Consider the following 44,617-nt stretch of genomic DNA (forward strand, 5'->3'; position numbering starts at 1 on the left):
TTCGGGCAGCTCTTTCTGGTGCGGCGCCTCGCATTGTTCGGTCATGGTCTTTGCCTCGACCCCGCAGGGGTACCAGCGCAACGATTTCATGGCGCGCGGTGTCACGACGGCGAGCTTCTCCTGCCATCAGGGCGTGTGCCGCATGAATGATACGATGCAGGCCTCGGGCCAGGGGGCAGGGCAGGCGGTACCCGCAGCCCCGGCGCCTGCAACACCTCCGGCTGCGTCGCAGCAGGGCGGCACGGTGATGGCATCGGTCGGCGGTCAGGCGCTCGGAGCGATCCCGACCTTCAACGCGCCTTCGCAGGCGGCACAGACGGCCTCTTTGGCAAGTCATTGCAGCAAGGTCAGCCTGCTGACCAATTCGAATGGCGGTTATATGACCGTGTCGACGATGACGGACCCTGACCTCGCGCTGGGCGAGCAGTTCTGCATCGCGCGCTCCTATGCGATGAATTCGGGCGAAGCCATCGTGGCGACCCTGACGAATGTGACTTCGGCGCAGGTCGACAGCCAGTGCGATTCCTTTGCCCCGGCGATCCAGCCTTTCCTGGCGCGACTGGACTCTGACAACAGTCAGGCCGTCATGGCAGATGTGCAAAAGTTCGTGCTGCAATCCAACATGTCGATTGATCAGCTGGCCAACACGGCGGCCGTCTGCATGTTCTCGGGCTATCGCCGAGACAAGCTGGATATCGCGATGGGATCGGCGCTGATCATGGTCGCCATCGGCAAACGCCCCTACGCCGAGCTGATCGGCCACCACATGTCGCAGGGGTTCGGTGCAGCCAAATCCGTTCCTGCGGCGCAGGATTGGTACGGCGTTGCTGTCACGGCCCTGGAAAATGGCGCCGAAGCGGTCTTCTCGCCCGGCCAACCGGAGCGCGCTGGTCTGATCAAGGCGGCGGCTGCGCAACTCGGTGGTTCTGGCCAACTGCAACCCGTACCGGCCTCTGGCGCCGCGGCGGCCTTGCCGACATTCTCGAACAACTGATCTCCGATCCCACTGCGGAAAGGGGCAGTCAACCGGGCGATTGCGGGCCAGTTGAAGTCTCGTTTCAGCGGTCACAAATTTTCGAAGAGGCAAGATGTCAATTTCGGCATTTTGCCTCTTCACATCATCAGGCGGCTCGTCTATACGCCCCTACACCAAGCCTAGGCAGTGCGGTCGTGGCGGAATTGGTAGACGCGCAGCGTTGAGGTCGCTGTTCCTTAACCGGAGTGGAAGTTCGAGTCTTCTCGACCGCACCAACTATCCCAAGCAAGCTTATGTTTTCCCTCGTTTATTCTTGCGAGAGGTAGCATCTGTTGGCACACATTCGGTACACAATTGAGCGTCGTGGGGTCTTCTATTACAATCGAAGGACTCCCAAAGGTTCAGTCCAAAACTATGGACCAAGCATTCGACTCAGCCTTGGGCGTGACAAGTCCGCTGCGGAGGCGTTGGCTGAGCGTTTGACGTCTTTGCTGGATGGGGCATTTGCTTCAGGTCAAAAGATTGACTTAAGTACCGCTATCGCTTCGATGCAGCCAAGGCGGTTTACCCTTGGAGAGGTGTCTGCCGAGTATCTTGAGCTGCGAGGGATTGATCCTAAGCCCACCAAGTTAGCGGTCGAAACACTCTGCAAGCAGGCGGGGGATCAAACAATCGGAAGCTACACGAGGGAAGATGCAAAGGCCTTCGTGCATTCGTTGCGAAGCAAAGGGAACTCGACAGCGACGATTAGGCGCCGACTGGGCTGCATTTCTGCCGTACTCAACTACGGCTTCTCAGAGCTTGAGATCGAAAAGCGGAATCCCTTCTCTCGCCTGATCATCAAAAACGAAGGACAGGACAGGAAGAAGCGAGGCACCTTCACCAAGGAGCAACTGCGAACCGGCTACGAAGAAGCTCTGGCATCCAAAAGCCAGATACGTTTGCTGATGCCCATGCTTGGAGAGACGGGCTGTAGGCTGGGCGAGATTGTCGGCATGAGGATTGAAGACATAGACCTTGAACAAGAGGTCATCCACATACGTCCAAACCCCATGAGACGCCTCAAAACGACCGGCAGCGAACGGTCCTTACCATTGGTGGGCTACGGGCTGGAGGCCATGAGAGCGGCTCTCCTTACGTCTGGTGATGGTTGGCTATATCCTCGTTACATCCATGAGGACGGCTGCCGGGCAACACATGCATCCAATGCTTTGAACAAGTGGCTGAAGGCTAGGTTTGATGGCCTGACTGCCCATAGCCTCAGGCACACCATGAGGGACCGGCTCAGAGAGGTAGAGGCTCCACTGGAGTTGATCGACCAGATTGGTGGATGGTCTAGTGTTGGTGGCGTAGGCGCTTCTTACGGTCACGGCTACAGGATGGGCACTATTCGGAAGTGGCTTCAAAGGGCGTCCCTGTGACACCCTAGGGCCAAAAACAATCTTCCCCAGCTACACCGGGCCATATCATTTCCACAGGCTTTTGGTGCACGCTGTTGTATGGCAATCCGCTGGTCTTCTTACAGACAGCAAGGGCTTCCGCTTCTGTGGAGGCTCTGACGTAGCCCCACCGACTAGGCAGGTAGTCTGGGGCTCTTTTGGCTTCTGCTTTCCATGTACGCATGTCATGATTGAAGTCTGAATTTGTTAACACTTTATTAGGGCCACAGAATGGCACAATTAAATAACTTACTGGATGGATTGCCCGAGATACACGTCGCTTCCCTTCAATGGTTTGAAGATAGAAAGGGCCAGAGAGTATCTTGGGCCGAGATGAAGGAGCTAGCAGAACAGGAAGACGGAATGCGCCTGAGCACCGCTGCCAAGGGCATCTACAAGCCTGCCTATACTGACTATGCGCTTAGCGTCCGTACTGTCCAAGATGGACCATACCCAGACAAAGACGTTGAGCATCGCCCTGATGGAAGCTGGGTATGCCAGTATTACCAAGAGAACCAAGATCCTGCCCTTAGAGACACACAGGCCACCAACAGAGGCTTGATGCTGTGCATGGAGAACGAGGTTCCTGTCGGCTTTCTTATAAAGCGGCAGAGCAAGCCCCGGGCCGAATACGATGTTCTTGGGATTGGGTTCGTCACGTCTTGGGATGATGGCTATTTTACGATTGAGGGGCTCTCAGATGATGGGGAGTTCAAGACCGACAGATCGCAGAGTGATGCAGCTGCATCCAGAACCAGGCTCTTGAGCGATCCGCAAAATGAAGAACTGTTGGGCGCTTATGACGACAATCGAGAGTTCCAGATCCGATCTGTAGCCATGAGAAGAGGGCAGTCTGCCTTTAGGAATGGCCTGCTTGTAGCATACGGGTCTCAGTGCTGCATCTCTGGCTGTGACGTTCCAGCGGCTCTAGAGGCTGCTCATATCGCCCCATATTTGGGTGAACATTCCAACAAGGTGAACAACGGCCTACTGCTGCGTTCTGATTTGCATACTCTCTTCGATTTGGGGTTGTTGGCTGTAGATGCGAGCTACCGCATACACCTTGCGCCTGAGCTTCTGTATTCAGGGCAGTATTCAAGCTATAAGAACAAGGTAATTGCTTTGCCCAACGACAAGTCAGAGTGGCCTGATCCGGCAGCTTTGGCCAATCACCAGAAGTGGGCGGGCTTCGAGTGAATTCTTTCTTTTGGATTCTGAGGCGTAAACCGGCCAAGGCCAAACCGTTTCGGAATTTTCTGGAGGGTCCCACGATTGATTTGAGACCTTCCGTGCACCTACGCTATCAAGCTTCTTCGTTCAGTATCCGGTGAACTGACATACGACTTATGCCCAGCGCATCTGAGATCTTGTAGGTGGATAGACCTTCATTCCTGAGATCCCTGACCTTCTGCCTGTCGATCCGCTTCTTGCCCCCCTTGTAGACGCCTTTGGCTTTGGCCTTGGCGATACCTTCGGCTTGTCTCTTGCGGATGATGTTCCGTTCAAACTCAGCAAAGGCGCCCATCATCTGAAGTTGGAGCTTCGCAAAAGCATCGTCAGAACTGGCAGAGAACGTCAGCCCTTCTGATTTGAAGGTGATCGTCACCCCCTTGTTGTTCAGGGTTTCGATGATTGACTGAAGGTCTCGCAGGTCCCTTGCCAGTCGGTCAATGGAATGGACAACTACAACGTCCCCATCTCTGGCGTAGTCGATCATTTCTTGAAGCGCTGGGCGGCCAGCTGCTGACTTGCCCGATAGTTTCTCTTCGAAGGTCTTATCAACCTGCCCCAGATCCTGCCGATCAAGGTTTTGGTCTGTGGTGCTCACTCGTCTGTAGCCTAGGGTCGCCATGGTAACCTCAGTTGGTAACATATGACTCTAAACTAAGGTGATTCTAGTCACATATGAAAGCAAAATAATCCTAATGTTACTATCTGGCAGTAACATGCGACCAGTAACAGCAGGCTGTACTTCATTGATACCACATTGCATGGTTATTCCTGAATTCACAGGCTTCCAGATGCCCTTAGTAGTTCTAATCAAAAAATTGGCATTCCTATGTAGAAAGGCAGTGTTATGAAGAAGAGATCCTTACTTTCTACAACAGCCATACTACCCATTCTCGATCTAACCCTTCCGACACGTTCTCGCTCGCCTTCAAAAAACCGGATAGCCCCAAGTAGATCTGGTGCCGCAAGTGCCGGAGGTGCAATTGGCATACTTCGACATGTAAAGTTAGAGTGCCCTGCATTCACACCTGAACGTCAACAAAGTGTTTCCGGACAGTCCGTCGAGTATGTCACACGCCATATTGAGGCTCGATACCTTGAAAGCGCTCGTTCTGGGTACTTCAGATTTGGAACGCTTATGGACTACAGAGCCGATGAAGGTGCTGTACAAGGGCGCCTTGGGGACCCGGAGGAAAGCAGATTAAGGGAGGTATTTCGCTCTCGAAGCAACTTTTTCTCTGATGCTGACATCGAAGGATTGAGACTTACAAATTGCACTTTCGACGGGTTTTCACAGCACGTGGTTGTTGAGACCGTAGTGAATGACTTTTGTTCTTGCTCATCAATTGGGACCTTCGACCCCACTCGAGGGCAGTTCCTACGGGACCGTGAACAACAGGAGGAAAAGAAGCCTGGTGCATACGTTACATATCACGTGCCTACTCTGATGAAGGCCCTATCCAACCGGCTTAAAGCTGACGGGTGGAGCAACCTTGAGCTTTTTGGACGGGTTGTTGAATATGGAAAAAAGGATAGGCATTGGTCCGTTGAGAGCAAATTTACCTATACACGAGATGCCGATGCACTGGCAGTCTGGTTAGGCATTGCATTTATTAAATCGAAAGTCTTCTCCCATGAGGAAGAGTTTAGAATACTGGCAATAGACAGAAGCAAGCCGGGTGACCTTGACGCAAGTGCCAAGCCACTAGTTATTGAGCACGATAAGGGAATTTCCGGTGCTATAGCATCTTTGGACTACTATTAGGTAGCACGGTCGCTGTAGCGCTGCGCAAGGCTTGGCAGTGCACTCAGGTAACCATCCTGCCAAAACGGCTTGGTGGTTCATCAGGTCCTTCTATCTAACAGTGAAACCCTTCTCGCCATGCAACACTGGGTGAAGGGGCTGGGTGATTAAGGGGTTGATTTATAGAGAATTTTTAGTGCGCCGTCCGGCTTTGTTTGGGAGGGCAAGTTTTCCTAGAATTTCAGCCATCCGAGAGTTCTCTGAAGCGTCGGCCTTGCATGGCTCCAACTTTTGGTGTATCGTAGTTAGCATATTGAAGGGCTAGTCCGTATGACTGGTCCTTTTGCTTTTGTCGGGTGGCTTTCGTGCCCCCGTAATTTCTCAAAATCTAGCACGACCTACCCTGCCTTGATGCAGGCTTAGACCCTTCTGGGGTCTTTTTTGCGTTGTGCGTTCCTAATCATAAGGAGTGCTGAAATTGCTCGATATCAAGCTGTATGAACAACAAAAGGAGACCTACCAGACCGACTACCAATTCAGAGCGTCTGTGGTGGTCGCAGAGGCAATCTATCGGAAGGGAATAGGGTTAGAACCCGGCCCAAGATACATTTCTATGCCTGTCGGATGCGGTAAGACCACCGGTGCGATCTGGGGCATCGTCCGGTTTGCAAAGAAAAACCCCGACAAGAAGATCTGCTTTCTGACGCCCTATGTAAAAGGCGTGGAGGAGCAGTTCGATAAGCTCGAGGCTGAACTTGGGGAGGCAAATGTGGGCCGCTTCTACAGTGGCGCCTCTGGGAGCAAATCAGAACAGCTTAAAAAGCCAGTGTTTGTCTGCACCCACCAGTTTGGCAGCTACAACTTGGCCAAGCTCCAAGACCGTGATCTGGTTGTGGTAGACGAAGCTTTTTACGGCTCCGGCGATGTGCAAATCACTTCGGGCGATATCTACAAGGCCAGTGAATGGGCTAGACGGCAAGGCATCCGTGCTGACGAGTTTCGAAGTGTATTCGAGCTACTAGATGGCTTCGTGCAGCAACAGCATATCGGCGACGGTTTTTTGCCTATCGACCCTTCTGACATCGTCTATGATCTGTCTCTCATTGCCAAATATGACTTTTCAGAAGTCGTAAACCCATTTGGAGATGTGGAACGGATTGGAGATTTCCAGAGCTTCTGTGCTGCGATGCTCGAAGGGCGGGCTTTTGCGGCCCACAAGGCCAATGGCCGAGTAACCTTCGTATCTGGTGCGCTGGGCATCCCCTCGATGGAAAATACGGTTGTGCTCACGGCAACAGGTGGGATGACCTACGAGGCTGTGGGGACCTTCACGGAAATTCCCTTGGTGAAGCACAGCTTTGTTGCTCCGAGGTATGATCAGCTCACGTTGGTCAGGCTCTCGGATCCAGAGATCAAGGGTAGCTACAAAACGTGGAAATCTGCAAAGATCAAACCGGAAGTCGTCAGCTATGTTGAATGGGTGTTAGAGCAGGTTGCAGAGGATGAAATCTACTTCTCTGTTCCCAAGAGTGTTTTCGACGGGTGCCTGACTGACTTCTTTGGGTTTGGGGCTGGTGCCAAGGTCGATCTACCGGCGATCGTACACAAAGACGGGAAGACAATTCACCTCAGTCATCATCATGTCGGCATAGGCTCAAACAGCTACAAAGACTGTAAAGCCGTCGTGTACCTGTGGGATAATCACATTCCCAAGCTGGCCTCTGTCCGGAAGTACCACGTCTTGTCTGGGGAGGATGTTACTGAAGCAAGCTTGGAACAGGCCAACAATGGCGACCTCCGTGGGCCGTTTGCCAAAGTACGAGATGCTTCCCTCGTCGAAAATGTGATGCAACAGATCGGCAGGGGGGCCATTCGACAGATCGACGGGAGCAGACAAGCAGGTCAGATGAAGGCGTATGTGTTGGTTGAACCGAAAACCTTCGGTGAACTCCAACTGCAAATGAAAGGTAGCCAGACGGTTGATTGTGATGGATTTGGGAGAATTCGGAGACCATCGGGGAGAGTTCGAAAGGTTCTGGGTTATCTAAAGGATAATACTGGAGCGGACTTGAGGGCATCAGAAGTTCAGAAATGCACTGGAACTATTATCAATAGGGTGAAGAAGGAACTGGAGGATTTGGAAGGGCAACTACAAAATATCGGCTACAGGTTTCAGAAAGGTCGTAGAGGTCGAGGCAATGAAGCAATGTTCATATGGATTGGTGAATCTGAAGATGACAACTACACCAAAATGGAGAAGGTGGCTTAAAAGCTATATCTACAGGTTCTCTCATGCTTGTTAATAATAACCATATGACATCCTTATAGGATATTGGTCTATTTTAGTGGGATCTTGAGATGACTCAAGTGCATGCTTAAGTTTGTGATTTCTTATCATTGTATATTGTGTAGTTGAAAGATTCTTGTGAACGAATCTATTCCCCCTGAGGCGTTAGACTTATGATCTGCCTTTGGGTATGAGTTGAATCAGAATATTTCTTCACCCTGTAGTTGCCCAATATGGATAATGGATCCTGAGGATAGGGCTGTAATGGCCCTTTCTGACTCACGTTCCTATTTTGCCTAATACTGTGCTCTGGAACCTCTCAGCTGCGGTCTATTGCCCGACAGAACTGATAAACCTCGACTACAGTCGTAGGAATGGCCTTGGAGGCTTCATCTAGGGCTTGGGGTAGCTGCTCCTCCGGGATGCCCAAGAGCGACTGTCCACTATCATCGAATAGGTGGGCCATGATCGGCGTCATAAGGTGAACATGCTCACGACTTTCGGTCAGCTTCAGCCAAGCCTTCGGTCTGAGGGCTACGGCATCCATAAATCCTTCGCACCAGTCCATCCCTATGACTTGGCCCTCAGGTCCTTCCCAGAAGATCGGGCTTGGTTCTGGGGAGGGCGAGGCAAGGTCTTTGGCTATGCTTCCGTGCAAGTGTTCTACGGTCTCGACTACCCACTTGGGAAGATTGTCTGGGGCGTCTCCAAGAGCCTTGCGTAGCCACTCTTCACGAGGAATAGGCGCTGGGCTGCAAACTACACCGTGCAGAAAGCCATCAAGATCCGACAGCATCATGCAGTCCTCAGGGCTGTCATCTGACATTAGGAACTGATCCAGTGGGGCTAAGTCGAAATCATCGGACATCTGATACACCTACTTGCGCTGGGCATCATGGACATTTGTAGTCGCCAATCCCAAGCGTGAACATGGGATCAATAACCCTGAAACTTGTCACACATTGTGTCACACATTCGAGCCAAACATCCGATTTTGACGTTGGTTCTTGACGTTTGAGGAGGCGCTGGTATTTCTGGCAGTCTGAAGAGGGTTTGCGTAAGTATTTGCTTTTGCTGGAAAACGATAGTTTTGATCGAGAGCGTTGAGGTCGCTGTTCCTTAACCGGAGTGGAAGTTCGAGTCTTCTCGACCGCACCAACTATCTTCCCTGAGTTGATTGATCTGAGCGTTCCCATGTCGAGGAGCGTAATCGCAGCGGGTCGTTTCCTGCTTGCAAATCAACCAAGCGGTCTGTTCACCCAATGAGACGGGCGCGGGCGTTGGTTGGCATCTGTACGCATGCATGGGGCTGGCAGCAATGCAGGCCATCTGATTGGCAGGGCCTGTGGGTTTGCGGAAATAAGCGCGCTGTCGGCTTTTCAGGCCTTCCGTCGGAATGTTGTTACACGGCGCTGCTAGCCCGGTGAGCAATCGTAACCACTCTACGGAGACACACATGCGTTTCGCTCTTTCCGCGCTTGCCGCCGCCTTGTTGTCCACCTCTGCGTTTGCCGCCGATGTGTCGGGCAAGCTGGTTGTCTATACCTCACAGCCCAACGCCGATGCCCAGCAGACCGTCGATGCATTTCAGGCCAAATACCCCGACATCGAGGTCGAATGGATCCGCGACGGCACCACCAAGATTATGGCCAAGCTGCGGGCAGAGTTCGCGGCCGGTGCGCCTCAGCCCGATGTGCTGCTGATCGCAGATATGGTCACCATGGAGGGGCTGGAGGCCGAAGGGCGCCTGATGGCTTATCCCGAAGCGGACACATCCGCTTATGATACGGCGTTGATGGATCCCGAGGGGCACTATTTCTCCACCAAGCTGATCACCACCGGGATCGTCTACAATACCGGCGCTGAAATGGTGCCGACGTCCTATGCCGACCTCCTGAAGCCCGAAGCCAAGGACAAGCTGGCGATGCCTTCGCCGCTGACCAGCGGCGCCGCGACCATTCACATGGCCGCGATCACCAGCAACCCCGATCTTGGCTGGGACTTTTACGAAGGCCTCGCGGCACAGGGCGCCAATCCCAAGGGCGGCAATGGCGGCACCTACAAGGCCATCGCAGGTGGTGAGAAGCTTTATGGCTTTGTTGTCGATTTCCTTCCGATCCGCAACAAGCTGGCCGGTGCCCCGGTCGAGTTCGTCTTCCCCGAGGAGGGCGTGTCGGCCGTGACCGAACCGGCCGCGATCCTGTCGACTGCCAAGAACCCCGACGCGGCCAAGGCCTTTGTCGACTTCCTGCTCTCCGAGGAAGGCCAGCAGATGGCATCGGACATGGGGTATCTGCCCGCGCATCCAGGCATCACCCCGCCGGAAGGTTTCCCGGCGCTGCCCGATATCAAGCTGCTCGAATTTGACCCGGCCAAGGCACTGGCTGAAGACACCGAGAGCAAGATGAAGTTCACCGAGATTTTCGGCGGCTAACCCTTGTCCCGATTGAATTATTTCCGCAGCGGAGAGGGGTTGGCCCTTGCCGCTGCGGTGCTTTATGCCTTGTTGGTTCTGGTCTATCCCCTCAGCCTATTGGCGCGTGTCGGGATAACGCAGGACGGCATGCTCAGCCTTGCGCCGCTGCTGGAGGCCCTTGGGTCCCGCTCGGTCTTGCGCGCCTTCTTCCATTCTCTGGAAAGCGCCTTTTTGTCTTCTATCCTGTCATTGGTCGCTGGGACGGGGATCGCGCTGGTCATGGGGCTGACCGATATCCGCTGGAAGGGGGCGTTCACCTTCCTGCTGCTGATCCCGATGATGGTGCCGCCGCATGTGACCGCGATTGCCTGGATACAAGCGATGGGGCCGTCCTCGCCGATCCTGCGCAGTCTGGGCATTGCGCCCGAACTGGGGGCGACCCATCCGCTTTATTCAAAGGGGGGCCTCGTCTTCCTTCTGGGCGTGCAGCATACGCCACTGGTTTTTTTGGTGGTGCTGGCGGCCCTGCGCAGCCTGCCGCGGGAAATGAGCGACGCCGCACGGATCGCCGGGGCCCGCAGTATGGGGCTGTTGCGGCGGATCATTCTGCCTTTGCTGGCGCCGACGCTGATCGCAGCCTTTGCGCTGGCCTTTGTGTCGTCGCTGGGCAATTTCGGCATTCAGGCGCTGCTGGGCATTCCGGCCCGCTATATCACACTGCCGGTGCTGATCTGGCAGAGGCTTGCAAGCTTCGGACCTTCGGTCCTGACCGATGTTGCGGTGATCGCCTCCCTTCTGGCGGTGCTGGCGGTGACGGTCATTCTGGTTCAGACGCTCTTGCTGCGCCGCACCCGCAACACGCTGATCGGGCCGCCGCAACCGCCACTGCAGATCCGATTGGGCCGGCTGCGGATCTGGGCCGAAGGCGCACTGGCGGGGCTGGTCTTTGCGACGCTGGTGCTGCCGGTTTCGGCGCTGCTGGCGACCGCTCTGGTGCGCACCTACGGGCTGCCGCTGAATGCAGAGACCATCACGCTGGACAATTTCACCGAGGTTCTGTTCCGGCAGGCTGTCACGGCGCGGGCGTTTCTGAACTCCTCCCTCAGCGCAGGTGTCGCCGCCGTTGTGATTTCCGTGGGCTGCATTTTCGTGGCGCGGTTCATGGCTTCGCGCAGGGGCGCCACGCGGCGTACCGGGATGGGCATCGCTACCCTGGCCGAGATGACCTATGCCATTCCGGGGCTGGTGATCTCGATCGCCTTCATCCTCGCCTTCCTGAAGCCGCTGCCGGTTCTGAACATCGCGCTCTACAACACGCTCGGGATCATCTTTCTTGCGTATCTTTGCGCGTTCTTTTCCGTCGGGTTGAAGCCGGTCAGTGCCGCCTTTGTGCAGCTTGATCCGGCGCTGGAAGAGGCCGCCCGCATCGCTGGGGGCGGCTATATGTTCCGGATGCGCCGCATCTTTGTGCCGCTGATCGCACCGGCAGCGGCCTCCGGCGCGATCCTGGTGTTCCTGACGGCCTACAACGAAGTGACAGTCTCGGCTTTGCTGTGGTCCTCGGGCAATGAAACCATTGGCACCACGATCTACAATTACGAGGATGGCGGTTACACCACCCTGGCGGCGGCCATGGCAAGCGTCACGATTGTGGCGACGGTCGCGCTGATGGTGGCGCTGGACCGGCTCGGCAAGAACGCCCCGCGCGGCGTTGTGCCCTGGCGGATCTGACCGGCCCCCCCGGATCAGTCCAGCAGCGGGGCGAATTCGGCGTCGATGGCTTCGAAAACCGGAAGGTAGGCTTCTGTAGTGTCCAGAATGGCCGCGTTGCCCGCGTGCCGGACCCGGATGTCGGCAATCCGCGCGGCAAGGCTGAGGCTTTCACCCCTGGGGCCGGAGCGGTTGTCGCAAAAGGTCAGCGCGCGGCTGAGCACGGTTTCAGTCATTCGGCAGTCCGGGCCGTACAAATGCATCAGATCGGGTCTGCTGCGGCTGGCCAGTCCGCGCGCGCCGGAATGATGCAGCACCGCGTCGACGATTTCGCCGTCAAACCCATCCTTGCGGGCAATCTCGGCGCCATCGACGGGGTGGAATCCGGTTGTGGCCAGAGAGCGTGCATAACCGATGTCGTGATAGGTGGCAGCGGCGATCAGGCGACCAGAGAAGGAGCGCCGCGCCTCAATCGCCTGGGCTGTCCTGATCACCTGCTGGATGTGGGCCAGCCGGTCATTGTCCGGCGTAAACCAGTCTTCAGGCCGTCTCATCCGGCTCTCCACGGGTTTGCATTTGCGGCAGCACCCAGGCTTGATCGACGGCGAGCGACAGGGGCTGGCCGATGTGCAGCGCCGTACCATGTGTCAGCGACAACAGCGCGCCCCCGGCGATTTCAACCTCTGCGTCCCATATGCCGCCGCGGTAAAGGATACTGCGGACCGTGCCCTGCAAGCCGTCCTTGCCCGCATCCGGCAGGATTCTGATCCCTTCGGGCCGCAACAAGGCCTGCGCCGGGCCATTCGGGTGGCAGGGCAGGGCGGAGGCAGGGAAGCGATACCCGGCCAGTTCGGCGCTGCCATTCTGATAGGTGACGGGCACCAACGCGCCCTGACCGATGAAACGCGCCACCTCGGGGCAGGCCGGGCGGTCGTAGATCTCTTGTGGGGTGCCGATCTGCAGGAAGCGCCCGTCCTGCATCACCGCCATCCTGTCGGCCAGCGCCATGGCTTCGCGCTGATCATGGGTGATGTAGATGGTGGTCGCCCCCGAAGAGCGGTGGAACCGCAGCAGTTCCTTTTCCATGGTGCCGCGCAGGTGCGGGTCCAGATTGGCAAGCGGTTCGTCCATCAGAACGGTGTTGGCGCCTCCGGCAAGGCAGCGCGCCAGCGCGACCCGTTGCCGTTGACCGCCGGACAAGGCCTCGGGCTTGCGATCCGCCAGCGCCTGCATGGAAACCGTCTCCAGATGTGGCTCGGCCAACCGGGCGGCCTGTTTGCGGGACATGCCTGCGGCTTCCAGCGGAAAGGCAACATTGCCCCGCACCGTCATATGCGGCCAGAGCGCGTAGGATTGAAACACGAAACCCGTGCCGCGCTGTTCCGGTGGCACCATGGTTCCGTCCCCGGCAACCAGATCCCCGTGCAGCCGGATTTCGCCCTGATCCGGGGTTTCCAGTCCGGCGATCAGCCGCAGAAGCGTGCTTTTGCCGCAACCGGACTGCCCGACGATGACAAAGAATTCATGCTGGGCAATGTCGAAGGAGACGCCATCGACGGCGGGTTTGCCTGCATAGGTCTTGCCAATCGAATTGACCTGTATTCCGCCTGCCATCCGTCGCCTTTCGGGAATCAAGAGTTCACCTGTCCGGGCTACATGGTCGGCTGGGGTAACCGTTTTATGACAGGGCGCGTTTCCATGCCGGATGCGGGGCAGGGGCTCAGCCCTTCAGGATCTCTTTCAGGCTTCCACTCGGCTTGGGCGTCTCGCTGAGGTCGAGCCCGGAAACGATATCGAGCAGATGGCTTTTCATCAGCTCTTCGGCGTCCTGACCGTCCCCCCGCCGGAAGGCATCGACCAGCGCGTGATGGGCGTGCTTTTCACACAAGGCGCTTTGCCGTTTCCAGTAAAGCGCGATGATCAGCGAAGAGCGCGCCACCAGCCGCTCGATAAAGCCCGCGATTGTGGATTGATCCGCAATGCGCGAAATCTCGATATGGAAATGCCCCGACAGGCGCAGGGCCTTGCCGACTTCGCCCTCAGCCAGGGCCTCGTGTTCGGCGGCGATATGCGCCTCCAGCCGGGCCACGGCTTCTGGCGTCATACGCTCTGCCGCCGAGTGGGCGGTGCGCGGTTCCAGCAGGGCGCGTGCCTCGAAGACTTCGCGCGCCTCGCGCACGGTCGGCTGCGAGACAAAGGCGCCGCGGTTGCGTTTCAATTCGACCAGTTCCACATGCGACAGCGCCTGAAGCGCGCTGCGCACCACGGTGCGCGAGACATTGTAGATCTCACTCAGCTCATCCTCGCCCAGTTTGGTGCCAGGCAGAAGGCGATGCTCATGGATCGCCTGGCTGAGAGAGGCCACGAGATGGGCCGAGGGGCCGTTCACAGCGGGTTGGATAAAATCGGGTTTGTCTACGAATCGCGTCATGGGGTGCTCCTGCCACAGACATGAGGGCTGGCGGATTCCATGACAAGACGAAGTCATATCGAATACGGTATATGAGATTATTGTATACAATATTGTGCGCAATATTTGACCAAAGCCCGCACAACAGCGGTCAGATTGCAGGCAATTGCGAGAATCGGCCCTTTCCGTGACCGGTAGGCTTTGCGCAATGCGTCCGGCTTCGGCCTTTCTGACTGCAACTGAACGCTGGGGACGCAGATGACCGGACACGCTGATCTTGAACTTGTTGCGCTGACCAAACGCTACGGCGGAACCGTTGCGGTCGATGCCATCGCGCATCGTTTCAAGGCAGGGGTCTATGCCTGCCTTTTGGGGCCTTCGGGTTGTGGGAAATCCTCGACCCTGCGCATGATCGCGGGGCATGAAACGGTCAGCGATGGCTCGATTGTGCTTGCGGGACGGGATGTTTCGCATCTGCCTCCGGCGCGGCGGGGCACGGCGATGATGTTCCAGAACTACGCCTTGTTTCCCCATCTCAGCGTGCGCGACAACGTTTCCTTCAGCCTGCGCATGGCCGGAATCGAAAAGCCCACCCGGGACAAGCGCGCCGATGAAATGCTGGAGCTGGTCGAGATGACGGCGCTGGCAGACCGCAAGCCGGACCAGCTATCGGGCGGGCAACAGCAACGTGTCGCGCTGGCCCGTGCCCTGATCACCCGGCCCCAAGTGTTGCTGCTGGACGAGCCACTCTCGGCACTGGATCCGTTCCTGCGTATCCGCATGCGGGCCGAGCTGAAGCGGCTGCAGCGTGAGCTGGGCATCAGTTTCATCCATGTCACCCACGGTCAGGACGAGGCGCTGGCGCTGGCCGATGAGATCATCGTGATGAACGATGCCCGTATCGAACAGGCAGGCCCGGCGCGCGATGTCTTCAACCGCCCCAAGACCGCCTTCGTGGCGCGCTTCATGGGCGGGCACAACGTGTTGAACCTGCCGCAGGGCAATATTGCGCTGCGCACGGATGAAATGACGGTTACCGCCGCGCAGGCAGGGCGCATCGACGGGCGGGTCATCGGGATCGAATACCAGGGAACCCATGTCGCGCTGACGGCCGAGGTCGCGGGCGGTCAGGATGTCACGGCGCTGATGCCGGACACGGATTTCCTGCAAACCCCGAAGGATCTGGGAGAGGTCATCGGCCTCGACTGGGAGGACCGGGTCGCGCACCCGCTCTCCGCATGAACAACACAACGCAAATAACGCAAAACGCATAACAGAGAGGGAACGACCATGACGACAATTTCGAAAATTCGCTATAGCCGCCGGGCATTGCTGAAGACGGGTGGCGCGGCGCTCGCGGCCTCTGCGCTTCCGGCGCCGATGGTCTGGGGGCAGGAGAGTAAGAACATCACCCTGCGCCAGTTCGGCACCGGCGTGTCCAACCTCAATGAAGTGGCGACCAAGGTCAAAGAAGACCTCGGTATCACGCTGGAAATGACCGCGCTGGACACCGACAGCGTCACCCAGCGCGCCGCCACCCAGCCGGACAGTTTTGATATTGCCGATATCGAGTATTTCGTCTGCAAGAAAGTTTGGCCGACCGGCAACCTTCAAGCCATGGACGCCTCCAAGATCACCAATTACGACAAGATCGTCGGCATCTTCCGCGACGGTAAACTGACACCCGACAGCGAGATTGCGCAAGGCACCGCGCCGCATACTGTCGGTTTCGTTGATGGTCCGGGCGGCACCGATTTCGTCGATAGCGAATCCGGCTGGATGACGCTGATCCCAACGATCTACAACGCCGACACGCTGGGCATTCGCCCTGACCTGATCGGCCGTCCGATCGAAAGCTGGTCCGAGCTGCTGAACCCCGAGTTCAAGGGCAAGGCCTCGATCCTCGATATCTCCTCGATCGGCATCATGGATATGGCCATGGTCTGCGAGGCGATGGGCGAAATCAGCTATGGCGACAAGGGCAATATGACCCGCGAAGAGATTGACAAGACCATCGCGATCTTCACCGAAGCAAAGAAGAACGGCCAGTTCCGCGCCTTCTGGAAAACTTTCGACGAAAGCGTCAACCTGATGGCCTCGGGTGAGGTAGTGATCCAGTCGATGTGGTCGCCGGCCATCACTGCGGTTCGTTCGCGCGGGATCGACTGCGTTTATCAGCCCCTCAAAGAAGGCTATCGCAGCTGGGGCGGTGGCATCGGCCTGTCGGCCTCCCTGTCCGGTATGGAGCTGGATGCAGCCTATGAATACATCAACTGGTATCTCAGCGGCTGGGTCGGCGGCTTCCTGATGCGTCAGGGCTATTATTCGGCGGTGCCGGAGACCTCCAAGAACTTCATGTCCGAAAACGAGTGGGGGTACTGGTTCGAAGGCAAGGAAAGCACCGACATCATCACCTCGCCCTTCGGAGACAAGCTGGCCGGAGCGGGCGAAGTGCGCGACGGCGGCTCCTTTTATGACCGCATGGGCGCAGTGGCCTGCTGGAACTCCGTCATGGAGGAAAACCAGTACATGGTCCGCAAGTGGAATGAATTCATCGCGGCCTGACGCAACACCTGCGGGGGCACCTCTGCCCCCGCAACCACTTCCTGCATTTCATCAAGGACCGGACCCCGGATATGAGCAGACAGATCATCGCATGGATCCAGGCCGCGCCGATGGCGTTGGTGCTGCTTGGTTTTCTGGTGGCGCCCATCATCATGATCGTGATCGTCAGCTTTTGGGGCGCGACGGAATATTCGATCTACCCGGCGTTCCAGTTCGACAATTACGAATTCCTGTTCGGATCGCCGGTCACCTACACGGTGTTTTTCAACACCTTCAAATATGCCCTGCTGACCTGGGCGCTGACGCTGGTGATCGGCTTTACCGTTGCCTATTTCCTGGCCTTCGAGGTGCGCAGCCTGAAATGGCAGATCGGGCTGTTCCTGCTCTGCACGATCCCGTTCTGGACCTCGAACATCATCCGGATGATCAGCTGGATTCCCTTCCTGGGCCGCAACGGGCTGGCCAATTCGGCGCTTATCAGCTGGGGCGTCATAGACGAGCCGTTGGAGTGGCTGCTGTTCAGTGATTTCAGCGTCGTTCTGGCATTTGTGCACCTTTACACCCTGTTCATGGTGGTGCCGATCTTCAATTCGATGATGCGCATCGACCGCTCCCTGCTGGAGGCCGCCCGCGATTGCGGTGCCAGCGGTCTGCAGACCCTGTGGACGGTGATCGTGCCGCTGTGCAAACCTGGGATCATGATCGGGACGATCTTTGTCTCAACCCTGGTGATGGGAGACTTCATCACCGTGCGGTTCATGTCCGGATCGCAACGCGCCAACGTCGGGCGGTTGATTTCGAATGACATCAGCCTGCTGCAATACCCCTCGGCCTCGGCGACGGCAGTGGTGCTGCTGTGCACCGTTCTGATCGTGATCGCGCTGCTCTTGCGGCTGGTCGATATTCGCAAGGAGCTTTGATCGATGGAAACGCGCAGCCGGTCCTTTTACATCCTCGCCGCCTTTTTCGGTCTCTTCGTGCTCTTCCTCTACGGGCCAATCCTGACCATTGGCATCCTCAGCTTTCAAGGGCCGCAAGGCGGGCTGACATTCCCGATGAACGGCGTGTCGCTGTATTGGTTCCGCGATCTGTTTCAGGAACAAGCCGTCGGCGATATCTGGGGGAGCTTCCGCCGTTCCTTTGCGCTGGGCCTGATGGTCATGGTGACCACCGTTGTGGTCTCGGTCCTGGGTGGACTTGCCTTTCGTAAGCGTTTTGCGGGCTCCGGGCTGCTGTTCTATCTCGCCGTCACTTCGCTGGTGATCCCGTCGATCCTGGTATCCCTTGGGGTCGGGTTGATCTTCAACCAGTTGGGGCTGCCGGTGCATTGGGCGAGTTCTGGCTATGGCAGCCAGCTGACCTGGACGCTGCCCTTTGGCCTGTTGATTATGTTCGCCGTCTTCAACCGTTTTGACAAAAGCTATGAGGAAGCGGCCCGCGATCTCGGCGCCACTGCCTGGCAGACCTTTGCGCATGTGGTCCTGCCGATCATCGCGCCGTCCTTGCTGGGGGTGGCCTTGTTCGGCTTCACGCTCAGCTATGACGAGTTTGCCCGCACCCTGATGACGGCGGGCAGCTATAACACCCTGCCGCTGGAAATCTTTGGCATGACCACCAATGTGACCACGCCAGTGATCTTTGCCCTTGGCACCTTGACCACGGGGTTTTCGCTGGTGGTGATCGGGGTCTTTTTTCTGACCGTCTGGCTGATGGCACGCAAAAAGGATCGCGGATCCGATGCGGGCAAGGGGATGGTCTGAGCAATGCCGGTGATCGTGATCAATCCCAACAGCACCGAAGCCATGACCACCAGCATCCTGGCTGCCGCCCGCCGCACCGCGCCGGACATCCGGTTCGAAGGCTGGACCTCGGTCGCTGGACCGCCCGCCATCGAGGGGCCTGAGGATGGCGCGCGGGCAGTGCCGCCCTTGCTGGAGTTGGTCCGCAAGGCCTCGGATGCAGGGGCGCGGGCCATCGTGATCGCCTGTTTCGATGATACCGGACTGGACGAAGCCCGGCAGCTTGCCACCTGTCCGGTGCTCGGGATCGGGCAGGCCAGCTATGTCATGGCCGAGCTGATCGGCGGGCCGACCGCGGTGATCACCACGGTGCAGGCTGCCGTGCCGGTGATCGAGGCCAATATCGACGCGCAGGGGCATGCCTCGCATATCGGCACGATCCGGGCAGCCAACGTCCCGGTGCTGCTGCTAGAAGATAGCCCCGCTGAAGCCGCAGCAGCTTTCGCCGCTGCCGCCCATCAGCTTCCGCCCGACACCGTAAATGTAATCATCGGATGCGCCGGCGCGGTGTCGGTTACCGGCCATCTGGGCGATCTCCCGGGACTGACCGTTATTGACGGCGTGACTGCGGCAGCGAAGCTCAGCCGCGCGTTGGTCGGTTGAGCTGTGCGGTGCGGGCGGCTAGCCTTGAAAATCTATATAGCTTTCGCAGATGAGTTCAGCCGGTACATGGTTTACCGCCTTTCTCTCTAAGCTCTGTATTCTGTCATCTGACCTGGGCCCCCAATTTCCTCCACCTCACGGAAAGCCATTGGGGTCGGTTTGATGGCCTTTTGCGGCCAGTGTATCTATCGTTCTTTTCTCAGAAAAACTCACACGGGGCGTACTGGACGCAATACTAACGGTAACCTATGAGCGCCAATATGTTCCATCATGTGGTGGGGGTATGGAAGGAAAAGTATTGAAAAACCGGCGCTTAGGTTAACTTCGAGTGACGATTGGTGCTATGCTGCGGCTATCTGCATTGGCAGGGCTGTGTTCGTTTCCGTTAATAGCTGGCGTGGTTGCCAAACTGAGATCTTGGCTTGGGCGGGGGCGCCCTAGCGCTCGGCATTATCGTGTGGGTTTCAGTTGCTTCGGTTCCTGTTTCAACATCCCTCGAGAAATTGCGATCTGAATTTTTCGAAAAGGTAAGCAAGTCAGGAAAGATTCTGTCGCATCTAAATTCCTCGGTACGCCGGGGGCTGGTGAACGGTTGACGCTCTCGCCTGGGCTGGAATTCACCGAAGTCGGCGGAGTTGATGCCTCGACTTCTCAAGGTCGGAAAGCTGCGGAAGATTTAGCACGGAGGTTTCATGTTCCGAACGGCTTTGTTGTTGGCATCACAGAAGGAGGGAGCATCCACCCCATCAACAAAATCCAGCGTAACTCTCAATCAGCTCGGACCATCGCTGGCTTCACAGCCCTTGATTTCAATTGGCATTCGCTTCGCGCAGTTCGCGATGCAACCGAGCCTCTTCCTCGGCCTTGGGGGTCGAAAACCGCGCCAGCAGCAAATAGGCCGCCGGGGTCAGAAACAGCGTCGACAGGGTCGCGAGGCCCAGACCGCCGACGATCACCCACCCCAATGCTTCGCGGGCCTCGGCGCCAGCACCTGTGGAGAAGATCAGCGGTATCCCACCGAGAACCGTTGACGTCATGGTCATCATGACCGGGCGCAGGCGTATGGTCGAGGCATCATAGATTGCTTGATGTACATCCGCACCGCGATCCCGCAACTGGTTCGCGAACTCGACGATCAGGATGCCGTTCTTGGCCATAATCCCGACCAACATGACAAGGCCGATCTGACTGTAAACGTTGAGGCTGAGCCCGGTCAGGGCAAGGGCAAAAGCAGCACAAGCCAGACCGAATGGCACGGTCGACATGACGACGATGGCGGAAATGAAGCTTTCGAATTGCGCTGCAAGGACCAAAAGAACGACGATGATCGCAAAGCCGAAAATAATGCCAATCCCCGAGTTCGTCTGATCCAGCGTCGCGGCCTCGGCCAACGGAACGACCCTGTTGTTTTCGGTGATCAGATCCGCCGCCAGATCCTGCACCTGGACAAAGGCATCGCCCAGCGCAAGCTCCGGCGTCAGGCTGGCCGCGATCTCGACCGAGCGGTTCTTTCCTTCGCGGCTGAGTTCCGGAGCAACGGCGCGTTCCTCAAGCCGGACAAAGGACGACAGGGGAACCATCTGGCCATCGGACGCACGTACAAAGATGCTTTCCAGATCACCAGGATCATCAACCGGCATCGAGGTCGAGAGCATCTGGATATCATAGCTGGTGTCATCGATGAAAACCGACCCCACGCTTCGCCCGTCCAGAACGGCCCGCAAGGCATCCCCCAACCCGGAGATTTCGACGCCAAGGTCCGATGCCCGTGCGCGGTCGATTTCGATAAAGAGCTGTGGCTGCGTCGTTTCATACTCAAGCCGAACCCTGCCAAAGTCGGGATTTTGCTGCATCCGCTCGACCAGTCGCTCGGCCACGCCCGCCAGCTGGTCATAGTTGTCGCCCGTGATCGCAAACGCCAAGCCGCGTCCGGCGCCGCGAATTCCCAAGGAATTGCGCTGGATTACGAAGACCCGAACTCCGATGATCGAAGACAGCCCCCGGTTAATATCGTTGACGATGTCCTGCTGACCGCGGCTGCGCGCCTCCCATGGTGCAAGCGTGGCAACCATGAACCCCCGATTGTCGGCGCTATAGCCCGTAATCGAGAAGACATTGCGCAGCTCGGCGGTTTCGCGAAGGGGAGACAGCGAGCGCTCGATCTCGTTCATTTTTGCCATGGTATAATCGAGCGACACCCCCTGAGGTGCCGTGATGGACATCAGCACAAGCGATCTGTCTTCAGGCGGGGTCAGCTCCTGTTTGATACCAGAGCCAACCATAAGCGCAGTTGCCGCGAACAGCAGCGACGCCAGAACCACAATGGCCGGAGCGCCCAAGGCCATCCGCAATGTGGCTCCGTATAGCGCTGCGAGCCGGTTGCCCAGCCAGGTGATCGGTCCGCGCCCGCTGTTATTCAGCTGCACGCCATCCAGCAGGCGGCTGGCCATCACCGGGCACAGTGTCAGCGCCACAACCGATGACAGCGTCACGGACATCGCCAGTGTAAAGCCGAACTCGCGGAAAAGCCCCCCGGCCTGTCCGGGAAGGAACGACAGGGGCACGAAAACAGCCGCGAGGGTGGCCGTCGTGGTGATGACGGCAAAGAACACCTCCTGAACGCCCAGAACGGCAGCCGCGCGGGCGCCCATCCCCTCGGCGCGCCGCCGCACGATGTTTTCCAGAACCACGATGGCATCATCCACCACCATGCCCGTTGCCAGAACAAGCGCCAGAAGCGTCAGGATGTTGACTGAGAACCCGACCAGATAGATCCCGGCCAGCGTTCCGACCAATGCGACGGGAAGTGTCAGTGCAGGAATGAGGGTGGCTCGGAAGCTGCGCAGGAAGAGAAAGATCACGGCAACAACAATTGCGATAGCCAGGCCCAGCGTCTGAAGCACCTCCTCGATCGAGCCATTGATGAACACCGCATCATCAGAGGTGATGAATATATCCACCCCTATCGGCAGGGTTTCATTCAACTCTGCAACCACCTGATGCACGGCTGCCGAGATTTCCAGCGTATTGCTGGTTGCCTGACGGATCACCCCGATGCCGAGCCCAGTCTGGCCATTGGCGCGCAGGATGGTTTCATTCGGCGCGGGGCCAAGGGTAACGCGTGCCACATCCCCCAGTTTGACATTGTCGCGGATCTCCAAGGCTTCAAAGGCTTCGGGTGTCGAAACAGAAGCCGTTGTGCGGACATTGATCGACTGGCGCGTACCGCTCAGGTCGCCCGCCGGAGCATCATAGGCCACATCCGCTAGCGCACGGCGCAAATCCGCAAGGCTGAGCCCCCGGCTGGCAAGCTCCCATTGGTCGATATCAACCCGGAATATCGGATCGCGATCCCCATAGATCTGCAAATCGGCAACGCCCGGTATCGAAATCAACCGGTCTTCCACCCGGTCATGCACGATTTGTGTCAGTTCCTGCGGCGAGCGGCTGTCCGAGGTCACCGCCACCCGGACCACAGGCTGCGCGTTGGCGTCGGCCTTTACGATGCCGGGGGTCTCGGCATCCTCTGGCAGGGTATTGGCGATCCGGCTAACCGCATCACGGGCATCCGTCGCGGCAACATCCAGATCTACACTATCCTCAAATTCCAGCGTGACCCGGCTGCGGCCATAGCGAGATTGCGACGAGATCGTCCTGATCCCCGAAACCCGCCCAACCGCGCCTTCAATCCGGCTTGTGACCTCCTGATCAACGGTTTCCGATGACGCGCCCGGGAAATAGGTCGTCACCGTCACCACGGGGCGGTCCACATCCGGCAATTCGCGGATCTCGACCCCGAACAAGCCAGCCACTCCGGCAATCACAATCAGCGCGTTGAGCACAAAGGCCAGTACGGGCCGTTTGACGAACAAGACGGTGCCCGTGCCATGCTGCCCATGCAGAGTCTCGCCAAGTATACTCACGACGATACTCCCTTAACCGTTGGTCTCAGATGGTTCTGTGCCCTCGACAGCTTCAACCTCAGCCCCCGGCCGGATATTCTGAACGCCTTCGACGATGATGGCATCTCCGGCATTCAGCGCGCCTTCGACCAGGACAGAGCCACTGTTGCGCTGCAATATCTTCACAGCGACCCGTTGTGCCTTGCTGTCTTCGATCTTCCACAGGAAAGGCCCGTCCGAAGACCATTGCACCGATAGCGGATCCACTGCCAAGGCCATTTCGCCGGGAAAGGAAAGCGCGACCGAGAACGCCATCCCAGCCCTGAGCGTATCGCCCTCGTTTTCAAGCTGCCCCTGAACCCGCAAGGTGCGGCTGTGCCGGTCGACGATATTGTCGATCGCGTTGATCTTCCCGACAAGCTGCTGATCTGGGGTCGCCAGGGGAACGACCTGCATCGGCATGCCAAGCGACAATTGGCTGATCGCCCGTTCAGGCACACGGAAATCGATCAGGATATGCGAGCGGTCCGTGATCACCGTCAGGACATCCTGCACGGAAATGCGGTCGCCAACCTCGATCTCCGACAGACCAGCCCATCCCGAGATCGGCGCGACGATGGTTCGCTGTGCAAGGTCAAACCGGGCCTGCTCCAACGCCAGTTCGGCCGAGCGCAGTTCCAGTTCAGCCTCGCGGAAACGCACAGCTGTTACCGCGCCGGTTTTCTGCAACTGCTTGAGCCGGTCGACATCCTCCTTTGCAGCCTCCACCTGCAATCGCGCCCGTTCGACTGCGATTTTTTCGGCTGCGTCTTCAAGGTGATAAAGCTCATCCCCCGCGTTGACATAGCCGCCTGCCACGAACCCCGTCGACACGATGCGCCCCGTCGCTTCGGCGCGCACGGTAACGGACCGGATGGCCCGCCCGTCCCCAATCGCGCGCACCTGGTCATTCATCGGTTGTTGCGAAACCTCTCCTGCAACCACACGTACCGGCCCGCGCGGGCCACGTTTCGCAGCCGGTTCTGCCGCTTCGTCCGAGGGAAGAGGTGCAACCTTTTCAATGACATCCAGCACACCCCAGCGTTCGAGCAAGGGTCGCGACGCAGGCACATAGGCAGCCCAAAGATACAGAGCCCCGCACACAAGGAGCGCTCCCGCAAAAAGTTGCTTGATGAGCTTCATGGAGTTTCCTGCGCTGGGTGAACCGGCGTGGTTGCCGCTGAAAATTGGGTTGTGTGTATCATTGTGAAAAACTGCCTACAAAAAACATGCAACCGCAAGCAAATTCTAGCCGTTCCCGAACCTGGCCGGTATCGTAATGTTGATTGTTTTTGCACAACAAAATTCACGCCTCCCTTCCGTGCTGAAAAGGCGCAAACTATGCAGCTCATCAGGCTGAGTTCGTCGGCTCTGCTTCAAGCAGACGTAGCGTGGAGAATTACTTTTCAAGAGCGAACACGGACAGCGATCAAACCCCGGGCCAGGGCGCGCTGAGCGGTTTGCCAGATCCGGCTCGAAGCGGTCATTTGCCACGACCAGCATCAACATCGGCTATGAACGCTCATGCCTCCCTGTGTGCCCTGCAGGTCAAACTTTTTAAAGACGGTTTTTGCGCCTAACAAACCCCGGCGCAGTGAACACTTCCTTGAGTTGTGCCGTGCCCATTCCGTCACACTTTGCGCTTAAGGGTAATAGCTTTGCTCAGTCACACCGATCTCTCTGACCGCATCGATGCGTGGTATTCCTTGCCGAAACTTCACGAAAAAATCGTCAGGTTTCAGTTTCTTCGCACGTCTTGAAGTTGTTGGGCGATGGACTTGAGGGGGGGGGGATCCAGTGCATTTTAAATTGGAAAACGGTGCCTTTCTCACTGCCACCTTCCTGTAACTGCCGTTTACACCGATGGGCCAGTGCGAAGGATGAGGCCGTTACGTGAACGCCTTCCAAATTGAAGGAACCCCGGCCGGACATCGTGGCTTTTTATGGGGCCTAGGCCGTGTTTTTCCAGACAAGGGGGGACTGGAGATCGCCGAGCGCAGATATCGGACTTTGCCACGTCGGTCCTGCAGAGAGTTAGGGCAGGAATGGCCGAGCCAAACCGGCCATTTAGTTTCTTGCCTAATACTGCGTTGCAGCCCATCGGAGCTGCCATTCGTGCATCGTGCAGTATTTTCCTGGAGCGGGTGACGATCGCGTGGTGTGTTTGCTACGCGCCTTAGCCCAGTCCACGCTCCAATAAAAATTGAAATTTCTGCGAAAAAATGGCACCATCGGCCATCATGCTCAGGTTCCTTACCGTTTTGCTGGTGGCAGGAGCAACATTCGCGTACCTCGCATCGGATCTCAGCGCTCCTTCTGCAAAGCCCACATATGTGACCGCCCCTGTGGAATTTGGACGGCTGGAGGAAACTGTGTCTTCAACCGGTACTGTGGATGCCCTTTTTACGGTGGATATCAGCTCCCAGGTCTCCGGGCGGATTACCAAAGTCACTGCAGATTTTAATGACAGCGTAGAGAGCGGCCAGCCGCTGGCGCAGATTGACCGACAGGGATTTGAAGCGCGGGTCGCCGAGGCTGAAGCTGCTGTCAGCATTGCCTTGTCCGCAGTTGAGGTTCGCAAAGCGGCGTTGAGGCGGTCGAAAGTTGAAATCGACGCGATTGGATTGGAGCGGAGTGTTCATCAGGCTCGGGTGGATAAGGCCAAGGCAGAGTGGCTCTTGGCACAGTCCAATCTTGATCGAAAAGAAGGGTTGCACCGTTCTGGGACCGTTTCAGAGGCGGACATCGACAATGAGCGCACATCAGTGCTGACTGCATCCGCAGCCCTGCGGGAGGCCGAAGCCCTGATGGCCGTCAACGAGCAGAGGATTGAGACCGCGCGCGCTGATTTTGCGAGAAACCAAGCCGAACTTGCGGGTGCGCGTGCAAATGTTCCACAGCGGCAGGCCGCGTTAAAGCTGGCTGAGGTTGAACTGGAGCGCACCACCATACGCGCGCCGATAGATGGGGTGATCATAAACCGCAGCATCGAGGAAGGGCAGACCGTTGCGGCGGCTCTGGAGGCGCCGACCCTGTTTACGATCGCCAAGGCTCTCCGGAATATGGTGGTCTATGTCAGCGTGGATGAAACCGATATTGGCCGTATCCGCATCGGACAGGCGGCTGGGTTCACTGTCGATGCTTTCCCGGATCGGATGTTTTCAGGTGTTGTGACCGAAATCAGAAAATCCGCCAAGGTGATCCAGAACATTGTGACCTATACCGTCGTCCTTGAGACTGAAAACCCCGAAGAATTGCTTCTTCCTGGGATGACAGCATTTGTCAAAATAACGATCAAAAGGTCTGAACCTGGGCTCAAAGTGCCGACCAACGCACTGAGTTACACCCCAAGCACCTATTCGGGAACATCCGAAACGACTGCGGTGATCTGGCGATTGGATGACCTCGGCAAGCCTGAGCCGATGGCGGTCGTGCCGTTGGACAGCGATGCAAGCCATACGCTTATTGCTTCGGAGGAGATCGAAGAAGGCGATCTTGTTATCGGTGCCGAAATTGAAAAGCCGCATGAACGGTCGCTGTTTGGGAATTGGATCGGAGCGAGGCTGTGACCACGCTGATCAAAGCAGCGCATCTTGGGCGGAGCTATAGCAGCGGCGGAACATCTATCGATGCTTTGAAGAACTGTTCCATTTCGGTCACCGCGGGGGAATTCGTGGCCATCATGGGCCCGTCCGGGTCCGGGAAAACCACCTTGATGAATCTGCTCGGTCTGCTTGACCGGCAAGACGCCGGGACGCTCGACATTCTGGGGCGCCGGGCCAGCGGTCTGACGGACGCACGCAGGGCTGAAATCAGGAACAGGATCTTTGGGTTTGTGTTTCAGTCGTACAACCTGCTGCCGCGTCATTCTGCGGTCGAGAATGTCGAACTGCCGATGATCTACGCCAGTATCCGGGCCGGGGAGCGCCGAAAGCGGGCAGTGAAGGCGCTGGAGGATGTGGGGTTGGCCAAACGGCAGGGCCACTATCCGCACCAGCTTTCTGGCGGAGAGCAGCAGCGCGTTGCCATTGCGCGGGCCCTGGTGAACCAACCGCGCCTGATCTTGGCTGATGAGCCAACGGGGGCCTTGGACAGTCAAAAGGGCCGACAGATCCTCGCCCTGTTCCAGACAATCAACCGTGCAGGTCACGCTGTTGTGGTTGTCACGCATGACGAACGGGTTGCCCGGCATGCGCAACGCATCCTGCGGATGGCAGATGGTGAGATCATCTCGGATGAAACCGTGCCAAACCGTCTTTGGGCTGCGGATGCTGCATCAGAGGTTCTGGTGCTGAGATGATCGTGCTGGAAAGTTTCAAAGTGGCTCTGCGGGCGCTTCAGGCGAACCTGCTTCGCAGTTTCCTGACCATGCTTGGCGTCATTGTCGGTGTGGCTTCGGTTGTCTCTATGGTCGCATTTGCAGCCGGGGCGCAGCGACAGATTTCGGAGCAGATCAAAACGCTAGGCGCGAATGTTCTGATGATCGAACCGCCCAGAAACAGCCGTGGAGCGGGGCAGACCGGCCGCGGTGCGGTCTCGCGGCTGACAGAGGAGGACGCGGAGGCCATTGCGGCCAATATTGCACAGATCGCTTTGACCGCTCCTGCGCTTCGCGGCAACGTGCTTGCGGTCCATAAAAACCGGAACACCTGGACAACGGTGAACGGCACCACCTCCAGCTATTTCGCAATTCGCGAATGGCCCCTGAAACAGGGGCGCTATTTTTCCCAGCAAGAACAATCCGGAGCGGGAAAAGTTGCGGTGCTGGGGCAATTGACGGCCGAGCAGCTTTTTGGCGACACGGACCCGATTGGGCAGGTCATTCGCGTACTGTCGGTTCCCTTTGAAGTGATTGGTGTGCTGGAAGAAAAGGGCACCTCGGGTTGGGGGCGAGCGCAGGATCAGGTTGTTTTTGTACCTATCCGCACAGCAAAGCAAAGGCTGATCGGCAGCTCCAATGCGGTTCACCGGAATTCGGTTGAGTATATTCTCGCAAAAGCGGTCTCTTCCTCTGCGGTTCCGGTGGCAGAAAAGAGAATGACGGCTCTCCTGCGGCAAAGGCACAGGATTGGTTCGGGGGCGGCCAACGACTTTCTGGTTTCGGACCCGGCCTCGATGATGGCGGCTGAAAATGCCGTAAAGAGAGCGTTAGGCTGGCTGTTGTCGGGCATTGCATCGGTATCGCTGATCGTGGGGGGGATCGGCATCATGAATATCATGCTGGTGTCTGTGACGGAGCGCACCCGTGAAATCGGCTTGAGGATCGCAATAGGTGCCAGCCCAGGGCATGTGCAGCTGCAATTTCTGATGGAGGCTGTCTTGCTCTGTGTCTTCGGTGGGGCGATTGGATTGGCGATCGGTGCATCTGCAGCAGTATTGGTGGGGCAATTGGCTGGCTGGCCGGTCTTTTTGAGCCCTCTGTCCGTCATTGGCGGGGTGGCGGTTTCAGCAGTGGTCGGTTTGATATTTGGTTATTTTCCGGCACGCAAAGCATCCAAAATGGATCCGGTCGCAGCCTTGAAATTTGAGTAGGCACCAAACTGCGCAGGGTGGGCGCGCTGCATGGAGCAACGGGAGCGGCTGAAGGCAACCCAGCCGCCGGATACAGCAAGAGCCCCCAAAGGGGCTCTTGTTCAAAAGGCTCAAACGTAAATGTCAGCTGGGTTGGCCCACATTGCACTGATCACCGACTTCGGTACCTGGAGTTTTGCCGTTGCCAAACGGATCGTTGTTGGGACCCGGGTCTTTGGCTGTGGTCCGGAAAACGGATCCTGGCGGAACGCACAAAGCTTTACGGCCATTGGTTTTGGTTCCGTCAGGATAGGCGTTTGCATTGGGTTGGCCGCCGGTATCTGCAAATGCCATGCTTGAGGTGCCAAGTGCCAGTGCCCCGGCCGCAATAAGTGTGACAAGTTTCATGATAACCTCCCAGTTTTGTGAATACAGGCCGCAAGATTTGCATAATTCCGGGAGTCCAACATCGCTCACCCGAGTGAGTATCCGCGGCATTTTTCTAACTCGAATGGGGTATGCGTTCTCGTCAGACGCAGGCCGCGGTAGCCGCCGCAGTATCTGACTGGCAGGCACATCTGGGTTTCAAGGCTAGAGTTTACTGCTCTGCTTGGCCAAATTATTCGCGCGATCCGAAGGCGTTAGTAATCGGCATGGGCTAACAATGCCACCAGTTCTGCCTGTCGGTGGGTGTTGGTTTTCTGGAAGATAGAGCGTAGATGGCTGCGTGCAGTCCAAATCGATATATTCAGCTGTTTGGACGCTGCTCTCAGGCTTGCACCCGCTGCAAGCCGGATTGTGACCGAGGCTTCGGCAGGTGTCAGGTGATACTCCTGCTGCAGGAACTCTTTGAAAAAGTCAGAGGCGTGCGCGACTTCCCGGATATAGAGCAACGCATGCGCCCCATTTAGCTGTTCGCGCAACTGAATGGGCACCGGCACAGCATCAATGTAAAGGACGCGGCCCGTCTCAGTTTCCAGCTTGACCGGGGGCGGCAAAGGGGTACTCCCCTGCTCACCGTAATCCAGGGAGGCTTGAACAAGCCGCGAGAGTTTCGCTTTCTGGTGTGGGTCACAGAGATGGATATTCCGCCAATTCAGCATCACTTGCCACAGCGGCTCTTCGGCGCAGGCCTCATCAAATGACACCGCGTCACCATTTTCATTCAGAAAAATGATACAGTGGCTTTTGTCACCCAAAAGCGTAATCCACTGGGATAACGAAATAAAACTCATGTCGCATGTCCCAAGCCTGGAGTGTTTCATCCAGCTCGACCCAGCCTCATCTCGAGCGTGCAATCTGGTTTTTACCCACTGCTCACAGTGTGATTGCATCAGGCCAGCCAGTATCCGCTACCGCCTGCGATTGGAGGCGGACGAGAAACGAGGGGGCCGAGATGTATTGTGATACCTTAACGATAAATCAAGCCGCGATTCGTGTAAACTGACCCAGCCTTCTGCCAAGTTTCCCTATGGCGGCGCGAGTGGCGGACCCAAGGGGGCCGGGCAATAGGGGCAGGGCCGGAGCCGCCAGAGACATGTCGGCTGCGACCTTTGCTACTCGACGAGCTACCCATACGCTTTGTCAGAAGACGCAGCTCCGGTGCCTGCTCGGCAACGACCTCTTCCAGATCACCCGCCTCCCTTCGCAGATCCGTGGTCTCACTCTACATCGCCGCCCGCGCCGCGTTGCCCGCCAGGCGTTTCTTCCCAGCCTCGAGGAATTCATTGCACCAACTGTAGTAGAGGCTCAGAGCAATGCCCTCCGGGCAGCACATTTCAGCAATGCTGCGTGTAGACTTGTCGCGTTTCTGCGCCGCCCCAAGTGCTCGTTTTCCTCTCTGGACCTGTCGCGGACTGTGCCACTCCTTTGGGTGTCGGAACGTGGGGAGAATTCTACAATCGGATAGGCTGATGCCCGGCATCTTCCGCCGCGCGCGGAAGATTGATGAAACCGAGACACGTGCGAAGATTGTTGACCGAATGATGGAACAGGGCCGGAAGCTGTTCAGTCGTTCCGATTTGCCCCAGAAGGTCGAACAGGAGGAGCTCGATATTGAGAGAGCGCGGGAATGATAGAAAACTGCCGTTCCCCACAGGCCTGGATTTTACGCCCCCGAAACCTCGTGACCTGCTCCCGGTACAGGGACAACTGTAGGAAAGTTCAAGCTGACCGGCACGCCAGGCTGATCAGGCGAAGAATCCGGCGGTGCTCAGTCGTTTTCGAAGAGCTTCTGAAGCGTAGGCTCGGTACTCGACCCGCTTTCAGGGAACCTGCCAAAATCATCTTGCGACGATGAGCCTGTAAGTCGGCGTGCAGCGAAAGCGAGGTAGGTGAAGAGCCAGAAATAGGGGCTTGTCGAGGGGCCGAATGAATCGCTCGACATGTTCGCCGCGATATAGACTAGGGTGCTGAGCGACAATCCGATGCAGATCATCCGGGCCGATGTCGTGCCCCGTGTCGCGCGTAGCATTCCGACGATTGACCACAGGCAGAGGGTCACCACCGCGCCGATCATGATCGCGACGCTCAGCAAGCCCGGCGCGCCAAGGGTGCGCATGTAGTCCAGAAACAGGTTGTGACTGTGGGAAACGTCGGCTTGACGGTAAAAAATATCGATGCGCTGGCTCGCTCCCTGGCCGAGGAACGGATCGGCGAGAAACTGGTCGATACTGTAGCGCCACAGGAACCCCCGGGTCATCAGGGATTCCAGCTCTTCCTGACTGTAGAGGAACTGGGACAGAAGCCCCAATGCGCGCGGGTTGAGAACGTTGAGCGCGAGAATGCCAAGCCCCGTCAGCACAAGGGTGACGACAAGGTATAGAGCCATCATGCCGATCCGTCTGACACCGGAATATGCAACGATGGCATAGGCCAAGAGCATCGTCAGGATCGACGCCCAGGCCAGCATCAGATTGGTCTTGGAGCCCGACGCGAACAACCCAAGCAAAATCAGGAACAGGCAGAGTATCCGGAACGGGCGCCGCCGCCGCACGGACATAAGCAGCGCCATGAGGGCCGGGATCGTGGTGGAGATCGCCATGCCGAACTGATTTGGGTTCTTGAACATCCCTGCGGCGCGGTCGGTTCCCTTGAAAACCATCTGGTGCAGCGGTGCGATGTCATAAGCGATCAGGCTCAACAGCGCGGTCGCCGCCAGCGCAGCTGCAATGATGTCAATGTAACGCAGGATTTGCTGCCGTGTGACCGTGCTACGGACAAGGAGATAGATTGCGAAACCGGAAACGAGGGTGGACAGATAACGGCTCGCCCGTAAGGGTTGGGCGGCCCCGAAGGTCGACAGCAGCGACCAGACGATGAGAAACCCGGCACAGGCAAGAACAATCGCGATGGTGCGCGTGGCCGCGACATCGAACGGCGTGCGCCGGGCCCGGGCGGCCTCGAACCAGACCGGTAGCCCGACCAGCATCACCCCAAGGGCCAGCGGCGCCCCGGCGGGAAGGCTGACAAGCGCCGGGGCGGCAAGCAGCGCGACATAAAGATACGCCACATAGGCAGGGAGAGGGGCTGCGCTCGATCGGCGCGCCAGCGTGAGGGGCCGCCCTGCCGGAAAGGGCCCTGCGCCGCTGCCTGACGGCCAATCAGACCCGCGCACGTTCATTGCGCTTCCATTCGGAAATCCCCGCGAGACCCACTCCCACGAAGATACTCAGGGTAAGAGAGATCGCCAGCACCACCATCTTGTTCGGCGAACTGGGCAGGGTTGGAGCCACGGCATCGGCGACGATGCGCAGGTCGGAATGGCTCTGCGGGGCGTAGCGGGTGGTCTCAAGCTGGCTCAGGTATTCCTGATAGGCGCCGTCATAAAATATTTTGTCACGCCGCGCCGCCTGAAGCGCGGACCAGGTCTCGCTTGCGACATAGGCGTTCAGCTGACTGATCTGGTCGCTGACGCTTTCCTGTTCGGCGACCGTGGTTTCAAGCTCCACTTCGATTGCACTGGCGGCGAGGCGAACTTCTTGCCTGAGACTGGCTTCGAGTGTCTTGATGCTGTCGGTGATGGCAGACACGGATTGCGGCTGGGAGCCGGGCTGCTGCTGAATCCCGGCAAGCCGGTCCCGGGCTTGCGCGAGCTCGGTAAGCAGCTGTCGGCTGGCCGGGCTGTCAAGGGTGATGACCGATGTATCGCCCGTGCGTTCATAGGCTGCGATCAGCGACAGCTTGGTCTTCAGCGCTGCCGCCTTGGCCTCGAGCATCGAGAGTTGCTGGCGCAGGGCGAAGGTTTGCTGTTCGATCTGCTGTGGGTCGGCGGCCACCCTGCCGGTTCCGCGCAGGAGAGACCGGACATTGCTGTCGGCCTCGGCCGCCTTCTGCCGCGCGCGTGCCGCAAGGGTTTCCAGCTGGGCGATCCGTTGCATCTTTGCCTCTTCGTCGCGGGCCAGTGCCCCGGCCAGGTGGGCGCGCGCAAACGCATTGGCGATATCCGCCGAAAGCGCCGACGACACCGAGCTGTAACGCAGTTCGATGAGCCGCGTATTCCCCTTGCGAGAGACACTCAGACCCTTCTTGACCTTGCCGATTACCATCGGCATCGGATCAGCGGGTTCGTCAGGACTGGCGCGTCCGGCCCATTGCCTCAGCGTGTCGACCAGCGCCGCAAGGGTGCTGGCCTCAGGTGCGAATTCCGGCAGAGTAGCAAGATCGAGTTCGCGGATCACGGCGGCGGTGGTTTCGTCTGAGCGGATCAGTTCGGCGTTGGTGTCGAGGTCGATCGCCGTTCCCAATTCGGAGCGCAGATCGCCCCCGGTGACGGACCCGAGATAGAGCGAAACACGCGCTGCATACATCGGCGTGGAGAAGACGATAATCGCCAGCGCCAGAAAAATACCGGCAGCGAGGCAGATCAACAGTGTCTTCGCTTGCCGTCGAACCGCCGCCAGAAAGGATGCGATGGTCGGCGGAGTTGCCTGCCATTCGAATTCGAGAGGATCGTCTGGTAAGTCGGAGCCATCCATTGCTTCCCTGCCTTCAGTTTCTTGTTCTCCGTCCCCGCGCACCCTTCGCACCAGCCTGATGAAAGATTCGGCGGTGGGCGCCTCGTAGAGCCAGTAGTTGTCGAGCGGATCTTCGGTTTGTTGTGACCCTTTCATTGCGTTTCTATCCCCTGCTTTCCGGGCTCCACGGCCATGCCGGGGGGCAGGACGTGAAGTTCGACGATATCCCCTGGCATCAGGGCCATCGCAGGCTTGGTCTGAGCCCGGGCGAGCGTCACGCCGTTTCGGGTCACCGTGGCCGTTGGTTTGATCCCGTAAAGCTGCCGTAGCGGGTCTCCGGCACTTGCCGTCAGGGTCGCCAGGTTGGCCTGCCGCTGTTGGGCGCGGGCCACGGCTTCGCCTAGGTCCTTCCAGGCGGTGATGCGCGCATCGCTGTCGATGGCGCTGATTTCAGCTGAGAGCTTCGCCGCCTCGGCGCGGGCTTCTTCCAGGGTGACGTCGATCTGCAACGCCCGGCTCGCCGTGACCAGAGCGGCGCGGCGCACCTCGGAAACGCGTGACATTGGCGCCAGCCCCTTTTCCTGCAGCGCGCGGATGTCTTCGAGATCCTTCTCGTCCATCGCCGCGCCGTTGTCCTCGTTCTGCTTTTGCTCACTCAGGACGCCGATGCGCTTGCGAACCCTTTCGATTTCATCCTGCAGGTGTTGTTTCTGCGTCTCGATGGCCACGCGGGTTTCTTCGAGGATAGACCGCTCGACGCTGACGATGCTGTCGATCGCGGGGATATGTGCCACAAAGATGCGTTGGTAATCCTGAGGCGTGTCGGTCCCGAGGAAGGTTTTCAGGCGCCATATCCGGGCGTATTCATTGGCCAGCGCGGTCACGGCGGCCGCAATTTCGTCGCTGGAGGCCGGTCGCTGGGTATCGCGTGGCGGTCCGCTGCTTGCCAGCGTCATCACGTGGTGCAGGGTCATGCCGCCGCGGAACGGGATTTCATGCGCGCCACCGGCATCTCCCGAGACATAGATCGGCCGGTAAGAAGCCACAGTGACAAGAACCTGATTGGTTTCGATAATCTGGGGCAACCCGCCACCAGGAGCGACCCGTCGGGTCAGGCTCATCTCGGCATAGGCCTCGGCGGTCTTGCGGCGGACGTCGTCAAGCGTTCCCCCGCCTACAGCGATCGGTCCCACCAGCGGGAACCAGGCCGCGCCACCCATTTCGATCGGCACGTCGACATTCAGTTCCGGCGCCCCCACGACAAGCAGGCGCAGCACGTCACCCGGGGCCAGCCGATAGTCATCGGCCGCGATCGGGAGTGCCGTCAGCAACAGCGCCATGAGGGAGAGGACAGCTGCAAGCCATGTTCGGGTCTGGGGCTGCGAGCGTGTTTCGGCAGGGCGGTTTGGTGCGGTATTCATCACAAGACCTTCCAGATCACGCGGCGGACGGATCGAACAACTTCGTCAAGAGGCTGGTCGGCATCGATTTCCGCCACCAGCGTTTCGTCGGGAAAACGAAGGGCGCGGACCACTTTGATCCGGTTTTCGATTTCCTCAGCGCTCATCTCGGGGCGACGGGACAATGCCACCTCGGGCGAGGCGATGAGCTTGATCACGACGTCAGGTGGGTAAAGCCGCGCGTCAGCATAGGCGCGGGCTTCCCACCGTGCCAGCGCCTGGGCGAGGCGGGAGGACGAGCTTGCAAAGCGGCCAAGCAGGCAGCCATCGTTGAAGCCTTGGAACTGGTCTTGCGGGTAGCGATCGCAGATGACCACCAGACCACGGTTCCGGGCGCGGATCATCCGCCGCAGCTTCGCGCGTTTCTCAAGGCTGAGGCTGAGCGCCCAGGGGATCAACGCGACGGCTCTAAGACGCCCGCGCAAACCGCTGCGGCGCTGGCTTGGCGTGCCGCTCACGGCGCGTCGGTCGACAAGGCGCCGGGCGATCTGCAGTGGCAGTCGCAGCAGCGAACCGGGACCGTCGCCGCTTCCGAAATAGATCGGAACCACGTCGAGTTTTTGCCCAAGCCAGGACATCGTGTCGGCGCGCATCGTCGACTTGCCCGCTCCGTCGGAGCCGAGAAAGGCGACAACAATACCGCCCCGTGGCGATGTGCGGCGCAGCGGGATCGCCCAGTGAAACCGCCTGCGGCTTAATCCGCCGAGAATCCAGAAGATCTCCCGCACCTTCATGAACAGCGCTGCCGAGATGGCGCCGTAGGTCCGATGCGGGCGCAGCGCGGCACGCACCACCTTGGCGAATGCCGCACGGTCGGAATGTCGGGCCCCGTCTGCGAGGATGCGGCGCAGTGGCGCTTCGGTCTTCGGTCCGATCAGCCTGGCAGCGAGCGAGATAACCGCATCGGCTTCGGCGCGCTCGACCAGCCAGGCGAACTCGCGTTCGAAATCATCGTTCCCGCCTTTGACACGGATCCATGCGGCAACGGTTGTCCTGATCCGGCGCTTGAGGGCGTCGCGGACGAGAAGCAGCAAAAGCTCCATTTCGGGGGCGGTGACATAGGCGCCGTGAGTGGGGTCAAACCTGCGCGTCGCGAGGGCCTGCGCTTCCCACGGTAGGCGGTAGCCTTTGAGGTGCTTCTGACCAAGCGTGAGGCGGTGATGCAGGTGAAGGTGAACCAGCGTTCCGGTCGCGTCGTCAACGGCGAGATAATCCTCGACCGCCGGATAGGCGGTAAGCGCGGTCGCCTGGAACCGGCGGAAACCGCTTTCGGCCAGGATGCGCTGCAAATCGTCGCCGCGCCACGGTTCCACCAGAACGTCCAGATCCGTGAGGCCCCGCATCCCGGCACCGAGGTGTTCATTGCTTTTCCAGTGGCAGTACTGCAGGTCGGCAGCATGCAGGCGGTCAAGAAGCTGCTGCACTACCGCGAGGCCGATTTCGGGTACCGGCGCGCCGTCCCAGGTCGCGCTTTGCAGCAGATTTTCACGATCATCCTTCATCACGATACCCGCTTTTGAAGCAGTGCGATGCCGCGCCGCATGCGCATGGGGCCGACATTGGCGAGGGCGAGCAGCAGGCGCTCTCGATCCGGCCCGAGAAAGAGCTGCGGGCGCATCCAGATCAGAAGCGGCACCAGCAGCGCGGCAACCAAGATAGTGCCCCCGACAACCGGAACCGATCCCGCGCCGGTCCCCCGCAGGCCGGTTGCGATGGTGAAGCTGCTCCCGCCGAGGATCAACGCGAGAAGCGCGCCAGGCAGATGCGCCTGGCCGAAGGTTCGCCAGCTCATGGCGGACAGGCGCAGGCTAAGCTGCGCCATCATCAGGAAATTGAGGGCGAGGGCGCATAGGACACCGATCGCCACGCCGATCAGTCCCCACTGCTGCCCGGACAGCGCACCGACAAAGACCGCCATGGCGAACACACCCTGGCGCCAGGCCCGGGCATATACGGCGCCGGTGGCGCGCACGATGGAGTCGCTGATCTTGGAACTGGTGCGGAACAGCATCCCGAGGGCAAGGAAGCGCAGCGGCACCGCCGTACTCGCCCAGTTCGGCCCCAGCAGGATGTGCACGATTTCGGGGGCGAGGATGGCAATGACGACACCCGCAGGCAGCATCACCGTCGCACAGGCGAAAATACCGCCACGATAGGCTCGGGCCAGACGTTCGGGCTGGCTCTGGACGCTTGCCATGGTCGGGAACAGCACCCGGTCGAGAGCCTGCCCCACCAAGATCGCGGGCGCGGCCATAAGTTGATAAGCATGACCGTAGAGCCCAAGAGCCACCGGCCCAAGCCAGCGCCCGACGACCATGTTGTCGGCCTGGGACGCGAAGTAGTTACAAAACTTGGCGATGGTGAAGCCCGTGCCGAAATAGAGAAGCTCACCGACGGCACGCGATTCCAGCATGAGCCGGTTTTCATGCGGCTGGCCGACAAGCAGTATCAGCGTCCGGACGATATTCTGCGTCAGGTACGCACCGACCAGCGCATAGACCCCGAAGTCCATCAGCGTGAGTATCGGCGCCACCACGATGAAGCCGAGCCCGAAGGCCCCTGCCTCGACCAGTGCGAGCCAGCGAAAGCGGAAGGTGCGAAGGGCTAGCGCCTCAGCCACGGTCGCGATGCCGCGCAGCGGGAAGCCGAGGGCCATGATCCGCACCACCCCCGCCAGTTCGGGCATCTGGAAGAAGCTGGCGATCGCATCCGCCAGGAGATAGGCCACCAGCCCCACGACCAGCCCCATTGCCACCGACAGCGTGAACCCTGTGCGGATATGTCGGGACTCAAGCGCGGGGCGCTGAACGATGGCTGGGCTGACCCCGAGTTCGGAAATGATCGCGCAAAAGCCACCGACGACCATCGCCGCGGCGAAGAGGCCGAACTGTTCCGGCGCCAGCAACCGCGCCAAGAAAATGATCGCGATCACCTGCAGCAGTGCCCGCGTGCCGACCGCCAGCGAGGTCCAGCCAAAGCCGGAAATCGTCGTTTCGGTGAGTTTTCGCCCGCCCGTCATCGCGTCACTCTCCGGAAACACGGGGGATATCGGCTTTGGTGCCAGTTACCCTTTGGCCATTCACCCGTTGGTCCTTCTCCCGTTGACCCGTCATGCAATGGCCCAATCGTTGTGCAGGTTGATTTCAAACAGGCGCCCGTCCGGTTCCTGGTCGTAGCCGTAATCGACGGCATAAAGCGACATTTTGTCCCCGTCATTCGGGTCGCTGCTCGGCGCGAGTTCGAGCCCCTTCAGCTTTGGCTTGCCGCCAGTGATCGGGCTTCTGTAATCATTCAGCAGGTCGGTCGAGGCGAGAATGTTGCACTCGCGATCAACTTCAAAGATGGTGCCGCGCGTGCTGCCGCTTGAGATATAAAAGACATCCTGCGCGGCATCGTAGGCCAGCCCCTCGGTATCTTCGATTTCGCTGGGCAGAACGGTCCGTTCGATCAAGTCGCCGGTTGCGGACAGTTCGACAAGTTCCCGGTTCGCCCCGTTGAGCAAAAAGATATGGCCCGTCGCAGGATCGATCACCGGATCTTCGGCGTCTTGGATGTCGAGCGCGCCCACGTCGATTTGACCGAGCAGGACCGTCGGGTCGTTTGGATCGGTGATAAAGATTTTGTTGGCGTCGTCGTCGGTGATGTAAAGAAGGCTGTTGAACGGATTATAGGCCACTCCCGTCGGCTCATCGGTGTAGCTGATCAGGGAGAAGGCATCGACATATGTCCCGTCCAGCCGCGTCGCGAATAGGTTCACGGAGCTGAAATACGGGCTTTCGTTATGCTCGGAATCCACGATGAACAGCAGGTCGAGCTCGGGCACATAGGCAATGCCGGAAGGATCACCTGATCCATAGCCCGAGGGGTCGCCTGGGAAATAGTCGGTCGTGTTATGGATTGCGACGACGGCGGGGGAAAGGGGCTGCACCACAGCGTCGTTGTCGATCACAGCAACCGAAACGCTGGACGTCCTGCCATCATAGGCAGTGTCGGGGCTTGAGGTAGTCAGGATCAGGGTGAAATTCTCTGTCCCTTCGGTAATCGTGTCGTCCATCGCGCTGAGCATGATCGTTTGCGGTGTCTGCCAGTTTTCGGAGGTGAAGGTCAGGGTTTGGGGCGTGAACCCGATATCGTCGGGACCCGAGGTCGAGACTGTGATCGTCACGTCCGCAGTTGGCGCAGTTTCCAGCGAAACCGACAGGCTGTCTCCTTCTCCGTCCTCGGTGACGATCGTCGATCCGTCGCTTTCGGTGACCGTGATGCCCGGCACCGGATCGGTCGGGATAGAGTAGGTCACTGACAGGATCGGGGCGGTGCCGCTCTCGGATGATCCGAAGCGCAAACCGTTGTCGCCGCCGACAGTCATCAGCCAGCCGTTGTTGGCCAACCCATCAGACCACGCTTGCAGACTCTGCGTCACATCAATCAGCTCAGTCCCCTTATTGAGACGGCTGAGCACAACATCGGGGGAGGAAAATGCCTCCACGTCATCCGTCTGAATGCCGTTGCCGAAACCGTTCCAGGTTATGTCCGCCTGGCTGGTCCAATCCCCCGCCATGAGGTGGAACGCCACCGAATCCCTGGTGCCGTTGGACAGCACAAGCGTCAGGGTCGCCGAGGTGATCGTCGCGCCAAGTGGAATCTGCCCCGGCCCGTTTCCGAAGATCTCCGAGAACCGGATGAGCCCCTGCATCTCGCCGCCTGCCTTGTCGGCGCCATCGACATAGACAACGGGCTTGGTGTCATAGCTTCTGTCCGCGCGGCTTTCTCGGATGTAGGTGTCGATCGTCCCCAGATATCCCCCGACATTCTGCTGGAAGCTGGTTGTGACCTCTGCGGCATTCTCAGCCGCAGGAACATAAGCCGCGGCGGCTTGCTCGATCATCGTATAGGTTGGGGCAACGTCATCCTCATGCAATTGGACGCTCCGGTCGGTGCTGCCATTGCTGCCGAACAGCCAGCCGAAACTCTCAATGCCATAAGACCAGCTTTGCAGGCTCCGCATCACCTCAATGACACCGGTGCCGGAGAAAAGACCGCCGGAGGAGCGGTGCGCGCTGCTGTTATCCGTCAGACTGCAAACGCCGGTGGTGTCCCAGTTCCAGTTTGCCAGGCCGGTCCAAATCGAGGAAATTATCGGGTCGAGCGGAATTTGGTCTTCATCATCCCCGAATGAATTCGAAAAGGTGAAGAACCCCAGTGTTTCGCCCGGAAAATATTGGGACCTGTCGGCGTGGACATCGGGGGTGGAATCATAACGGTCATCCGGCGCACTTTTCCAAATAAAGGCGTCTATCGTGTCATCAAAGTCATATAGATATTTCTGATTTGCAGTCGTCGACATTTTTTCACCTATTTAACAAGCAACATTTCCCCGAAGCCAAAAGAAAACGTAAGAGGCCATACGATTTCCATGTTTTCGAGAACCTGAGAAGGATTTTGCATCAGGGCGCTTTTCGAGAGCCCGATGACTGGGGGTTTTGGGGGCAAGGGATGAGGATTTGTGCGTCGTGTTGCGCCGATTATTGTTATGCATGCAGCCCCCTTTCTTCCATGCGCCGACGTGGCACCCGGCCGGTCCCGTCTGCCAGGAGCTGCGACATGATCTGGTGCGCTGTCTCGTCTGGCCTTGCGGTGCCGTCGACGGTGATGATCCGGGGCGCGATGCCGCGCGCGTGGCCGACTGCCTTTAGGGTGTTGAGAAGAGACCGGCGCAGGAATTCCGCTTTCTCCCACGTGCCTTCGGCGTCGGTGGCGTCTCGGGCTTGCAGACGCGAATGCTTCGAGTGCCGGGCAGCAAGGCGGTCGGCGCAAATCGTTGCTGGGGTTGCGACCGATACGTAGATCCGGTTGTTGGTGACCGCGTGGGATAACCCGTCGCCCATCAGCGCCTGGGTGTCGCCATTCAGGGCGCGCAGTTGGACCGACCACAGCGCTTGCAGCAACCCCTGGTCGAGGACCGCGCTCATGCCGTGGCGTTCGAGCCGGGCATAGAACGCCATGATCGTGGCAACAGTGGAGACGGCGCGGAGCTTGTCTCGCAAATGCGGCTGCTGGATCGCCAGAGTCTGTCTTACTGCGTTGCGGCTGCCGCCGTCATGGCCAAGGTTGGATAGGATCAAACGCAGCTTCGCGGCCGCACGGGTTGTTTTGCCTGCTTCGTCCCTGAAAAAATCGGGGGCGAAGATCAGGTCAGGGTGTCTGCGTGCCAGTGCCGCGTGAACTTCGCGCGCAACAGTCGTCTTTCCCGACCCGGGCAGGCCGAAAAACTCGATCTTCAGCCCACGCATCAGCCCGTGTCCCGGCGCGGTGGCAATCCTTGATCGCTGCGAGTGAGGCAACTGGTTCATGCCGGGGCCTCCCTGAGCAGGCTGCGCGGCAGCAGCTCTTCGTAAATTTCAAGCGTCCGCCTCGCCATGAAATCGGCATCCCAACGGTCCAGCGGCGTGGCGCGGGCTTCGGCAGCCATCGCCGCCCGCCGCTCGGGAGACGAGACAAGCTGTCCGAGCCTTTCACGGAAACCATCCCAGTCTTCCTGGGGGACAATGAAACCGTTCACGCCATGGGAAATGATCTCTTCGATGCCGGGCAGATCGAACAGGACAACCGGCCGCCCCACTGTCAGGGTTTGCAGCACCGTTCGCGGCAATCCTTCGCGCTCGGCGGTGTGGATGCAGATATCGGCCATGGCGATGATCCGTTCGGGATCGGTGCGGTATCCAAGCAGCGTGACCTGGTTTTCAAGGTCGAGTTCCCTGATCGTGTCCTCAATCGCTGACCGAAGATGCCCATCCCCTGCAAAGACGAGGTGCAGCTCCGGTAACTGTTTGAGAAAAATTGCGATTTCCCGCAGGAGTTCGAGGTGCCGTTTGCGCGGTTCAAGCACGGCAAGCATGGCGATGACGACCGGGCGAGGGGCGTCTGAGCCGAGCCCGAGAAGATCGCGCCAGCCCTCTGGTGGCACGGCTTGCCGAAACCGCGACAGCTCGAATCCAGAGGGGACGACAAAGTGCTGTCGGCTTGCGCCGACTTTGTGGTCTTGGCAGGCGCGCCGCATCCCCTCGCTGACATGGATGAAGCCATCGGTCATCCGCGCCGTGGCCCGTTCGAGCCCGAGATAGACGGCCTTTTGGGCTGGTCCGACGCCGAGAAATGGCAGGATATGGACGCCATGCACGACAAGCGGAACACGGGCCGATGCTGCGGCGAACCGACCGATGATGCCGGCCTTGGACTGATGCGTATGCACCACGTCGGGCTGGATCTCCCTCAGCAGACGACGGATTTCGAGGAAAGCAGCCGGGTCCTGAACCGGGCTGAGGTTTCGTACCAGGTTGGGTACCGCTACAAGCTCTGCTCCCGGGGCAAGCGCCCGTGCGAATTCGGGCAGGACGTCACGGCCATGGATAAGGATCACCTCATGCCCGGCCGCGACATGGCGGGCGGCTGTCAGCAGCGTGTTCTCCTCGGATCCGGCGCGAAGAAGGCGTGTAAGGATATGGACGATCTTCATTCCACCGCCCCGCTCTTGTGTGTCTCAAGCGTTTTCAAGGTCAGGCCCCCGTCATCCGGAGAGCCGCCGGCAAGGTCATGAACAGGATCCTGAGATCCTCAAGAAGCGACAGGTTATTAGAATAGAGATGGTCGAGTTCGACCCGTTCTTCGTAGCTGATATCGTTCCGACCCGAAATCTGCCACAAGCCAGTCATGCCGGGACGTACGCTCATGTAGCTGTCGATGACATGCCGGTAGAGCGGCAGTTCATCCTTGGTCACCGGGCGTGGCCCGACGAGGCTCATATCCCCGCGAATGACGTTCCAGATCTGCGGCAGCTCGTCGAGGCTCGTCTTCCGCAATATCCGGCCCAGGCGCGTGATCCGCGGGTCTTTGCGCAGTTTGAAATCCCTGTTCCATTCGGCTGCTGCTGCCGGATCTTCGCGCAAAAGCTTCTTGAGGCGGGCCTCCGAGTCAGCGACCATTGTGCGGATTTTGAAGCACGGGAAGGCGCGGCCATTCTTGCCGACACGGCGGTGTGAGTAGATCGGCTTGCTTCCGTCGATGGCGACGAAGGCCGCCAGAATCAGGATAAGGGGCAGAGCTAGTGGCAGGAGCAGGAAAGCGCCGACGATGTCGAAGCACCTTTTGCCCCACAGCGCATAGAGATGGGTCGGCGTCGTTCGACCGAGTTTTCCGATAGGATTGGTGCCTACGGCGGGGGCATAACTCGTATTCGAATAGCTGAAATAGTTCTTGTCTTTGGGTACGCGAAACATAATACATCTCCCCTTGGCGAGGAATTGTACTTCCAACGCCAACTAAAAGCGTTCAACGCCAAATAAAGGCGTTCCCGCGATACGCGAAGTGTCGCATGCATTTTAGATTTGGAGTGATTGCAGTCGGATCCGAAGATTGATCCGTAATCTCTTCTTGTACTTTTTAATTCACCGTAAACGCTCGGCAAAAGAAGGGCCGAGATAGTTTCTTCGATTTACGGGATTGCGCCTGTATTATTATTATACGGAAAGGCTCAAATAATTTAGTGAGCCCCGCAATCCTCCGTAGAATTAGTCACAGTTTCTAAACGGTGACAGACTTCCTAGAATGAGTCAATCATTTAGTCATAAATTTGACACATATCTGACACATTCCTGTCGCAATCTATTTGAGTGGGATGTCCGGGTAAGGATATGTGGGTGCAAACCGAAGCATAGACGTGCGCAAGGAGTGTCAAGGGGGAGACATCGTGATCGGTGCGTGTCGAGCGTCCCGCTGACAGCCACTGATTGAGCCGATTGGACGGGGTTCAGGATGCATTGAGTTGCAGAAGTATGTGACGGTTGCGGCCAGGGCGATTGGCGAGAAAAAGACATTCGGGCAACGGTCATAGTTATTTGTGACGCGCCGCCAGTCCTTCAGTCTTCCGAACATGATCTCTATGTGGTTGCGCTGATTGTCGCGGTGCTTTTCGTATCTTGCTGTAGTCTGTTGTTGCTTCCTGCCTGGGGCAGGTGCGGATCCCGTTATCTTGCAACGCTTCTCTGAATCAATCGGCGGTGTGCCCGCGATCACCAAGACGCCAATCCAAATTTGATGAGCCCGGCACGCTGTCACGAAGAGGTTCAGTGGGCGTCCTTTGCTGCCGCAAACTGCGTGCAGTTTCGTGTTCGTGTCGCCCTTGGTGCGTCTGATCAGGCGGCCACGCCTCTTGTTGTTTCGACGCCTAGATATCCGCTTTGAACCAATCTGAGGCTTATCCATGACATTGATCCAGAGGAACAGCCATATAGGCGACAATTTAGTCTGGCCGTGTGTGAGCGGCGGCAAGGAGCGGAAAGCGGTCAGTGCTCAGATGGGCAGGAAACGCATGGCGCCTTGTTTGCAGAAATTCCGTAAGGCGCAATGCCAATAGGATGATTCTCAGATCGAAGCTTCGACGTGCTGCCAGATCGTCGGTGACCTGCCCCCCGAGGCTCCCTTATTCATAACGAGAGTCTGCGGGTCTGGTTTTCATATTCTCCGTCGTCTGATTGGGCAAGCGCGCCGGGCGCGGAGCCCTCAAATTGCTCAAGCG

At 58.4% G+C, this 44,617-nt stretch carries 34 protein-coding genes, 1 tRNA gene and 2 pseudogenes (1 of these 37 cut by a window edge); 17 read left to right on the top strand and 20 right to left on the bottom strand.

Annotated features, from left to right (window positions below):
• From SM766_RS12635 to SM766_RS12650, 4 genes are all read left to right on the top strand, one after another.
• Positions 1–994, top strand: the 3' portion of a protein-coding gene (locus tag SM766_RS12635) for a peptidoglycan-binding domain-containing protein (protein WP_368947995.1). Its footprint begins 638 nt before the window's first position; 994 of the gene's 1,632 nt are visible here — the last part of the coding sequence; its start codon lies off the left edge, out of view; its stop codon occupies positions 992–994.
• A gap of 170 nt (positions 995–1,164) precedes the next feature.
• Positions 1,165–1,251: transfer RNA gene (locus tag SM766_RS12640), tRNA-Leu, on the top strand.
• Positions 1,252–1,443: 192 nt separating this feature from the next.
• On the top strand, positions 1,444–2,397 hold the full coding sequence (locus tag SM766_RS12645) for a site-specific integrase (protein ID WP_368947996.1): 954 nt from the start codon (positions 1,444–1,446) through the stop codon (positions 2,395–2,397).
• Between the two features lie 249 nt (positions 2,398–2,646).
• Positions 2,647–3,612, top strand: coding sequence for an HNH endonuclease (locus SM766_RS12650; RefSeq protein ID WP_368947997.1), 966 nt, complete (start codon positions 2,647–2,649; stop codon positions 3,610–3,612).
• 106 nt (positions 3,613–3,718) lie between these two features.
• Here SM766_RS12650 and SM766_RS12655 read toward each other — a convergent pair whose 3' ends face one another.
• On the bottom strand, positions 3,719–4,288 hold the full coding sequence (locus SM766_RS12655) for a recombinase family protein (RefSeq protein WP_368947998.1): 570 nt from the start codon (positions 4,286–4,288) through the stop codon (positions 3,719–3,721).
• A gap of 495 nt (positions 4,289–4,783) precedes the next feature.
• Here SM766_RS12655 and SM766_RS12660 point away from each other — a divergent pair, with 495 nt between their 5' ends.
• Together SM766_RS12660 and SM766_RS12665 are read left to right on the top strand one after the other, a co-directional pair.
• A complete protein-coding gene (locus SM766_RS12660) occupies positions 4,784–5,410 on the top strand; it encodes a hypothetical protein (protein ID WP_368947999.1) in 627 nt (208 codons plus the stop codon).
• A 457-nt stretch (positions 5,411–5,867) separates the two neighbouring features.
• Positions 5,868–7,658 carry a DEAD/DEAH box helicase family protein gene (locus tag SM766_RS12665; protein WP_368948000.1) on the top strand — a complete coding sequence of 597 codons (1,791 nt, stop codon included), beginning with the start codon at positions 5,868–5,870 and terminating at the stop codon, positions 7,656–7,658.
• 337 nt (positions 7,659–7,995) lie between these two features.
• Here the strand turns inward: SM766_RS12665 and SM766_RS12670 are convergent, their stop codons facing one another.
• Positions 7,996–8,544 (bottom strand): YecA/YgfB family protein, encoded by a 549-nt coding sequence (locus tag SM766_RS12670; protein ID WP_133245370.1) that lies wholly within the window; start codon positions 8,542–8,544, stop codon positions 7,996–7,998.
• 588 nt (positions 8,545–9,132) lie between these two features.
• Between SM766_RS12670 and SM766_RS12675 the strand changes: the two genes are divergently transcribed.
• Together SM766_RS12675 and SM766_RS12680 are read left to right on the top strand one after the other, a co-directional pair.
• Positions 9,133–10,110 carry an ABC transporter substrate-binding protein gene (locus SM766_RS12675; protein ID WP_368948001.1) on the top strand — a complete coding sequence of 326 codons (978 nt, stop codon included), beginning with the start codon at positions 9,133–9,135 and terminating at the stop codon, positions 10,108–10,110.
• 3 nt (positions 10,111–10,113) lie between these two features.
• A complete protein-coding gene (locus SM766_RS12680) occupies positions 10,114–11,823 on the top strand; it encodes an ABC transporter permease (RefSeq protein WP_368948002.1) in 1,710 nt (569 codons plus the stop codon).
• Between the two features lie 14 nt (positions 11,824–11,837).
• On the opposite strand, the gene SM766_RS12685 is transcribed toward SM766_RS12680, so the two are convergent.
• The 3 genes from SM766_RS12685 to SM766_RS12695 form a co-directional block, all read right to left on the bottom strand.
• Positions 11,838–12,356: an HD domain-containing protein gene (locus SM766_RS12685; protein ID WP_368948003.1), complete on the bottom strand. Its 519-nt coding sequence runs from the start codon at positions 12,354–12,356 to the stop codon at positions 11,838–11,840.
• Positions 12,343–13,416: an ABC transporter ATP-binding protein gene (locus tag SM766_RS12690; protein ID WP_368948004.1), complete on the bottom strand. Its 1,074-nt coding sequence runs from the start codon at positions 13,414–13,416 to the stop codon at positions 12,343–12,345. The genes SM766_RS12685 and SM766_RS12690 overlap by 14 nt, the downstream gene beginning before the upstream one ends.
• 106 nt (positions 13,417–13,522) lie before the next feature.
• On the bottom strand, positions 13,523–14,233 hold the full coding sequence (locus tag SM766_RS12695) for a GntR family transcriptional regulator (RefSeq protein WP_368948005.1): 711 nt from the start codon (positions 14,231–14,233) through the stop codon (positions 13,523–13,525).
• 237 nt (positions 14,234–14,470) lie between these two features.
• Here SM766_RS12695 and SM766_RS12700 point away from each other — a divergent pair, with 237 nt between their 5' ends.
• The 5 genes from SM766_RS12700 to SM766_RS12720 all read left to right on the top strand — a co-directional run bounded on the left by SM766_RS12700 (position 14,471) and on the right by SM766_RS12720 (position 19,179).
• Positions 14,471–15,454, top strand: a complete 984-nt coding sequence (locus SM766_RS12700; protein ID WP_368948006.1) for an ABC transporter ATP-binding protein — start codon at positions 14,471–14,473, stop codon at positions 15,452–15,454.
• A 57-nt stretch (positions 15,455–15,511) separates the two neighbouring features.
• The gene (locus SM766_RS12705) at positions 15,512–16,777 is read left to right on the top strand and encodes an ABC transporter substrate-binding protein (protein WP_274829808.1); all 1,266 of its coding nucleotides are present in this window, start codon (positions 15,512–15,514) and stop codon (positions 16,775–16,777) included.
• Positions 16,778–16,848: 71 nt separating this feature from the next.
• Entirely contained in the window at positions 16,849–17,697 is an 849-nt protein-coding gene (locus SM766_RS12710) for an ABC transporter permease (RefSeq protein WP_065271181.1), read from the top strand.
• Between the two features lie 3 nt (positions 17,698–17,700).
• Entirely contained in the window at positions 17,701–18,537 is an 837-nt protein-coding gene (locus SM766_RS12715) for an ABC transporter permease (RefSeq protein ID WP_065271180.1), read from the top strand.
• 3 nt (positions 18,538–18,540) lie between these two features.
• Complete coding sequence (locus tag SM766_RS12720) at positions 18,541–19,179, top strand: aspartate/glutamate racemase family protein (protein ID WP_368948007.1); 639 nt, start codon at positions 18,541–18,543, stop codon at positions 19,177–19,179.
• A gap of 809 nt (positions 19,180–19,988) precedes the next feature.
• On the opposite strand, the gene SM766_RS12725 is transcribed toward SM766_RS12720, so the two are convergent.
• Together SM766_RS12725 and SM766_RS12730 are read right to left on the bottom strand one after the other, a co-directional pair.
• A complete protein-coding gene (locus SM766_RS12725; RefSeq protein ID WP_368948008.1) occupies positions 19,989–23,102 on the bottom strand; it encodes an efflux RND transporter permease subunit in 3,114 nt (1,037 codons plus the stop codon).
• Between the two features lie 12 nt (positions 23,103–23,114).
• On the bottom strand, positions 23,115–24,263 hold the full coding sequence (locus SM766_RS12730) for an efflux RND transporter periplasmic adaptor subunit (protein ID WP_368948009.1): 1,149 nt from the start codon (positions 24,261–24,263) through the stop codon (positions 23,115–23,117).
• Between the two features lie 1,079 nt (positions 24,264–25,342).
• Here SM766_RS12730 and SM766_RS12735 point away from each other — a divergent pair.
• The 3 genes from SM766_RS12735 to SM766_RS12745 are packed head-to-tail and all read left to right on the top strand — an operon-like array spanning position 25,343 to position 28,652.
• Entirely contained in the window at positions 25,343–26,689 is a 1,347-nt protein-coding gene (locus SM766_RS12735) for an efflux RND transporter periplasmic adaptor subunit (RefSeq protein ID WP_368948010.1), read from the top strand.
• A complete protein-coding gene (locus tag SM766_RS12740; protein ID WP_274837395.1) occupies positions 26,686–27,420 on the top strand; it encodes an ABC transporter ATP-binding protein in 735 nt (244 codons plus the stop codon). Before SM766_RS12735 ends, SM766_RS12740 begins: the two co-directional genes overlap by 4 nt.
• The gene (locus SM766_RS12745) at positions 27,417–28,652 is read left to right on the top strand and encodes an ABC transporter permease (protein WP_368948011.1); all 1,236 of its coding nucleotides are present in this window, start codon (positions 27,417–27,419) and stop codon (positions 28,650–28,652) included. The genes SM766_RS12740 and SM766_RS12745 overlap by 4 nt, the downstream gene beginning before the upstream one ends.
• A gap of 123 nt (positions 28,653–28,775) precedes the next feature.
• On the opposite strand, the gene SM766_RS12750 is transcribed toward SM766_RS12745, so the two are convergent.
• The 3 genes and pseudogenes from SM766_RS12750 to SM766_RS12760 form a co-directional block, all read right to left on the bottom strand.
• On the bottom strand, positions 28,776–29,039 hold the full coding sequence (locus SM766_RS12750; RefSeq protein WP_065271174.1) for a hypothetical protein: 264 nt from the start codon (positions 29,037–29,039) through the stop codon (positions 28,776–28,778).
• Positions 29,040–29,272: 233 nt separating this feature from the next.
• Positions 29,273–29,866, bottom strand: coding sequence for a helix-turn-helix transcriptional regulator (locus tag SM766_RS12755; RefSeq protein WP_368948012.1), 594 nt, complete (start codon positions 29,864–29,866; stop codon positions 29,273–29,275).
• Positions 29,867–30,207: 341 nt separating this feature from the next.
• Positions 30,208–30,420: pseudogene (locus SM766_RS12760) on the bottom strand (transposase); the annotation flags it as partial.
• A 124-nt stretch (positions 30,421–30,544) separates the two neighbouring features.
• On the opposite strand from SM766_RS12760, the gene SM766_RS12765 reads away from it, so the two are divergent.
• On the top strand, positions 30,545–30,706 hold the full coding sequence (locus tag SM766_RS12765; protein WP_274837397.1) for a hypothetical protein: 162 nt from the start codon (positions 30,545–30,547) through the stop codon (positions 30,704–30,706).
• Between the two features lie 137 nt (positions 30,707–30,843).
• Here SM766_RS12765 and SM766_RS12770 read toward each other — a convergent pair whose 3' ends face one another.
• The 10 genes and pseudogenes from SM766_RS12770 to SM766_RS12815 all read right to left on the bottom strand — a co-directional run.
• Positions 30,844–32,253 carry an O-antigen ligase family protein gene (locus SM766_RS12770; protein ID WP_368948013.1) on the bottom strand — a complete coding sequence of 470 codons (1,410 nt, stop codon included), beginning with the start codon at positions 32,251–32,253 and terminating at the stop codon, positions 30,844–30,846.
• Positions 32,234–33,742: a GumC family protein gene (locus SM766_RS12775; protein WP_368948014.1), complete on the bottom strand. Its 1,509-nt coding sequence runs from the start codon at positions 33,740–33,742 to the stop codon at positions 32,234–32,236. The genes SM766_RS12770 and SM766_RS12775 overlap by 20 nt, the downstream gene beginning before the upstream one ends.
• The gene (locus tag SM766_RS12780; protein WP_368948015.1) at positions 33,739–35,007 is read right to left on the bottom strand and encodes a polysaccharide biosynthesis/export family protein; all 1,269 of its coding nucleotides are present in this window, start codon (positions 35,005–35,007) and stop codon (positions 33,739–33,741) included. The genes SM766_RS12775 and SM766_RS12780 overlap by 4 nt, the downstream gene beginning before the upstream one ends.
• A complete protein-coding gene (locus tag SM766_RS12785; protein WP_368948016.1) occupies positions 35,007–36,548 on the bottom strand; it encodes a nucleoside/nucleotide kinase family protein in 1,542 nt (513 codons plus the stop codon). The genes SM766_RS12780 and SM766_RS12785 overlap by 1 nt, the downstream gene beginning before the upstream one ends.
• The gene (locus tag SM766_RS12790) at positions 36,548–38,065 is read right to left on the bottom strand and encodes a lipopolysaccharide biosynthesis protein (RefSeq protein WP_368948017.1); all 1,518 of its coding nucleotides are present in this window, start codon (positions 38,063–38,065) and stop codon (positions 36,548–36,550) included. The genes SM766_RS12785 and SM766_RS12790 overlap by 1 nt, the downstream gene beginning before the upstream one ends.
• A 90-nt stretch (positions 38,066–38,155) precedes the next feature.
• Positions 38,156–40,390: a DNRLRE domain-containing protein gene (locus SM766_RS12795; protein WP_368948018.1), complete on the bottom strand. Its 2,235-nt coding sequence runs from the start codon at positions 40,388–40,390 to the stop codon at positions 38,156–38,158.
• 184 nt (positions 40,391–40,574) lie between these two features.
• The gene (locus tag SM766_RS12800) at positions 40,575–41,396 is read right to left on the bottom strand and encodes an AAA family ATPase (protein WP_368948019.1); all 822 of its coding nucleotides are present in this window, start codon (positions 41,394–41,396) and stop codon (positions 40,575–40,577) included.
• On the bottom strand, positions 41,393–42,559 hold the full coding sequence (locus tag SM766_RS12805; RefSeq protein ID WP_368948020.1) for a glycosyltransferase: 1,167 nt from the start codon (positions 42,557–42,559) through the stop codon (positions 41,393–41,395). Before SM766_RS12805 ends, SM766_RS12800 begins: the two co-directional genes overlap by 4 nt.
• Positions 42,560–42,599: 40 nt before the next feature.
• Complete coding sequence (locus SM766_RS12810) at positions 42,600–43,319, bottom strand: sugar transferase (protein WP_368948021.1); 720 nt, start codon at positions 43,317–43,319, stop codon at positions 42,600–42,602.
• Between the two features lie 550 nt (positions 43,320–43,869).
• Positions 43,870–44,247: pseudogene (locus SM766_RS12815) on the bottom strand (transposase); the annotation flags it as partial.
• Positions 44,248–44,617: the final 370 nt, after the last annotated feature.

It is taken from the genome of Pseudophaeobacter sp. A-200-2, assembly GCF_041008815.1.
GTDB lineage: Bacteria > Pseudomonadota > Alphaproteobacteria > Rhodobacterales > Rhodobacteraceae > Phycobacter > Phycobacter gallaeciensis_A.

What these genes read in the sequence shown, in the direction of transcription:
- SM766_RS12650 (WP_368947997.1), top strand. Translation starts at nt 2,647, where the DNA reads ATGGCACAATTAAATAACTTACTGGATGGATTGCCCGAGATACACGTC.
- SM766_RS12655 (WP_368947998.1), bottom strand. Translation starts at nt 4,288, where the DNA reads ATGTTACCAACTGAGGTTACCATGGCGACCCTAGGCTACAGACGAGTG.
- SM766_RS12660 (WP_368947999.1), top strand. Translation starts at nt 4,784, where the DNA reads ATGGACTACAGAGCCGATGAAGGTGCTGTACAAGGGCGCCTTGGGGAC.
- SM766_RS12670 (WP_133245370.1), bottom strand. Translation starts at nt 8,544, where the DNA reads ATGTCCGATGATTTCGACTTAGCCCCACTGGATCAGTTCCTAATGTCA.
- SM766_RS12675 (WP_368948001.1), top strand. Translation starts at nt 9,133, where the DNA reads ATGCGTTTCGCTCTTTCCGCGCTTGCCGCCGCCTTGTTGTCCACCTCT.
- SM766_RS12685 (WP_368948003.1), bottom strand. Translation starts at nt 12,356, where the DNA reads ATGAGACGGCCTGAAGACTGGTTTACGCCGGACAATGACCGGCTGGCC.
- SM766_RS12690 (WP_368948004.1), bottom strand. Translation starts at nt 13,416, where the DNA reads ATGGCAGGCGGAATACAGGTCAATTCGATTGGCAAGACCTATGCAGGC.
- SM766_RS12695 (WP_368948005.1), bottom strand. Translation starts at nt 14,233, where the DNA reads ATGACGCGATTCGTAGACAAACCCGATTTTATCCAACCCGCTGTGAAC.
- SM766_RS12700 (WP_368948006.1), top strand. Translation starts at nt 14,471, where the DNA reads ATGACCGGACACGCTGATCTTGAACTTGTTGCGCTGACCAAACGCTAC.
- SM766_RS12710 (WP_065271181.1), top strand. Translation starts at nt 16,849, where the DNA reads ATGAGCAGACAGATCATCGCATGGATCCAGGCCGCGCCGATGGCGTTG.
- SM766_RS12715 (WP_065271180.1), top strand. Translation starts at nt 17,701, where the DNA reads ATGGAAACGCGCAGCCGGTCCTTTTACATCCTCGCCGCCTTTTTCGGT.
- SM766_RS12720 (WP_368948007.1), top strand. Translation starts at nt 18,541, where the DNA reads ATGCCGGTGATCGTGATCAATCCCAACAGCACCGAAGCCATGACCACC.
- SM766_RS12730 (WP_368948009.1), bottom strand. Translation starts at nt 24,263, where the DNA reads ATGAAGCTCATCAAGCAACTTTTTGCGGGAGCGCTCCTTGTGTGCGGG.
- SM766_RS12735 (WP_368948010.1), top strand. Translation starts at nt 25,343, where the DNA reads ATGGCACCATCGGCCATCATGCTCAGGTTCCTTACCGTTTTGCTGGTG.
- SM766_RS12745 (WP_368948011.1), top strand. Translation starts at nt 27,417, where the DNA reads ATGATCGTGCTGGAAAGTTTCAAAGTGGCTCTGCGGGCGCTTCAGGCG.
- SM766_RS12750 (WP_065271174.1), bottom strand. Translation starts at nt 29,039, where the DNA reads ATGAAACTTGTCACACTTATTGCGGCCGGGGCACTGGCACTTGGCACC.
- SM766_RS12755 (WP_368948012.1), bottom strand. Translation starts at nt 29,866, where the DNA reads ATGAGTTTTATTTCGTTATCCCAGTGGATTACGCTTTTGGGTGACAAA.
- SM766_RS12765 (WP_274837397.1), top strand. Translation starts at nt 30,545, where the DNA reads ATGCCCGGCATCTTCCGCCGCGCGCGGAAGATTGATGAAACCGAGACA.
- SM766_RS12770 (WP_368948013.1), bottom strand. Translation starts at nt 32,253, where the DNA reads ATGAACGTGCGCGGGTCTGATTGGCCGTCAGGCAGCGGCGCAGGGCCC.
- SM766_RS12775 (WP_368948014.1), bottom strand. Translation starts at nt 33,742, where the DNA reads ATGAAAGGGTCACAACAAACCGAAGATCCGCTCGACAACTACTGGCTC.
- SM766_RS12780 (WP_368948015.1), bottom strand. Translation starts at nt 35,007, where the DNA reads ATGAATACCGCACCAAACCGCCCTGCCGAAACACGCTCGCAGCCCCAG.
- SM766_RS12785 (WP_368948016.1), bottom strand. Translation starts at nt 36,548, where the DNA reads ATGAAGGATGATCGTGAAAATCTGCTGCAAAGCGCGACCTGGGACGGC.
- SM766_RS12790 (WP_368948017.1), bottom strand. Translation starts at nt 38,065, where the DNA reads ATGACGGGCGGGCGAAAACTCACCGAAACGACGATTTCCGGCTTTGGC.
- SM766_RS12795 (WP_368948018.1), bottom strand. Translation starts at nt 40,390, where the DNA reads ATGTCGACGACTGCAAATCAGAAATATCTATATGACTTTGATGACACG.
- SM766_RS12800 (WP_368948019.1), bottom strand. Translation starts at nt 41,396, where the DNA reads ATGAACCAGTTGCCTCACTCGCAGCGATCAAGGATTGCCACCGCGCCG.
- SM766_RS12805 (WP_368948020.1), bottom strand. Translation starts at nt 42,559, where the DNA reads ATGAAGATCGTCCATATCCTTACACGCCTTCTTCGCGCCGGATCCGAG.
- SM766_RS12810 (WP_368948021.1), bottom strand. Translation starts at nt 43,319, where the DNA reads ATGTTTCGCGTACCCAAAGACAAGAACTATTTCAGCTATTCGAATACG.